General features: G+C 62.2%; 55 protein-coding genes, 1 tRNA gene and 1 pseudogene (2 of these 57 only partly in view). 27 read left to right on the top strand and 30 right to left on the bottom strand.

Annotated elements, in window-relative coordinates; genetic code table 11:
- A protein-coding gene (gene thpR / locus OS035_RS14325) for an RNA 2',3'-cyclic phosphodiesterase (protein ID WP_064841016.1) crosses the window boundary here: on the bottom strand, positions 1-483 show its 5' portion. It extends 111 nt beyond the left edge of the window; the window shows 483 of its 594 coding nt (coding positions 1-483); it begins with the start codon at positions 481-483; its stop codon lies beyond the left edge, outside the window.
- A gap of 67 nt (positions 484-550) precedes the next feature.
- Positions 551-1195 (bottom strand): arylesterase, encoded by a 645-nt coding sequence (locus OS035_RS14320; protein WP_097624946.1) that lies wholly within the window; start codon positions 1193-1195, stop codon positions 551-553.
- Between the two features lie 72 nt (positions 1196-1267).
- On the opposite strand from OS035_RS14320, the gene OS035_RS14315 reads away from it, so the two are divergent.
- The 4 genes from OS035_RS14315 (at position 1268) to OS035_RS14300 (ending at position 6191) form a co-directional block, all read left to right on the top strand.
- Positions 1268-1975 carry an ABC transporter ATP-binding protein gene (locus OS035_RS14315; RefSeq protein WP_183855544.1) on the top strand — a complete coding sequence of 236 codons (708 nt, stop codon included), beginning with the start codon at positions 1268-1270 and terminating at the stop codon, positions 1973-1975.
- The gene (locus OS035_RS14310; protein WP_183778418.1) at positions 1972-4515 is read left to right on the top strand and encodes an ABC transporter permease; all 2544 of its coding nucleotides are present in this window, start codon (positions 1972-1974) and stop codon (positions 4513-4515) included. The genes OS035_RS14315 and OS035_RS14310 overlap by 4 nt, the downstream gene beginning before the upstream one ends.
- A 179-nt stretch (positions 4516-4694) precedes the next feature.
- Positions 4695-5423 carry a Bax inhibitor-1/YccA family protein gene (locus OS035_RS14305; protein WP_097624949.1) on the top strand — a complete coding sequence of 243 codons (729 nt, stop codon included), beginning with the start codon at positions 4695-4697 and terminating at the stop codon, positions 5421-5423.
- A 210-nt stretch (positions 5424-5633) separates the two neighbouring features.
- Positions 5634-6191, top strand: coding sequence for a GNAT family N-acetyltransferase (locus tag OS035_RS14300; RefSeq protein ID WP_097625142.1), 558 nt, complete (start codon positions 5634-5636; stop codon positions 6189-6191).
- A gap of 58 nt (positions 6192-6249) precedes the next feature.
- Here the strand turns inward: OS035_RS14300 and OS035_RS14295 are convergent, their stop codons facing one another.
- From OS035_RS14295 to acnA, 3 genes are all read right to left on the bottom strand, one after another.
- Positions 6250-6651, bottom strand: a complete 402-nt coding sequence (locus tag OS035_RS14295; protein WP_310808314.1) for a DUF2794 domain-containing protein — start codon at positions 6649-6651, stop codon at positions 6250-6252.
- Positions 6652-6999: 348 nt separating this feature from the next.
- Positions 7000-7740 (bottom strand): DUF1223 domain-containing protein, encoded by a 741-nt coding sequence (locus tag OS035_RS14290; RefSeq protein WP_183778422.1) that lies wholly within the window; start codon positions 7738-7740, stop codon positions 7000-7002.
- A gap of 233 nt (positions 7741-7973) precedes the next feature.
- Positions 7974-10664, bottom strand: coding sequence for an aconitate hydratase AcnA (gene acnA, locus OS035_RS14285; RefSeq protein ID WP_183778424.1), 2691 nt, complete (start codon positions 10662-10664; stop codon positions 7974-7976).
- A gap of 262 nt (positions 10665-10926) precedes the next feature.
- Between acnA and ccmA the strand changes: the two genes are divergently transcribed.
- From ccmA to OS035_RS14260, 5 genes are all read left to right on the top strand, one after another.
- Positions 10927-11562, top strand: a complete 636-nt coding sequence (gene ccmA / locus OS035_RS14280) for a heme ABC exporter ATP-binding protein CcmA (protein WP_183778426.1) — start codon at positions 10927-10929, stop codon at positions 11560-11562.
- 208 nt (positions 11563-11770) lie between these two features.
- Positions 11771-12430, top strand: a complete 660-nt coding sequence (gene ccmB / locus OS035_RS14275) for a heme exporter protein CcmB (protein ID WP_183855538.1) — start codon at positions 11771-11773, stop codon at positions 12428-12430.
- Between the two features lie 48 nt (positions 12431-12478).
- Positions 12479-13240: a heme ABC transporter permease gene (locus tag OS035_RS14270; RefSeq protein WP_183855536.1), complete on the top strand. Its 762-nt coding sequence runs from the start codon at positions 12479-12481 to the stop codon at positions 13238-13240.
- 3 nt (positions 13241-13243) lie between these two features.
- Entirely contained in the window at positions 13244-13411 is a 168-nt protein-coding gene (gene ccmD / locus OS035_RS14265) for a heme exporter protein CcmD (RefSeq protein ID WP_183855534.1), read from the top strand.
- The gene (locus OS035_RS14260; protein ID WP_097624957.1) at positions 13408-14016 is read left to right on the top strand and encodes a DsbE family thiol:disulfide interchange protein; all 609 of its coding nucleotides are present in this window, start codon (positions 13408-13410) and stop codon (positions 14014-14016) included. The genes ccmD and OS035_RS14260 overlap by 4 nt, the downstream gene beginning before the upstream one ends.
- Before the next feature lie 174 nt (positions 14017-14190).
- Here OS035_RS14260 and OS035_RS14255 read toward each other — a convergent pair whose 3' ends face one another.
- The 6 genes from OS035_RS14255 to OS035_RS14230 all read right to left on the bottom strand — a co-directional run bounded on the left by OS035_RS14255 (position 14191) and on the right by OS035_RS14230 (position 19598).
- Positions 14191-14778: a DUF2585 domain-containing protein gene (locus tag OS035_RS14255; protein WP_331813817.1), complete on the bottom strand. Its 588-nt coding sequence runs from the start codon at positions 14776-14778 to the stop codon at positions 14191-14193.
- Positions 14775-15419 (bottom strand): septation protein A, encoded by a 645-nt coding sequence (locus OS035_RS14250; RefSeq protein ID WP_026188550.1) that lies wholly within the window; start codon positions 15417-15419, stop codon positions 14775-14777. Before OS035_RS14250 ends, OS035_RS14255 begins: the two co-directional genes overlap by 4 nt.
- 76 nt (positions 15420-15495) lie before the next feature.
- Positions 15496-17091 carry a signal recognition particle-docking protein FtsY gene (ftsY, locus tag OS035_RS14245; protein ID WP_331813816.1) on the bottom strand — a complete coding sequence of 532 codons (1596 nt, stop codon included), beginning with the start codon at positions 17089-17091 and terminating at the stop codon, positions 15496-15498.
- Positions 17092-17107: 16 nt separating this feature from the next.
- Positions 17108-18382, bottom strand: coding sequence for a tRNA (N(6)-L-threonylcarbamoyladenosine(37)-C(2))-methylthiotransferase MtaB (mtaB, locus tag OS035_RS14240; protein ID WP_331813815.1), 1275 nt, complete (start codon positions 18380-18382; stop codon positions 17108-17110).
- Entirely contained in the window at positions 18379-19284 is a 906-nt protein-coding gene (dapF, locus tag OS035_RS14235; protein ID WP_018243977.1) for a diaminopimelate epimerase, read from the bottom strand. The genes mtaB and dapF overlap by 4 nt, the downstream gene beginning before the upstream one ends.
- Before the next feature lie 110 nt (positions 19285-19394).
- Entirely contained in the window at positions 19395-19598 is a 204-nt protein-coding gene (locus OS035_RS14230; RefSeq protein ID WP_097624963.1) for a hypothetical protein, read from the bottom strand.
- A 421-nt stretch (positions 19599-20019) separates the two neighbouring features.
- On the opposite strand from OS035_RS14230, the gene ffh reads away from it, so the two are divergent.
- The 11 genes from ffh to OS035_RS14175 all read left to right on the top strand — a co-directional run bounded on the left by ffh (position 20020) and on the right by OS035_RS14175 (position 28577).
- Positions 20020-21606 carry a signal recognition particle protein gene (ffh, locus tag OS035_RS14225; protein WP_097624964.1) on the top strand — a complete coding sequence of 529 codons (1587 nt, stop codon included), beginning with the start codon at positions 20020-20022 and terminating at the stop codon, positions 21604-21606.
- A gap of 16 nt (positions 21607-21622) precedes the next feature.
- Positions 21623-21943, top strand: a complete 321-nt coding sequence (locus tag OS035_RS14220) for a chorismate mutase (RefSeq protein WP_011427149.1) — start codon at positions 21623-21625, stop codon at positions 21941-21943.
- A 44-nt stretch (positions 21944-21987) separates the two neighbouring features.
- A complete protein-coding gene (gene rpsP, locus OS035_RS14215; protein ID WP_097624965.1) occupies positions 21988-22359 on the top strand; it encodes a 30S ribosomal protein S16 in 372 nt (123 codons plus the stop codon).
- Between the two features lie 115 nt (positions 22360-22474).
- Positions 22475-23044: a ribosome maturation factor RimM gene (rimM, locus tag OS035_RS14210; protein WP_097625143.1), complete on the top strand. Its 570-nt coding sequence runs from the start codon at positions 22475-22477 to the stop codon at positions 23042-23044.
- Entirely contained in the window at positions 23044-23745 is a 702-nt protein-coding gene (gene trmD, locus OS035_RS14205) for a tRNA (guanosine(37)-N1)-methyltransferase TrmD (protein WP_097624966.1), read from the top strand. The genes rimM and trmD overlap by 1 nt, the downstream gene beginning before the upstream one ends.
- 212 nt (positions 23746-23957) lie before the next feature.
- On the top strand, positions 23958-24512 hold the full coding sequence (gene rplS / locus OS035_RS14200) for a 50S ribosomal protein L19 (RefSeq protein WP_028758031.1): 555 nt from the start codon (positions 23958-23960) through the stop codon (positions 24510-24512).
- A 145-nt stretch (positions 24513-24657) separates the two neighbouring features.
- The gene (locus OS035_RS14195) at positions 24658-25455 is read left to right on the top strand and encodes a transporter substrate-binding domain-containing protein (protein WP_097624967.1); all 798 of its coding nucleotides are present in this window, start codon (positions 24658-24660) and stop codon (positions 25453-25455) included.
- Positions 25456-25471: 16 nt separating this feature from the next.
- Positions 25472-26284, top strand: a complete 813-nt coding sequence (locus OS035_RS14190; protein WP_097624968.1) for an amino acid ABC transporter permease — start codon at positions 25472-25474, stop codon at positions 26282-26284.
- A 36-nt stretch (positions 26285-26320) separates the two neighbouring features.
- Entirely contained in the window at positions 26321-26482 is a 162-nt protein-coding gene (locus OS035_RS14185) for a hypothetical protein (protein ID WP_003589725.1), read from the top strand.
- Between the two features lie 75 nt (positions 26483-26557).
- The gene (gene leuC / locus OS035_RS14180) at positions 26558-27967 is read left to right on the top strand and encodes a 3-isopropylmalate dehydratase large subunit (protein WP_097624969.1); all 1410 of its coding nucleotides are present in this window, start codon (positions 26558-26560) and stop codon (positions 27965-27967) included.
- 256 nt (positions 27968-28223) lie between these two features.
- Positions 28224-28577 carry a cell surface protein gene (locus OS035_RS14175; RefSeq protein WP_331813814.1) on the top strand — a complete coding sequence of 118 codons (354 nt, stop codon included), beginning with the start codon at positions 28224-28226 and terminating at the stop codon, positions 28575-28577.
- Between the two features lie 197 nt (positions 28578-28774).
- Here the strand turns inward: OS035_RS14175 and OS035_RS14170 are convergent, their stop codons facing one another.
- On the bottom strand, positions 28775-29605 hold the full coding sequence (locus OS035_RS14170; RefSeq protein ID WP_331813813.1) for an aldo/keto reductase: 831 nt from the start codon (positions 29603-29605) through the stop codon (positions 28775-28777).
- A 132-nt stretch (positions 29606-29737) separates the two neighbouring features.
- On the bottom strand, positions 29738-30259 hold the full coding sequence (locus OS035_RS14165; protein WP_331813838.1) for a L,D-transpeptidase family protein: 522 nt from the start codon (positions 30257-30259) through the stop codon (positions 29738-29740).
- 167 nt (positions 30260-30426) lie between these two features.
- Between OS035_RS14165 and OS035_RS14160 the strand changes: the two genes are divergently transcribed.
- Both OS035_RS14160 and OS035_RS14155 read left to right on the top strand, forming a co-directional pair.
- Positions 30427-31110 (top strand): response regulator transcription factor, encoded by a 684-nt coding sequence (locus OS035_RS14160; protein ID WP_003582964.1) that lies wholly within the window; start codon positions 30427-30429, stop codon positions 31108-31110.
- A gap of 114 nt (positions 31111-31224) precedes the next feature.
- The gene (locus OS035_RS14155) at positions 31225-31680 is read left to right on the top strand and encodes a cyclic nucleotide-binding domain-containing protein (protein ID WP_183778437.1); all 456 of its coding nucleotides are present in this window, start codon (positions 31225-31227) and stop codon (positions 31678-31680) included.
- Positions 31681-31715: 35 nt separating this feature from the next.
- Here the strand turns inward: OS035_RS14155 and OS035_RS14150 are convergent, their stop codons facing one another.
- The 6 genes from OS035_RS14150 to tesB form a co-directional block, all read right to left on the bottom strand.
- On the bottom strand, positions 31716-32519 hold the full coding sequence (locus OS035_RS14150) for an exodeoxyribonuclease III (RefSeq protein WP_131710940.1): 804 nt from the start codon (positions 32517-32519) through the stop codon (positions 31716-31718).
- Between the two features lie 124 nt (positions 32520-32643).
- A complete protein-coding gene (locus OS035_RS14145) occupies positions 32644-33312 on the bottom strand; it encodes an outer membrane lipoprotein carrier protein LolA (RefSeq protein WP_003589714.1) in 669 nt (222 codons plus the stop codon).
- Between the two features lie 141 nt (positions 33313-33453).
- Complete coding sequence (locus OS035_RS14140; protein ID WP_331813812.1) at positions 33454-36141, bottom strand: FtsK/SpoIIIE family DNA translocase; 2688 nt, start codon at positions 36139-36141, stop codon at positions 33454-33456.
- Positions 36142-36422: 281 nt separating this feature from the next.
- The gene (locus OS035_RS14135; RefSeq protein WP_097624975.1) at positions 36423-37856 is read right to left on the bottom strand and encodes an ammonium transporter; all 1434 of its coding nucleotides are present in this window, start codon (positions 37854-37856) and stop codon (positions 36423-36425) included.
- A 25-nt stretch (positions 37857-37881) separates the two neighbouring features.
- Complete coding sequence (locus tag OS035_RS14130; RefSeq protein ID WP_003543684.1) at positions 37882-38232, bottom strand: P-II family nitrogen regulator; 351 nt, start codon at positions 38230-38232, stop codon at positions 37882-37884.
- Between the two features lie 221 nt (positions 38233-38453).
- Positions 38454-39338 carry an acyl-CoA thioesterase II gene (tesB, locus tag OS035_RS14125; protein ID WP_183778441.1) on the bottom strand — a complete coding sequence of 295 codons (885 nt, stop codon included), beginning with the start codon at positions 39336-39338 and terminating at the stop codon, positions 38454-38456.
- Positions 39339-39422: 84 nt separating this feature from the next.
- On the opposite strand from tesB, the gene OS035_RS14120 reads away from it, so the two are divergent.
- The gene (locus OS035_RS14120) at positions 39423-40637 is read left to right on the top strand and encodes a ubiquinone biosynthesis hydroxylase (protein ID WP_331813811.1); all 1215 of its coding nucleotides are present in this window, start codon (positions 39423-39425) and stop codon (positions 40635-40637) included.
- Positions 40638-40655: 18 nt separating this feature from the next.
- Here OS035_RS14120 and OS035_RS14115 read toward each other — a convergent pair whose 3' ends face one another.
- The 4 genes from OS035_RS14115 to OS035_RS14100 form a co-directional block, all read right to left on the bottom strand.
- Positions 40656-40844 (bottom strand): Trm112 family protein, encoded by a 189-nt coding sequence (locus OS035_RS14115; RefSeq protein WP_003589705.1) that lies wholly within the window; start codon positions 40842-40844, stop codon positions 40656-40658.
- Between the two features lie 9 nt (positions 40845-40853).
- Positions 40854-41540 carry an LON peptidase substrate-binding domain-containing protein gene (locus tag OS035_RS14110; protein WP_172643304.1) on the bottom strand — a complete coding sequence of 229 codons (687 nt, stop codon included), beginning with the start codon at positions 41538-41540 and terminating at the stop codon, positions 40854-40856.
- 177 nt (positions 41541-41717) lie between these two features.
- Complete coding sequence (gene trxA / locus OS035_RS14105; protein WP_097624978.1) at positions 41718-42692, bottom strand: thioredoxin; 975 nt, start codon at positions 42690-42692, stop codon at positions 41718-41720.
- A 56-nt stretch (positions 42693-42748) separates the two neighbouring features.
- Positions 42749-43258 carry a prolyl-tRNA synthetase associated domain-containing protein gene (locus OS035_RS14100; protein ID WP_097624979.1) on the bottom strand — a complete coding sequence of 170 codons (510 nt, stop codon included), beginning with the start codon at positions 43256-43258 and terminating at the stop codon, positions 42749-42751.
- A 255-nt stretch (positions 43259-43513) separates the two neighbouring features.
- Between OS035_RS14100 and OS035_RS14095 the strand changes: the two genes are divergently transcribed.
- Positions 43514-43588, top strand: a tRNA-Gly gene (locus tag OS035_RS14095).
- 130 nt (positions 43589-43718) lie between these two features.
- On the opposite strand, the pseudogene OS035_RS14090 reads toward OS035_RS14095, so the two are convergent.
- Positions 43719-43994: pseudogene (locus tag OS035_RS14090) on the bottom strand (HNH endonuclease); the annotation flags it as partial.
- A 185-nt stretch (positions 43995-44179) separates the two neighbouring features.
- Between OS035_RS14090 and OS035_RS14085 the strand changes: the two are divergent.
- The 3 genes from OS035_RS14085 to OS035_RS14075 all read left to right on the top strand — a co-directional run bounded on the left by OS035_RS14085 (position 44180) and on the right by OS035_RS14075 (position 49076).
- The gene (locus tag OS035_RS14085; protein ID WP_183778447.1) at positions 44180-45622 is read left to right on the top strand and encodes a M81 family metallopeptidase; all 1443 of its coding nucleotides are present in this window, start codon (positions 44180-44182) and stop codon (positions 45620-45622) included.
- 71 nt (positions 45623-45693) lie between these two features.
- A complete protein-coding gene (locus tag OS035_RS14080) occupies positions 45694-47475 on the top strand; it encodes a gamma-glutamyltransferase family protein (protein ID WP_183778449.1) in 1782 nt (593 codons plus the stop codon).
- 266 nt (positions 47476-47741) lie between these two features.
- The gene (locus OS035_RS14075) at positions 47742-49076 is read left to right on the top strand and encodes a glucoamylase family protein (RefSeq protein ID WP_097624982.1); all 1335 of its coding nucleotides are present in this window, start codon (positions 47742-47744) and stop codon (positions 49074-49076) included.
- 2 nt (positions 49077-49078) lie between these two features.
- Here the strand turns inward: OS035_RS14075 and OS035_RS14070 are convergent, their stop codons facing one another.
- The 6 genes from OS035_RS14070 to hglS all read right to left on the bottom strand — a co-directional run.
- Positions 49079-50116, bottom strand: a complete 1038-nt coding sequence (locus tag OS035_RS14070; protein ID WP_097624983.1) for an ABC transporter ATP-binding protein — start codon at positions 50114-50116, stop codon at positions 49079-49081.
- A complete protein-coding gene (locus OS035_RS14065; RefSeq protein WP_097624984.1) occupies positions 50113-51780 on the bottom strand; it encodes an ABC transporter permease in 1668 nt (555 codons plus the stop codon). The genes OS035_RS14070 and OS035_RS14065 overlap by 4 nt, the downstream gene beginning before the upstream one ends.
- Before the next feature lie 63 nt (positions 51781-51843).
- The gene (locus OS035_RS14060) at positions 51844-52866 is read right to left on the bottom strand and encodes an iron ABC transporter substrate-binding protein (protein ID WP_183778451.1); all 1023 of its coding nucleotides are present in this window, start codon (positions 52864-52866) and stop codon (positions 51844-51846) included.
- Positions 52867-53183: 317 nt separating this feature from the next.
- A complete protein-coding gene (gene amaB, locus OS035_RS14055; protein WP_097624986.1) occupies positions 53184-54722 on the bottom strand; it encodes an L-piperidine-6-carboxylate dehydrogenase in 1539 nt (512 codons plus the stop codon).
- A 45-nt stretch (positions 54723-54767) separates the two neighbouring features.
- On the bottom strand, positions 54768-56051 hold the full coding sequence (locus OS035_RS14050) for an NAD(P)/FAD-dependent oxidoreductase (RefSeq protein ID WP_097624987.1): 1284 nt from the start codon (positions 56049-56051) through the stop codon (positions 54768-54770).
- A gap of 65 nt (positions 56052-56116) precedes the next feature.
- Positions 56117-56517 carry the 3' portion of a 2-oxoadipate dioxygenase/decarboxylase HglS gene (gene hglS / locus OS035_RS14045; RefSeq protein WP_097624988.1) on the bottom strand. It continues 1012 nt past the right edge of the window, so the window shows 401 of its 1413 coding nt (coding positions 1013-1413); its start codon lies off the right edge, out of view; the stop codon is at positions 56117-56119.

Genomic DNA, 56517 nt, shown 5'->3' with positions numbered 1-56517 from the left:
TTCGCGCGACGACAGCAGCACGAAACGCGGCGCCGTGAAGGTTGACGTGTGGAAATTGCCGCGTCCGGCCAGATATTGCACGACATCGTCGAGCCGCGAGGATTTGAGCCGTGCCAGCGTCACATGCGGCGTGAATTTGCGGGGATCCGGCGGCAGCCCGATGCGCTGGCAGATCCGCTCGATCTCGCCCTGCAGGGCATACATCTCCGGCGATTGAGAAACGCCGGCCCAGACCGAATGCGGTTTCTTCGAGCCGAAGGAACCGATGCCTTCGAGCCGGAACTGGAATTCCGGCCGATCGATCCGGTCGAGGCGTTCTACGATTTCATCGGCCGTGCGGCCGTCGACATCACCGATAAAGCGCAGGGTGATGTGGTAATTTTCCACATCGATCCATCGTGCTCCGGGGAGGCCACCGCGCAGCAATGAAAGGCTCATCGCCGCATTGCGCGGAATTTCGAGGGCGGTAAACAGTCTCGGCATAACGAGCACTCCCCGAATCTTTTGCAGTGCTTACACGGAATCATGCAATCAATGACCGCGCAAGCCCCTATTTCTTCACAGAAGAAATCGTCCCGACGAAATTTGTGACATCGGCTTCCATCTTCTGAACCATGACATCGACGCCCTTCGCATTCGGATGCATGCCGTCGTCGAGTTTAAGCCCCGCATCGAGCGCCACGCCGTCGAGAAAGAAGGCATAGAGCTTAACTCCGTGTTTCTCCGAAAGTTTCCGATAAATCGGATTGAAGCGTGCAGCATAATCCGCCCCCATATTGGGCGGCGCCATCATGCCGACCAGCAGCACGGCAATGCCGCGCTCCTTCAGCCGCGTTATCATCTGGTCGAGATTTTTCTCGCTTTCTTCTGGCGGGATGCCGCGCAGCGCATCGTTGGCGCCGAGTTCGAGGATGACGCCGTCGGTGCCGTCGGGTATCGACCAGTCGATCCGCGCAAGCCCCCCTGTCGTCGTGTCGCCGGAGACCCCGGCATTGGCAATAGTGACGTCTAGCCCCTTCGCCTTCAGGGCCGCCTGCAGCTTTTCCGGAAAGCCGTCGCCGGGCGGCAATTGGTAGCCCGCCATCAAACTGTCCCCAAAACCGACGAGATTGATCGTCCGAGCATTGGCTGCGGCGGCAAAGATCAGTGAGACGGCAATGACGGTGAATTGAAGCGCGGCAACTTTAAATCTCATTCTGGCTTCCCTAGATTGGCGAAGTGCCGTCATGCGGCTGTTTCGTTATAGATTTATATAGGGCGATTTCTGTTGGCAAAAACCATCATCGAGTTGAAGGGCGCCGATCTGACGCTTGGCAGTGCGGCCGCTTCGGTGCATGTGCTGAAGGGCATCGACCTCGATATCGCATCAGGCGAATCCGTCGGCATCGTCGGCCCGTCCGGATCCGGCAAGTCGACCCTGCTGATGGTGCTTGCCGGGCTGGAGAAGCTCGACAGCGGCGAAATCAATATCAACAACACGCCGATCCACGCGCTGAGCGAGGATCAGGTCGCCGATTTCCGCGGCCGCAACATCGGCATCGTCTTCCAGTCCTTCCACTTGATCGCCAACATGACGGCGCTGGAAAACGTCGCCGTGCCGCTCGAACTTGCCAATGTCGGCAACGCCTTCGAGATCGCCCATCGCGAGCTGAAGTCGGTCGGCCTCGGTGAACGGCTGAACCACTATCCCGGCCAGCTTTCCGGCGGCGAACAGCAGCGCGTGGCGATCGCCAGGGCGCTCGCCCCCTCGCCCGCCCTGCTGATCGCCGATGAGCCCACAGGCAATCTCGACACCGAGACCGGCCGTCAGATCGCCGACTTGCTGTTTTCCAAACAGGCCGAACGCGGCATGACTTTGCTTCTCGTCACCCACGACGTCTCGCTTGCGAACCGCTGCTCGCGCCAGATCCGCGTCCGATCCGGCCGGATCGAAGGCGACAGCGCCACCCGCCGTAGCGAGGCGGCAATCGCATGAGCATCATCACGCCGCGCGTTTCGCTCGCTTTTCGCCTGGCGCTCCGCGAGCTGCGCGGCGGCATTCGCGGCTTTTACATCTTCCTCGCCTGCATCGCGCTCGGCACCGGGGCGATTGCCGCCGTCAATTCGGTCTCACAGTCGATCACCGATACGATCGCCTCGCAGGGACAGGAGCTCTTGGCCGGCGACGTCCGTTTCGAACTCAACAACCGCGAAGCCACGCCTGAGGAAATGGCTTTCCTCGACGGCCTCGGTACCGTTTCGGTGTCGACCGGCCTGCGCTCGATGGCCCGCAAACCTGACGGTTCCGATCAGGCGCTGGTGGAGGTCAAGGCGGTCGACGACGCCTACCCGCTCTACGGCAGCTTCAAAGCCGAGCCGGACTATCCGCTCGCAGCTCTGCTTTCGGGCCAGGGCGGCACCTATGGCGCCGTGGCAGCGCCCCTCCTTCTCGATCGGCTGGGGCTTGCGGTCGGGGATGAATTGCTGCTTGGCAACGTCAAGCTCAGCATCACCGGCACCGTCAAAACCGAGCCGGATGCGCTGTCGGAAGGTTTCGGTTTTGCGCCGCGTCTGCTCGTCAGCCGCCGGGCGCTCGAAGCCTCCGGGCTGATCCAGACGGGAAGCCTGGTCGAACATGCCTATAAGATCCGGCTGGAAGACAAGGGCGCAATGTCGGGCATCCAGGCGCGCGCCGCCAAGGAATTCCCTTCTGCCGGCTGGGCCGTTCGGACCAGCGACCGCGCCGCGCCCTCGCTCACCGAAAACATCAACCGCTTCTCGCAGTTCCTGACGCTGGTCGGCCTCACCGCGCTGATCGTCGGGGGCGTCGGCGTCGCCAATGCCGTCCGCGCCTTCCTCGATTCCAAGCGCACCACCATCGCAACCTTCAAATGCCTCGGTGCGCCGGCGCAGGTCGTCGTTCTGATCTATCTTTTCCAGATCGCCATCATCGCCCTTGGCGGCATCACGATCGGCCTTCTCATCGGCGCCCTGTCGCCGATCTTCGCCGCCCAGTTTCTGGCGCAGTTCCTGCCGGTCTCGACGGCGCCGACGCTTTATCCCGGCGCCTTGCTGCTGGCGACGCTCTTCGGCATCCTGACGACGCTCGCCTTCGCCATCCTGCCGCTCGGCCATGCCCGCGAAGTGCCGGCGACCGCGCTCTTCCGCGAGCAGGGCTTCGAGGCCCGCCGCCTTCCCTCCTGGCCCTACATCCTGCTGGCCGCGCTGTTCATGGTCGCCCTTGCCGGCCTTGCCATCCTCACCGCCTATGACCGCTTCATTGCCGTCGTCTTCGTCGGCGCGATCGTCTTCGCCTTCGTCGTGCTGCGCCTGGTCGCAGCAGCGATCGCCTGGCTTGCGCGTCGCAGCCCGCGGGTCAACTCGCCGGCATTGCGGCTTGCGATCGGCAACATCCACCGCCCCGGCGCATTGACGCCCTCGGTCGTGCTCTCGCTCGGCCTCGGCCTGGCATTGCTGGTGACGCTGACCCTTATCGACGGAAACCTGCGCCAGCAGCTGACCGGCCGCATGAATGAGGGCGCGCCGAACTTCTTCTTCGTCGATATCCAGAGCGCCGAGGTCGATGCTTTCCGTGCTCTCGTCCAGGCACAGGCGCCGAAGGGCAAGCTGATGGAAGTGCCGATGCTGCGCGGCCGGATCATCGCCTTCAACGGCGAGGACGTCAGCAAGATGAACGTCCCGGCCGCCGGCCGCTGGGTGCTGAACGGCGATCGCGGCATCACCTACGCCGACACCCTGCCGGAAAATGCCGCGCTGACCGAAGGCAGCTGGTGGGACAAGGATTACAGCGGCGAGCCGCTCGTCTCCTTCTCCTCGGAAGAAGCCCATGAACTCGGCCTGAAGATCGGCGACAAGGTCACTGTCAACGTGCTCGGCCGCAACATCACCGCGAAGATCGCCAATCTGCGCCGCGTCCAATGGGAATCGCTATCGATCAATTTCGTCATGGTCTTCTCGCCGAATACCTTTCGCGGCGCCCCGCATGCGTGGCTGGCGACGCTGACCGATCCCGCCTCGACGCCGGCAGAAGATGCGGCGATCCTGAAATCCGTCACCAACACCTATCCGACGATCACCAGTGTGCGCGTCAAGGACGCGATCGATATCGTCAACCAGCTGGTGGCGCAGCTTGCAACCGCAATCCGCGCCGCAGCCTCGGTCGCCCTCATCGCCTCGATCCTCGTCCTTGCCGGGGCCCTTGCCGCCGGAAACCGGGCGCGCACGCACGACGCGGTGGTGCTGAAGACGCTCGGCGCCACCCGCGCCATGCTCATTCGCGCCTTCAGCTACGAATATCTGATCCTGGGGCTGGCAACCGCGATCTTCGCGCTGATGGCCGGCAGCGTTGCCGCCTGGTTCATCGTCGCCCGCATCATGCACCTGCCCTCGACCTTCCTGCCCGATGTGGCGGGGCTGACACTCGTCACCGCCCTCGTCCTGACGGTCGGCATCGGCCTGATCGGCACCTGGCGCATCCTCGGCCAAAAGGCCGCACCCGTCCTGCGCGAGCTTTGACCGGGCAGCGGCAGCCAAACCCTTCACCTTACGGCGATTTAACCGGCCGGGCTGTTGCAACCCTCTTGTTTGCGATGAACGAAAGCCTCATATTGTCGGCAGGCATGCTGGAGCTCCGCAGCGGCGCCCGGGTCGAAAACCCGACACCGTATCTCCATCGGAGCTTTTAAGAGGAAACTATGGCTGACCTTCGTAACTATCAAAGCCGCGCTCAGACCGGCGAGATGATTGATCAAGGCCTGCGCGCTTATATGCTCAAGGTTTACAACCTGATGGCGCTGGGTCTGGCGATCACCGGCGTGGCGGCATATCTCGGATTCAACTTCGCTGTTCAGGACGGGCAACTCACCCAGTTCGGCGTGCTGCTGTTCCAGTCGCCCTTGCGCTGGGTCGTGATCCTCGCGCCTCTCGCGGCTGTCTTCTTCCTGAGCTTCCGCATCAATAGCATGAGCGTGGCCGCCGCACAGACGACCTTCTGGGTCTATGCCGGCCTGGTCGGCCTGTCGCTCTCGTCGATCTTCCTGGTCTACACGGGCCAGAGCGTCGTTCAGACCTTCTTCGTCACCGCCGCCTCCTTCGGCGCGCTGTCGCTTTACGGCTACACGACGAAGCGTGATCTGTCAGCGATGGGTTCGTTCCTGGTCATGGGTCTTTTCGGCCTGATCATCGCTTCGATCGTCAACGTCTTCTTGGCCTCGTCGGCCATGCAGTTTGCGATCTCGGTGATCGGCGTTCTGATCTTCGCCGGCCTCACCGCCTACGACACGCAGCGGATCAAGGAACTGTACCTAGAAGCCGATGACGTCGCCGTGGCCGGCCGCAAGGCGATCATGGGCGCGCTGACGCTCTATCTCGACTTCATCAACCTCTTCATGTTCCTGCTGCAGTTCATGGGCAACCGCAAATAAGCAAGCGGACAGAGATCGAAAAGGCGGCTTCGGCCGCCTTTTTTGTTGCGCTCATTTTGCCGGGATGGTTTTAAAGCGTGTCGCGCAAAAGTGTGCTGCGGTTTTGCGGCAACGACACGCGCAAAAACAAAGACCTAAAGCGCTAAGAGCGAATCTGAAAGATCGCGACGCGCTTTAGGAAGCCCTGCCTTCCTGATGGACCAGCCGCCAATGTCATTCCTCCTGCGCGACGCGTCGCAAGCCGATATTCCCGCCATCACCGGTATCTACCGGGAATCCGTTCTGAACGGCACGTCGAGCTACGAGATCACCCCGCCATCCGAGGCGGAGATGGCGCAGCGTTTTGCGGCGATCGTCGGCCAGCAATATCCCTATATCGCCGCAGCCGGTGCGGATGGCGGCATGCTCGGTTATGCCTATGCCTCGGCCTTTCGCGTCCGCCCGGCCTATCGCTGGATGGTCGAGGATTCGATCTATCTGGCGCCCGAAGCCCGCGGCCTCGGCATCGGCAAAGCATTGATGGCCGAACTGATCGACCGCTGCACCAATCTCGGTTTTCGTCAGATGATCGCCGTCATCGGCGGCGCCAGCCCCGCCTCGATCGCGCTTCATCTCAAGACGGGCTTCGTGGAGGTCGGCCTGATGCGGGGCGCCGGCTACAAACACGGCCGCTGGCTGGATACGATGCTCATGCAGCGCGTCCTCGGCGAGGGCATGACGACCGATCCGGATCCCTCCGCCTATCCCGGCACGCTGTTTGCCGGCTGATGCATGTGCCCGGAAGCGTGAAGCGGTTCCGGGATAACGACATGCAGAAAAAAGCGTCCTACTTGTCGACGAGCTTCAGCGCCTTGTCGAACACCTTCAGCACCTGGTTCAACTCGTGACCGCGCTTCAGGATGGTGCCGTGGACGTTGATCACGGAATAGGCGCCCTGTTTGGCGGCGAGCTTGGGATTTTTCTCGATGCGGAAGAGCGGCATTTCGCCGGAGCGCTTGAAGACGGAGAACACCGCTTTGTCCTTCAGGTGATCGATGGCGTAATCGCGCCATTCGCCGTCGCCGACCATACGACCGTAGATCCAGAGGATCGCGTCCAGTTCGCGCCGATGAAAGGTCACCGGAAGCGGGTCCTTGCTCTGCTTGTATTCCCTGAAATCGACGACGACTGAGGAACTATTGTCGACGGAACGGCTTTCGCCGTGTCGCAAATCCGGCTGATCTGTCATTCAGTCTCCAAGGCCTCTGCATGTGACAGGAGGGTGACAGTGTGCCCGAGCCGCCGCAAATTGCAAGAGCGCCGGCCGTCACATTCGGCCGCACTACAGCGCCGCGCGCAGCCCGCATGAACGCTGTAGCACTTTGAATCAGCGCATCGTCCGATGCGCGTGACAGCGCTGTCGCTTTCTCGGCAGCGCCGCATTTCAGTCAAAACAGCGCCTCATTTGCAGGAGATTTATGAATCCCGGTTTGGCGCCAGCGCGCCAAAGGGCCCGGCGGAGCGTATCGACCTTAACCCCAGCCCCGAATACGCTCAGCCGGGCCGCCCGGTACTTCACCCGCAAGCGGATGAAATCTCAGATATTTTTGCCAGCCATTACCACGGTCGCGCCAAGGATCGCCGCCGGATCGCCGTTGTCGTCCGCCGATTGCAGCAGGATCGCGCAGCCCTCGAGCTGCGGCCGCTGCAGGACGCTGGCCGGCAGCGTCAGACTGGTCGCCTTGCCGTCCCACATGCCGACCGTTTCGACATTGGTGACGCTGTGCAGATAGGACAGCTTCTTTCCGCTGTTCTCGCCTTTTTCGACCTCGATCGTCTTTTCCTTGTCGAAATAGACCATCACCACATTGGCTTTGCCCTGCCCCGCGCCGATCTTGATTTCCAGCTCGTCGCCGCGCATTGCCGCGCTGATGGGAACGGTCAGCCCGTTGCCTTCGCCGCTATAGGTGTCGATCTTGCTGTTGATGCCGTTGAGATCGGCGCCGGCCAGGTGGCCGCGCCCGTTGACGATCGCCTGCGGCGTATAGACGTTGCTGCGGCCCATTGTCCTCGCATAGCCATACTGCCGCTCGGTGTTTTCCTTGGAGCTCAGCGTATCGGCCCAGCCGAGATAATTCCAGTAATCGACATGATAGGCGAGCGCGATGACATCGCCCTGGCTCACCAGCTTGCGGAAAGCGGCGTCAGCAGGAGGACAGGAAGAGCAGCCCTGCGCCGTGAAAAGTTCGACGACACCTTTCGGCGTGCCGTCTTCGGCCTGCAGCGGGCCTGAGAGAACAACACCGGCGATCAGCGGAATCAAAAAACGGGGGGACATTCACCTGCACCTCTTTTTCAGCGCCGACGGCATGATTGAACCGGAAGCACTGACATATGAACGTACGAATAATCCTTCCGGGTCCAAACGAAAAGTCACGAACGGGTGAGACGCAGCGCGACCGGAACCCGCATAAAACAAATCATCGTGAGCCCCCGCAAATCCCGTGGCCGCAAAGAAAGGCCGCCGGAAACTGCTCTCCGGCGGCCATTATCATGCGAGGCTATTAACAATCAGGCAGCGAGGTCGCGCAGAACCGTCTGCAGGATGCCGCCATTGTTGAGGTAGACCACCTCATCGAGCGTATCGACGCGCGACAGCAGCGGAACTTCCTTCACGGTGCCGTCGCCATAGGTGATCTTGGCGATCTTCTTCTCACGCGGCTTGATCTTGTCGAGGCCTTCGATGGTGACCAGCTCGTCGCCCTTCAGGCCGAGGCTCTGCCAGGTCGTGCCCTCTTCGAAGACGAAGGGGATGACGCCCATGCCGACCAGGTTCGAGCGATGGATACGCTCGAAGGACTGAGCGACGACAGCCTTGACGCCGAGGAGGTTGGTGCCCTTGGCAGCCCAGTCGCGCGAAGAGCCGTTGCCGTATTCGACACCGGCGAAGATGACGAGCGGCACGCCTTCGGCCTTGTACTGCATGGCGGCGTCGTAGATCGATGTCTCCTCCTTCGACGGATAGTGGATGGTGTAACCACCTTCCTTGCCGTTCGGGCCGAGCATGTGGTTGCGGATGCGGATATTGGCAAACGTGCCGCGCATCATCACTTCATGGTTGCCGCGGCGCGTGCCGTATTGGTTGAAGTCGGCAACGGCGACCTCGTGGTCGATGAGGTAAGCGCCGGCCGGCGACGCCGCCTTGATCGAACCGGCCGGCGAAATGTGGTCGGTGGTGATCTTGTCGCCGAACAGGCCGAGGACGCGTGCGCCCTTGATGTCGGAGACGCCGGTGCCCTTCTTGCCCATGCCGACGAAGTAAGGCGGGTTCTGGACATAGGTGGAATTGTCATCCCAAGCATAGGTCTGGCCCGGCGGAACCTGAACGGCCTGCCAGTTGACGTCGCCCTTGAAGACGTCGGCATACTTGCTTTCGTAGAGCTCGCGGGTCACGTATTTCAGGATGAATTCCTGGACTTCCTTCGAGGTCGGCCAGATCTCCTTGAGATAGACCGGGTTGCCGTTCTGGTCTTCGCCGATCGGCTCCTTGGTCAGGTCCTTCTGCACCGTGCCGGCGAGCGCATAGGCGACGACGAGCGGCGGCGAAGCCAGATAATTCGCCTGCACATCGGGCGAAATGCGTCCTTCGAAGTTACGGTTGCCGGAGAGAACGCCCGATACGATCAGGCCCTTGTCGTTGATCGTCTTCGAGATCGGCGCCGGCAGCGGGCCGGAATTGCCGATGCAGGTGGTGCAGCCGAAGCCGACGAGGTTGAAGCCGAGCTTATCGAGATCGGCCTGCAGGCCCGACTTGGCGAGATATTCACCGACGACCTGCGATCCCGGCGCCAGCGAGGTCTTGACCCACGGCTTGGTCTTCAATCCCTTGGCAACGGCGTTGCGGGCGAGAAGGCCGGCGGCGATCAGCACCGACGGGTTGGAGGTGTTGGTGCAGGAGGTGATGGCGGCAATCGCCACGTCGCCATGACCGAGATCGAAATCCGTGCCTTCGACCGCGTAGCGGTTGTCGAGCTGGCCGGGCTTCTTGTAGTCGGCATCCATCGAGCCGGCAAAACCGGAGGCAATGTTTTCGAGCGCGATGCGGCCTTCCGGACGCTTCGGGCCGGCCATCGACGGCACGACGTCGCCGAGGTCGAGTTCCAGCGTGTCGGTGAAGACGAGATCCGAACCGTCGCCGTCACGCCACATGCCCTGGGCCTTCGAATAGGCTTCGACAAGCGCGATCCGGTCATGCGTGCGGCCGGACATGGTGAGGTAGTTGATCGTTTCGCCGTCGACCGGGAAGAAGCCGCAGGTGGCGCCGTATTCCGGCCCCATGTTGCCGATCGTTGCGCGGTCGGCGAGCGGCATATTGTCCATGCCGGGACCGAAAAATTCGACGAACTTCGAAACGACGCCCTTCTTGCGCAGCATCTGCACGACGGTCAGAACGAGGTCGGTCGCGGTCACGCCTTCCTTGAGCTTGCCGGTCAGCTTGAAGCCGATGACTTCGGGAAGCAGCATCGAGACCGGCTGGCCGAGCATCGCCGCTTCAGCTTCGATACCGCCGACGCCCCAGCCGAGCACGCCGAGACCATTGATCATCGTCGTATGGCTGTCGGTGCCGACGCAGGTATCGGGATAGGCGACCGTCTCGCCGTCTTCTTCCTTGGTCCAGACGGTCTGGCCGAGATATTCGAGATTGACCTGGTGACAGATGCCGGTACCGGGGGGAACAACGCGGAAATTCTTGAAGGCCTGCTGCCCCCACTTCAGGAAGCGGTAGCGCTCGCCATTGCGCTGGTATTCCAGCTCGACGTTACGGGCGAAGGCCTGCGGCGTACCGAACTCGTCGACGATGACCGAGTGGTCAATGACGAGATCGACGGGAACCAGCGGGTTGATCTTCTCGGGATCGCCGCCGAGGGACACCATCGCGTCGCGCATCGCGGCAAGATCGACAACGGCCGGAACGCCGGTAAAGTCCTGCATCAGCACGCGCGCCGGGCGATAGGCGATCTCGTTTTCGACTGCACCCTTATTGTTCAGCCATTCGGCAACGGCCAGGATGTGCTCCTTGGTGACCGACTGGCCGTCTTCGAAACGCAGCAGGTTTTCCAGCAACACCTTCATCGAATAGGGAAGCTTCGAGACGCCGGGCAGACCGTTTGCCTCAGCCTTGGGCAGGCTGTAATAGACATAGTCCTTTCCACCAACGGAAAGCGTGGAACGACAATTGAAACTGTCAAGAGATTTAGACACGAGAGACCCCGTTTCTGATAGCCAACACAGTCGTGCGAACGCCTATGCACTTAATGCACATCAGGATGCGGGTACGGCCATTTCCGCTGTCCGCACGTGGAACGGATGCTCCAAGTTCGGCGCAAGGATGAAATTCACGCCGACCGCTGGCGTGGTTGCCGGTCTTATAGATAATTTCCTAAAAACTTGCCATACCCGAGCAAGGTCAAAATCGGAGATTTTTTGACCACTCCGGAAGCCGAAACCAAGAAAGAGCCGACGCATGCATCTCACTGCCGAAAATCTGGCTGCAAAGCGCGGTGAGGACCTGATTTTCGTTAACATTTCCTTTCACTTGGCCGCCGGCGGGGCGCTCGTCCTGTCGGGCAGAAATGGATCGGGAAAGTCCACTTTACTGCGCGTCGTCGCCGGCCTCCTGAGGCCGGACAAGGGCACTGTCATCTTCCGCGACGGAGAGGTCCGGGAAGACAGGCATCCGGGCGAGGCCAGCCACTACCTCGGCCATCGGAATGCAATGAAGAATGAACTTACGGTTGCAGAAAATCTCGACTTCTGGCGCAGCTTTCTCGGAAGTACCGGCTCCTCCGTCGAGGATGCGGCTAGCGCCGTCGGCCTGTCGGGGATAACCCATCTTCCCTTCGGTTACCTCTCCGCCGGCCAGCAGCGCCGGATAGCTTTCGCCAAACTGCTCGTCGCCCACCGCCCCGTCTGGATCCTCGACGAACCCACGGCGGCCCTCGATGCCAGCGCCGACCGGCTGTTGGCCGGGTTGATCGAAGCGCATCTGGCAGAAGGCGGCATCGTGCTGGCAGCGACACATCAGCCGCTGGGATTGAAGAATACGCAGGAATTAAAGATGACGGGTTTTTCAGGTGTGGATGCGGGGGTATGGGGATGATGGTTTGCCGTGTCGCTACCCCCCTCTGCCCTGCCGGGCATCTCCCCCACAAGGGGGGAGATCGGCCAGGGGCACCCTCTTGCCCCAATGAAACGCCGCAGATAGCCGCGGCCGCTCGGCGCACGATTAAGGTTTCGCGAAGCCGGTGCATCATGCCCGGCAGGGCAGAGGGGGGTGCCGCCCCATCAACCGCACAGAGCCGCCCCGCATGACCGCCCTCTTCCTCCGCGATCTCAAACTCTCGATCCGCGCCGGCGGCGGCGCGCTGGTCGGGGTGCTGTTCTTTCTGACGGTCGTCGCCGTCATCCCCTTCGGCGTCGGTCCCGATCTCAAGCTGCTGTCGCGCATCGGCCCCGCCATCGTCTGGATCGGCGCGCTGCTGGCCGCACTTCTCGGCCTCGACCGGCTGTTCCAGGCCGAGCGCGACGACGGCTCGCTCGACCTGATGCTGATGCAGGATACGCCGCTCGTTCTCACCGTACTCGTCAAATGCTTCGCCCACTGGACGGCGACCAGCCTGCCGCTGGTCATCGCCTCGCCGCTGCTCGGCCTGTTCATGAACATGGACGAGGCGGCGATCGGCGCGACCGCGCTGACGCTTCTTGTCGGCTCGCCCGCCATCACCTTCATCGGCGCCGTCGGCGCCGCCGTCGCCGTGGCGCTGCCGCGCGGCGGCCTGCTGGTCTCGATCCTTGTGTTGCCGCTGACCATCCCGGTGCTGATCTTCGGCGTCAGCGCCGCCTATGCCGCGGTCGAGGATCCCGCCCCGTTCCTGCCGCCTTTCCTCATCCTCATCGCGCTGACGCTGTTCTTTGCCGTCATCGGCCCGGCTGCCGCCGCGCTGGCGCTGCGAAACACGGCGGATTGACCAGCCATTCGATTGCGGGAAAAGCCGGATCAAGGTAAGGAAGCGGACATGAGCCAAACGAGCCTTGCCATCAGCAAATTCAGCGATCTCGCCAACCCGACGCGGTTTCTGGCGCTGGCAGCACGCGTCATTCCGTGGCTGGCCGGAATCACCGCCCTCTGTTTTCTGATCGGCCTCTATCTCAGCTTCTCCACAGAGGGCGATTACCAGCAGGGCGAGACCGTGCGCATCATGTATGTCCACGTACCCGCGGCCTGGCTGTCGATGATGTGCTACACGATCATGAGCGTCTCGGCGATCGGCACGCTGGTCTGGCGCCATCCGCTCGCCGACGTATCCGCCAGGGCCGCAGCCCCGCTCGGCGCCGCCTTCACCCTGCTCGCCCTCGTCACCGGCTCGCTCTGGGGCAAGCCGATGTGGGGTACCTGGTGGGTCTGGGATGCGCGGCTGACCTCCGTTTTCGTTCTCTTCCTGATGTATCTCGGCCTGATTGCGCTCGGCCGCGCCATCGACGATCCGTCGAGGGCCGCGCGCGTTTCCGCCGTCCTCATCCTCGTCGGTTTCATCAACATCCCGATCATCAAATTCTCGGTCGAGTGGTGGAACACGCTGCATCAGTCGGCAAGCGTGATGCGCCTCGACGGCCCGGCGATCGATCCGGAATTCCTGCGGCCGCTCTTCGTCATGGCGATTGCCTTCACCCTGCTCTTCTTCACGCTGCATATCATGGCGATGCGCAACGAGATCTGGCGCCGCCGCATCGCCGCCCAGCGCCGTCTTGCCGCCCGCATGGCGAGCCGGGAGGAGTAGCTGGTGACGCATGCCTTCTACGTCTACGCCTCCTACGGCTTTGCAGCATTCATGACGGCCGCCGTCACGCTCTGGACCTGGGCCGACGGTCGGGCGCGCCGCCGGGAACTCGCAGCGCTTGAAGCCGCCGGCATCCGCCGCCGCTCGGCCCACAAAAGGGACAGCGAATGAGCGAGACGCCCGAAACCGGAATCACCAAGCCGCACGGCCTTGGCCGTTATGCGCTGGCGCTTCTGCCGCTGATCGTTTTCGGCGGCATTGCGGCAACGGCCGCAAAGATGCTCTACGACCAGGATTTCCACGGCAAGAACATCGCCGAAATCCCCTCCGCCCTGATCGGCACCAAGGCACCGGCACTGGACCTGCCGCCGCTCGAGGGCGCCAATCTGCCGGCGCTGACCGATACGGCCATCAAGGGCAAGCTGACCCTCGTCAACGTCTTCGCCTCCTGGTGCGTCCCCTGCCGCGACGAACATCCCGTGTTGAAAGAACTGGCGAAAGACGGCCGGCTGAACATCGTCGCCATCAACTACAAGGACCAGAACGACAACGCCCTGCGTTTCCTCGGCGAACTCGGCAATCCCTATCAGGCGATCGGCATCGACCCGAACGGCAAGGCGGCGATCGACTGGGGCGTCTACGGCATCCCGGAAAGCTATCTGGTCGCCCCGGACGGCACGATCCTCTACAAACGCGTCGGCCCCTTCGACGATATCAGCCTGAAGGAAGGGCTGTTTCCGGCGATGGAAAAAGCGTTGGGGAAGCCGGGTTCGTAAGAGCTTCTCCCAAGAAAACCCCTCCCCAACCCCTCCCCACAAGGGGGGGACTAACTTAGCGCACTGTATGGTGCCAAGCAGTAACCTCTGCGGATGAAACGGTGAAGTGGAAAACGTCGGGCGCGGCACTCAAGCCCCTCCCCCTTGTGGGGAGCGGTCATAATCAAACGCGGTTTATAACCCGCCCTGCCAGACCTTGATCGCCTCCACCGGCCAGATCAGCATCACCACGTTCAACGTCAGATTATCGCGGATTACATAGCCGGTGAAAACTTCGAAGAAGATCGCGATCGCCACCGTCAGCGCCACCGGCGCCCGCGATGCGAAGAAGAAGCCGATGCACATGAAGACGGTGTCCATTGCCGAATTCAGGATGCTGTCGCCGTAATAGTCGAGTGCGATCGTCGCCGTGCGATAGCGGTCGATGATCAGCGGCGAATTTTCGAGCAGTTCCCAGCCGGATTCGATGACGAGCGCCAGCAACAGCTTTGCCGCCAGCGGCTTGCGGCGCAGGACGAGATGGCCGAGCCCGTAGAACAGGAAGCCGTGGATGATATGCGACGGCGTGTACCAATCCGACAGATGCTGCGAATTGCCGCTGGTATTGACCCCGCCCTCCCACAGCTTGACATAACCGCAGGAGCAGATCGGCACGCGGCCCATCAGATATTCGGCGGCAATCTGAATGATCAGAACCGCAAGGCAGGCGGCGAACCAAAAGGTTTGGTGTCTTACCCGGTATTCGGCCTCTGCAGCGCTCACTTCTCGCCGTCCGTTTCCAGATTGATGCTGTGCTTCAATACCAGCGGCATCTGCGCCAGCGTGAAGATGATGGTGATGGGCATCGTGCCCCAGACCTTGAAGGCGACCCAGGTACCGTCGGAAAAATTGCGCCAGACGACTTCGTTCAGCACAGCGAGGAAGAGAAAGAAGATGCCCCAGCGGATGGTGAGCTTGCGCCAGCCCTCGGCATCGAGCTGAAAGGCCGCATTGAAGACATAGCCGAGCAGCGACCTGCCGAAGGCCAGTCCGCCGAGAAGCGTCACCCCGAAGAGTGCATTGACGATGGTCGGCTTCATCTTGATGAAGGTTTCGTTCTGCAGCCAGATCGACAGCGAGCCGAAGATGAGCACGACGATGCCGGATACAAAGGGCATGATCGGCAGATGGCCGAGCACGATCTTCGACACGATCAGCGAGATGATCGTCGCCGCCATGAAGAGGCCGGTCGCGACGAACAGCGGTCCGCCCAATTCGGAAAGAGCAGGAAACGTCTCCACCAGCCACTGGCCACGCAGATTGGCGAAGAAGAAGATCATCAGCGGCCCAAGTTCCAGCGCCAGTTTCAGCAGCGGGTGATGCCGGTCGGCTGCGGTCGGTGTGATATCGCTTTCGGTGCTCATGCGTTCTTCAAACCTGTTTTCCTGGAAACCTGTTTCCGGCCGTGCCTTGCAGGCTTTCGGCGGCATATCTGTGGCATCATTGCCCAAGTCCGGCAATGGCATGGGCAAAGTCCTCCGCCTCGAACGGTTCCAGATCCTCGACGCCCTCGCCGACGCCGATGAAATAGACCGGCAGCTTGTGCTTGGCGGAGATGGCAACAAGAATACCGCCGCGCGCCGTGCCGTCGAGCTTGGTCATGATCAACCCGTTGACACCGGCGACGTTGCGGAAGATCTCGACCTGGCTGAGCGCGTTCTGCCCGGTCGTGGCATCGAGCGTCTGCAGCACGGTGTGCGGCGCATCGGGATCGAGTTTGCCGAGCACGCGCACGATCTTCTCGAGTTCGGCCATCAGCTCGGCCTTGTTCTGCAGGCGGCCGGCGGTATCGACGATCAGCACATCGCATTTTTTCGCCTTCGCCTGTTCGAAGGCATCATAGGCAAGGCCGGCGGCATCGGCGCCGAGCTTGGTGCCGATGAATTCGGATTTCGTCCGGTCGGCCCAGATTTTCAGCTGCTCGATCGCAGCCGCACGGAAAGTATCGCCGGCGGCCAGCATCACCTTCAGCCCGGCGCCGGAAAGCTTCGCCGCAAGCTTGCCGATCGTCGTCGTCTTGCCCGTGCCGTTGACGCCGACGACGAGGATGACATGCGGCTTGTGCGAGAGGTCGAGCTGCAGCGGCTTGGCGACCGGCTTCAGGACCTTGGCGATTTCGGACGCCATGATCCGGCTGACATCCTCGCCGGTGACATCCTTGCCATAGCGCTCGGACGCCAGCGTATCGGTGACGCGCAGCGCGGTCTCGACGCCGAGATCGGCCTGGATCAGCAGATCTTCGAGATCCTGCAGCGTCTCGTCATCGAGCTTGCGCTTGGTGAAGAGCGCGGTGATCTGGCTGGTCAGCTGCGAAGAGGTGCGCGCAAGACCGTTGCGCAGACGCTGGAACCAGCTGAGCTTCGGCTGCAAGATAACCGGCTCCGGCTCGACGACCTTCGGGCCGGTGGCGAAGCCTTTGGGGAGGATGGGAGAGCCAATCTCCGGTTCTGCCGGGGGGCTACCCCCCTCTGCCCTGCCGGGCATCTCCCCCAGAGGTGGGGAGATTGGCTGGGAGGGCGAATCCAGTCCTGCATCATCCTCAGTCGGAATCTCTTCCGGTTCAGTTGGAATCTCTTCCGGAAGCCTTTCGACGATCTCTTCGAGGTCAGCCGGCTGTTCTAGCGCTCCGGTCTCCACATGATCTCCCGCCTGGTGGGGGAGATGTCCCAGAGGGACAGAAGGGGGTATTTCCGCAACGGTTTCGGTAACCGCCTGGATTTCAGTCTCCGCCTCCGCTGCTGCCTCGGCTTCCAGCAATGAAAGCGGCACGACACCCATGTCGCGCAATTGGTCGGCGGCGGGCAGGATTGCGGATTCGACATCATCTTCAGCAACCGGCGCCTCGACCCCGCCCTCGTCAATATCTGAAGCGGGCCCGCCGGCAGTATCCATTTCCTCGGCCAGCACTGGATCGTCAGCAACCGGCAGATCTTCGTCGCGCGAACGCGGCTCCAACTCCTTTTCCACGGCCGCAGGCACAGGTTCTTCAGCCGGCTTGCCGAAGGTGAAGACCTTTTTGATGAAACTGAGCGCCATGGGGATTCCGTGAAAGTCAGGCCGCGGCTGCGGCCGTCAATTGCATGTCGAGATGCTTGCCATTGTGGCCGGTGATCGTGACCGGCACAAGTTCGCCGGGACGAAGGCCGGGCGCGGAGACCAGCGTGAAATTCTCCGTATGCGCCAGGCCGTTGTTTTCAACAAGCAGCCATTGCCGGGTTCCGATCATCCCATCGAGATGGGATTGATGCAGCCTATGTCCAGTGGCGCGCAGCCTTGCGGCGCGATCCTTGACCAGCGACCGGTCGAGCTGCGGCATGCGCGCTGCCGGCGTGCCGGGACGCGGACTGTAGGGGAAGACATGCAGATGGGCGATAGCAGCCTCTTCGGCCAGCCGCACGGCATTCTCGAACATCTCTTCGGTTTCCGTGGGAAAGCCGGCGATCATATCGGCGCCGAAGCTCATCTCCGGGCGAAGGCGACGCGCATCCTCGATGAAACGCAGCGCATCGGCGCGCAAATGCCGGCGCTTCATACGCTTCAGGATCATGTCGTCGCCATGCTGCAGCGAGAGATGCAGATGCGGCATGAAGCGTGGCTCGTCGGCGATGAGATCCATCAGGTGGGCATCGGCCTCGATGCTGTCGATCGAGGAAAGCCGCAGGCGGCGGATATCGGGGATCTGCTTCAGAAGGGTCTTCGCCAAAAGCCCGAGCGTCGGGGCGCCCGGCAGATCGCCGCCATAGCTGGTGGCATCGACGCCGGTCAGCACGATCTCGCGGTAACCGCCATCGACGAGATTGCGGGCCTGGTCGACGACAGCTCCCATCGGCACGGAGCGGGAATTGCCGCGGCCATAGGGAATGATGCAGAAGGTGCAGCGATGGTCGCAGCCGTTCTGCACCTGGATGAAGGCGCGCACATGGCCATCAATGTGCCTGACCATCTGCGGCGCCGTCGCCTTGACACTCATGATGTCGTTGACGCGAAGTTTCTCTTCGGCCGAAACGCCGAAGTCCGGCAGGCCGCGATAGGAGGCGCTCGTCAGCTTCTCCTCGTTGCCGAGCACGGCATCGACCTCCGCCATCGCGGCGAAGGTCTGCTTTTCCGTCTGCGCGGCACAGCCGGTGACGATGATGCGGGCATGCGGATTGTCACGCCGTGCCCGGCGGATCGCCTGGCGGGCCTGGCGCACCGCTTCGCCGGTTACGGCACAGGTATTGACCAGGACGGCATTGTTGAGCCCGGCCTTTTCAGCCTGCGCCTTCATCACTTCGGATTCATATGTGTTGAGGCGGCAGCCGAAGGTAATGACCTCGATGCCGCTCACTGCGCCTCCGCCTCTCGGTCAGCCTCGCGCGACCAGAGACCGGTCGCAGGATCGAGCCTGCCCGACCATTCCCATTCGGCCGGGCCGGTCATGATCACATGATCGTCGCGCTCGCGCCATTCGATGGAAAGCGTGGCCGGCGGCTTGGCGCTGGCCACATTGATCGTCACCTTGCGGCCGGTACGGCCGGTGCGCGCAGCACTGACAGCAGCAGAACAGGCAGCCGAGCCGCAGGCGAGCGTCAGTCCAGCGCCGCGCTCCCAGGTGCGCGTCGTCACTGATGTCGGCGACGTCACTTGCGCCAGCGTGATATTGGCGCGCTCGGGAAACATCGGATGGTTTTCCAGCAGCGGTCCGAAGCGGGCGAGATCATAGGACATCACGTCCCTGTCCACCCAGAAGATCGCATGCGGATTGCCCATCGACATCGCCGACGGCGAATGCAGCACCGGCTTGTCGATCGGGCCGATCTGCAGTTCGATGCGGCTGGTGTCGTGGAATTCTTCCGCCAGCGGGATCCTGTCCCAATCGAACACCGGCCGGCCCATATCGACCGAAATCGTCCCGTCCTCGTGCTCGACGGCGTTGAGGATGCCGGCGACCGTCTGGAAGGTAAAGACCTTCCTGCCGGTCTCGGCGGCAAGCGCCTGCACGACGCAGCGCGTGCCGTTGCCGCAGGCCTGCGCCTTCGAGCCATCGGAATTCAGGATATCGATGAAGGCATCGGTGCCTTCGGCCTTCGGATCATGGATCGCCATGATCTGATCGAACTCAGTCTGCGGATCGGCATTGAGCGCGACCGCCGCCGCAGGCGTCACCTTGTCCGGCCGGCCGCGCATGTCAACGACCAGGATCTTGTTGCCAAGCCCGTTCATCCTCGCGAATTCGACCGTTGCGCTCATGATATCTTCCGTCCGTGTTTCCGCTGTATATGGCGGAAATGCGAAGGAATTACCAGTGGGCGAGTGGGCGCAGCTATTGCCGCCGGTCGCCCTTTCGAGGCCGTCCGGTTTTACGGCTCAACACCGTCGGAAGCAAAAGACGCCGCATGCGCTTCGACGATGGCGGCGGTAATGACCTTTCTCAGCTCGTAGACCAGCGAGCGGGACCGTTTGCGATCCAGATCCTGTGCCGCTTTGGCAAGACTAAGGCCTTCGTTCAGAACAATATGATGGGCCCGTGCCAGTGCCCAGCTTTCAATATCAGGATTGATCATTCGTATCTCCGCCGGATCATCCGGCATCAAGGATATTCACGAATCATTTTTACAGGATGCACTTAAGTAGAAAGTAGAATCATAAGCAGAATATTTTGCAACTGGCCTCTATGGCGTTTGGACTGTCCGCGGGAAATTAAACCGGTCGTGCCCGGACCACGCAGGCTCTGGGAACGCCCGTTATGCGGTCTTCGGTCCGCATTCGCTTGACTTTCCCGCCGCTTTCCTGTTTATCGCGCCCAATCCGCGACGAGCCGCATGACTCCGAGCCGCCGACCGGGACCTGAGATCCCGGAGGTCAACACCCGACAGCGCGATGCGCCCTCGGGTGCTTTTTGGCTTTGCGTCTTGTTTTCGTCAAGGAAAAGCACGACGTTTCCGGGCAGATCGAACCCGCCCGAAACGTATCAAGGAAGAGCCGATGTTTGAAAACCTCCAGGACCGTCTTGGATCCATTCTGAATGGACTGACAGGCCGTGGCGCGCTTTCGGAAGCCGATGTTTCCGCAGCGCTGCGAGAGGTTCGCCGTGCGCTGCTCGAGGCCGACGTCGCGCTCGATGTCGTGCGTTCCTTCACCGACCGCGTGCGTGAAAAGGCCGTCGGCGCCGAGATTCTGAAGTCGATCAAACCCGGCCAGATGGTCGTCAAGATCGTGCATGACGAGCTGATCGAGATGCTGGGCGGCGAAGGGGTCGGCATCGACCTGCATGCGCCCGCCCCCGTCGTCGTCATGATGGTCGGCCTGCAGGGTTCCGGCAAGACGACGACGTCGGCGAAAATTGCCCATCGCCTGTCGACACGCGAGAAGAAGAAGGTGCTGATGGCGTCGCTCGACACGCGCCGTCCGGCAGCCCAGGAGCAGCTTCGCCAGCTTGGCGCGCAGGCCAATATCGACACGCTGCCCATCATATCAGGCCAGTCGCCGACGGATATCGCCGCCCGCGCCGTGCAGGCGGCAAGGCTCGGCGGCCACGACGTCGTCATCCTCGATACCGCCGGCCGCACCCATATCGACGAGCCCTTGATGGTCGAGATGGCCGACATCAAGAAGCGCTCGAACCCGCATGAAATCCTGCTGGTCGCCGACTCACTCACCGGTCAGGACGCCGTCAACCTCGCCCGCAGTTTCGACGAACGCGTCGGCATCACCGGTCTGGTGCTGACCCGCATGGACGGCGATGGCCGCGGCGGTGCCGCCCTTTCCATGCGCGCCGTCACCGGCAAGCCGATCAAGCTGATCGGCGTCGGCGAGAAGATGAGCGAGCTCGAGGAGTTCCATCCCCGCCGTATCGCCGACCGCATCCTCGGCATGGGCGACATCGTCTCGCTCGTGGAGCGCGCGGCGGAGAACATCGACGCCGAGAAGGCGGCCGCCATGGCCGCCAAGATGGCCAAGGGCAAGTTCGACCTCGACGATCTCGCCGACCAGCTGCGCCAGATGCAGAAGATGGGCGGCATGGGCGGCATCATGGGGATGATGCCCGGCATGGCCGGTATGAAGGACAAGATGGCCGCAGCCGGCCTCGACGACAGACTTTTCGGTCGCCAGATCGCCATCATCCAGTCGATGACCAAGGCCGAGCGCGCCAATCCCGATCTGCTCAAGCATTCGCGCAAGAAGCGCATCGCCGCCGGCTCCGGCACCGATGCCGCCGCCATCAACAAGCTTCTGAAGATGCACCGCCAGATGGCCGACATGATGAAGATGATGGGCGGCAAGGGCAAAGGCGGCATGATGAAGCAGATGATGGGCGGCCTTGCCGGCAAGATGGGGCTTGGCGGCGGCCTGGGCGGTATGGGCGGTGGCATGCCCGATCTCTCGAATATCGATCCTCGGCAGCTCGAGGCCCTGCAGAAGCAGGCCGAAGCAGCGGGACTTGGAAAGCCGGGTGGGGGTATGCCCGGTCTCGGCGGTCTGCCGGGTGGTTTGCCTGGCCTCGGCGGCGCCAAGCTGCCGGGCCTTGGCGGTGGTTTCCCGGGATTGCCCGGATTGCCGAAGAAGAAGTGAAAGGATCGCTTGCCCCATGATTGATCCAGACGTCAAAGCCCAGCTCGCGAGCTATCGTCAGTCGATCGACAATATCGATGCCGCTCTCGTGCATATGCTGGCCGAACGCTTCCGCTGCACCAAAGAGGTCGGCGTGCTGAAGGCCAAATACAATCTGCCGCCGGCCGATCCGGCGCGCGAGGAATACCAGATCGAACGCCTTCGCCAGCTGGCGAAAGCCGCCAATCTGGACCCGGATTTCGCCGAGAAGTTCCTGAACTTCGTCATCAAGGAAGTCATCCGGCATCATGAGCAGATCGCTGCGGATCACGCTGAACAAAGCGCCGCAGCCCGATAACCCGCCTGATCAGGCGATCAAGAAAAGCCTAAGGAGTAAAGAACATGGCACTGAAAATTCGTCTCGCCCGCGGTGGCTCCAAGAAGCGCCCGTATTACCACGTCGTTCTCGCCGACGCGCGCAGCCCGCGTGACGGCCGCTTCCTGGAAAACCTCGGTTCCTGGAACCCGATGCTCGCCAAGGACGACGAGAAGCGCGTTCAGCTGAACGCCGAGCGCATCAAGCACTGGATCGAAAACGGCGCCCAGCCGACCGACCGCGTTCTGCGCTTCCTCAATGAGGCCGGCGTTGCCAAGCGCGAAGCCAAGAACAACCCGGTCAAGGCAAAGCCGGGCAAGCGCGCCCAGGAACGCGCCGCCGAAAAGGCTCAGAAGGTGGCTGACGCCGCCGCTGCTGCTGCCGACGCCGCAGAATAATCGGGACAATCCCTTGTCTAACGGGCGGCATGGCGACATGCCGCCCGTTTTCGTTTCCAATTACCCGCACTTCGTTTATGAGAAACCTGTCTTTCGGCTTCACATGAAGGAACCCATGACAAAGCTTGAAAACCCCGTTCTGATGGCGACGATCGGCGGCGCGCAAGGCCTCCGGGGAGAGGTACGCGCCAAGGCCTACACGGCCGATCCGAGCGCCCTTGGCGACTACGGCCACCTGCACAGCATGGACGGCCGCAGCTTCGAAGTCCTCGAAATCCGCGAGACGAAGAATGTCGTCGTCGTCCGTTTCCGCGGCGTCAACGACCGCAATGCCGCCGAGGCGCTGAACGGCCTCGAGCTCTATATCGAGCGCGACAACCTGCCGGACGAGGAGCTTGAAGATGACGAGTTCTACTATGCTGATCTCGAAGGTCTCGAAGCACGCGACGACAAGGGTGCCAGCTATGGCACCGTCACCGGCGTCTTCGATTTCGGCGCCGGCGATTTGCTGGAGCTCAAAGGTCCGGGCAAGCGCCCGGTGCTGATCCCCTTCTCCGAAGCCTCGGTGCTGGAGATCGACCTCGAGGCCGGCACATTGCTGATCGACCCGCTGGCGGCAGGCTTGGTCGACGACCCCCAAGAGCTTTCGAAATTCACCGCGGACAAGCCGAAAAAGAAGAAGTGATGGCTTTCCGAGTGAGCGTGCTGACACTCTATCCGGAAATGTTTCCGGGGCATCTGGGCTTCTCGCTCGCCGGCAAGGCGATGGAGCGCGGGCAATGGTCGCTGGATGCGGTGCAGATCCGCGATTTCGCCACCGACAAGCACCGCACCGTCGACGACACCCCGGCCGGCGGCGGCGCCGGCATGGTGCTGAAACCCGACGTTCTCGCCCGCGCGATCGACAGCACCGCGGAAAACGACACCCGCCCGCGCCTGCTGATGAGCCCGCGCGGCCAGCCGCTGACACAGAAGCGCGTACGCGAGCTTGCGGCTGGCGACGGCGTCATCATCGTCTGCGGCCGCTTCGAGGGCGTCGATCAGCGAGTGATCGAGGCGCGCGGCCTGGAAGAGGTTTCGATCGGCGACTACGTGCTGTCGGGCGGCGAGCCGGCGGCGCTGATCGTGCTCGACGCGATCATCCGCATCCTGCCCGGTGTCATGGGCAACGATCTTTCCGGTCTGCACGAAAGCTTCGAAGGCGGCTTGCTGGAACATCCCCATTATACCAGGCCGCAGGCGTGGGAAGGCCGGGACATTCCCGCGATCCTGACGTCTGGCAATCACGGTGCCATCGAGAAATGGCGGCACCAGGAGGCGGTGCGGCTGACGCGGGAGCGGCGGCCAGATCTCTTGGAAAAGGCTGAACCTAAGAAAAACGGCTGATTCCAGCCTCCCCTTCACAAAAATGTCGTGCGAGGGATGACAAGCCCCGGCCTTTCGTGTATTGGCGCACGCGGAAATGGGGTTATCCCCGTCTGCCAGCAAACAAAGAATGGCGAACCCGCTCCCGCCCTGAAGGGCAAAGTCCTGAGGCCAGTTCCAAAGGATCAGTGTCGAGCGCTCTGGCTGTTTCAGAAGAACCAAAGGTTAAGACGATGAACATCATTCAGCAGCTTGAGGCCGAACAGGCCGCCAAGATCGAAGCCAAGCGCACGCTTCCCGAATTTTCCCCGGGCGACACTGTCCGCGTCAACGTGAAGGTCACGGAAGGCAACCGTACCCGCGTTCAGGCCTATGAAGGCGTCTGCATCGCCCGCTCCGGCGGCGGCCTGCAGGAAAACTTCACGGTCCGCAAGATCTCCTACGGCGAAGGCGTCGAGCGCGTATTCCCGGTCTACTCGCCGATGATCGAAAGCGTCGACGTCGTGCGCCGCGGTAAGGTCCGTCGCGCCAAGCTCTATTACCTCCGTGATCGTCGCGGCAAGTCTGCCCGTATCGTTGAAGACACCGGCGTCCGCGCCCGCAAGCTCAACGACGCCGAGCGCGCCGCCATTGCCGAGGAAAAGGCACGCATCGAAGCTGAAAAGGTTGCAGCCGCTCAGGCGCTCGCCGCCGAGAAGGCAGCAGCCGAAGCTGCCGAAGCCAAGGCAGCGGCCGAAAAGGCCGCCGCGGAAGCAGCAGCCGCAGCAGCGGAACCGGCTGCAGAATAAGATCTGCGTCACGCAAAATTCTTCGCTTGAAAAGGCGGCCTTCGGGTCGCCTTTTCTATTTTTTGCTTGGGCACGCAGCCGGTGGCCTTGCCTTCGGTACGTTTTCCGTGACAATTTTCGCCGTCCACTCCCGGAGAGCCGTTCAATGTTGTTCCGTCGTACTGTCCTTGCGAGCTTCGCTGCCCTTGCTCTCGCACCCCTGGCCGCATCGGCAGCCGAGCTGCCCGATCTCGGCGGCAAGAGCGTCGTCGTCGTCACCGAGAATGCCTATCCGCCGCTGCAGTTCGTCGACCCGAAATCCGGCAAGGCGATCGGCTGGGAATATGATGCGATGAACGAGATCGCCAAACGGCTGAACTTCAAGGTCGAATATCAAAACACCAGCTGGGATGCGATGATCCAGGCGGTTTCCGACGGCCAGTACAACATCGGCATGACCGGCATCACCATCAAGGAAGACCGCAAGCAGAAGGTGGATTTCTCCGACCCTTACATGCGCTCACAGCAGTTCATGCTGGTGCGCGGCGACGAGAAGCGTTTCACCGACGCCAAGTCCTTCGGCGCGTTCAAGGATGGTCTGGTCGGCGCCCAGCCCGGCACCACGCCCTTCTATACCGCTGTCTATGAAGTGCTCGACGGCAACGAGCAGAACCCGCGCATCAAGCTCTTCGAAACCTTCGGCGCCACCGTCCAGGCTTTGAAGGCAGGCGACGTCGACGTCGTCCTGACCGACGGCACCGCCGGCAAGGGTTATGTCGACGCCTCGAATGGCGCGCTGAAGCTGATCGGCGAGCCGCTCGGCACCGAGGATTTCGGCTTCATCTTCCCGAAGAGCTCCGATCTCGTCGCGCCCGTCAACGCTGCCATTTCAGCCCTCAAGGCCGACGGCACGCTGGATGCGCTGAACAAGAAGTGGTTCCTCGACTACAAGATGGGCGAATGACGCCGAGCCATTGCTGATGGCTTTACGACCCTCTCCCGACAGACACGTCAAGGACGACTATCCCTGGTGGCTGGTCGCGCTCGTCGCGATCGGCGTCATCCTTGCCGCCGTCATCGTCACCAACGATATCTACGCCCAGGTTTTCCGCACCGTCGTCAACGGTGTCGGCATCACCGTCTTCGTCACGCTGGTCGCCTTCGTGCTCGCCACCGTGCTCGGCCTCGGCATCTGCCTGCTCGGCATGGCCGACAGCCAGATCGCGCGGCAGATCGCGCGTTTCTACATCGAGATTATCCGCGGCATCCCGATCCTCGTGCTCCTGTTCTACGTCGCCTTCGTCGGCGCCCCGGCCCTGGTTGCCGGTTATAATTTTCTGATTTCGCCGCTGGTAAACGCAGGCATGGCCGAACCCATCCTGGTGCGCGATCTCTCGCTGATGTGGCGGGCGATCATCGCGCTGACGATCGGTTACTCCTCCTTCATCGCCGAAATCTTCCGGGCCGGCTTCCAGTCGGTCGATCTCGGCCAGATCGAGGCTGCCAAGGCGCTCGGCCTTTCCCGCTACCGGCGCTTCCGCTCCGTCGTCTTCCCGCAGGCGATCCGGGTGATCTTCCCGCCGCTTTCCAACGATTTCGTTTCGATGGTAAAGGATTCATCGCTCGTCTCCGTGCTCGGCGTCGCCGACATCACCCAGATGGGCAAGGTCTATGCCGCCGGCTCCTTTCGCTTCTTCGAGACCTACTCGATCGTCACCTACATCTACCTGATCCTGACGATCGGCCTGTCGCTGGCGCTGCGGCGGACGGAGAAATGGATGAAATCACGCTAAAGCCGTCACAATGAGGAGGCCCCAGACGGGCTGTTGATGATTCAAATTGAAGCCGCCGCGAAAAATCGTTATATGCAGGCGATGGAATCCAAGTTCAGATGCACAGGCGCGCATATTTTCGTGCTGCAGGACCATTATCGCCTGCCGGCGCGGTTCTTTGCATGCGTATCCGGTGCGCTCAACAGCCGACTTCGTTGATCGAATGACGGCCGGCGGAGCTTGATCCGCTTTTTACTCGATTTCCCAAAAGCATCCAAAAACGGACTTAACGCCATGAGCGCACCGCGTACCCTCTACGACAAGATCTGGGACGATCATCTGGTCGACGAACAGGCAGACGGCACCTGTCTTCTCTACATCGACCGGCACCTGGTCCATGAAGTCACCTCGCCGCAGGCGTTCGAAGGCCTGCGGATGACCGGCCGCAAAGTTCGCGCCCCGGAAAAGACGCTCGCCGTCGTCGACCATAACGTTCCGACCTCGCCTGATCGCCATCTCGGCATCAAGAACGAGGAAAGCCGCATTCAGGTGGAAGCGCTGGCGACCAACGCCGCCGAATTCGGCGTCGAATATTATTCCGCAAGCGACAAGCGCCAGGGCATCGTTCACATCGTCGGTCCTGAACAGGGCTTCACCCTTCCTGGCATGACCATCGTCTGCGGCGACAGCCACACCTCGACGCACGGCGCCTTCGGCGCGCTGGCGCACGGCATCGGCACCTCTGAGGTCGAGCATGTGCTGGCGACCCAGACGCTGATCCAGAAGAAGGCGAAGAACATGCTGGTGCGGGTCGACGGCCTGCTGCCGCCGCACGTCACCGCCAAGGACATCATCCTCGCCATCATCGGCGAAATCGGCACTGCCGGCGGCACCGGCCATGTCATCGAATTTGCCGGCGAAGCGATCCGCTCGCTATCGATGGAAGGCCGCATGACCATCTGCAACATGACCATCGAAGGCGGCGCCCGCGCCGGCCTGATCGCCCCTGACGAAAAGACCTTCGAATACATAAAGGGCAAGCCGCGCGCGCCGAAGGGCGAGGCGCTGGAGCAGGCGATCGCCTACTGGAAGACGCTGCAGACCGACGAGGGCGCGCATTACGACCGCGTCGTCGTGCTCGATGCCGCCAGCCTGCCGCCGATCGTCTCCTGGGGCTCCTCGCCCGAGGACGTCATCTCCGTCCAGGGCATCGTCCCCAACCCCGACGATATCCAGGACGAGACCAAGCGCACCTCCAAATGGCGCGCCCTCGACTATATGGGCCTGAAGCCCGGCACCAAGATGACCGACATTACGCTCGACCGCGTCTTCATCGGCTCCTGCACCAACGGCCGCATCGAGGACCTGCGCGAAGTCGCCAAGGTGGTCGAAGGCAAGACGGTTGCTTCAACCGTCGATGCGATGATCGTCCCGGGCTCCGGCCTCGTCAAGGAACAGGCGGAAGCCGAAGGCCTCGACAAGATCTTCAAGGCCGCCGGTTTCGACTGGCGCGAGCCGGGCTGCTCCATGTGCCTTGCCATGAACGACGACCGCCTGAAGCCGGGCGAGCGCTGCGCGTCCACCTCGAACCGCAACTTCGAGGGCCGTCAGGGCTTCAAGGGTCGCACGCACCTCGTCTCGCCGGCAATGGCCGCGGCCGCAGCGATCGCCGGTCATTTCGTCGACATCCGCGAGTGGAACTGATCCGTCGTCCCACGGCAGAGAATGAAAACCGCCCGATGCGCTCTCATCGCATCGGGCGGTTTTGTTTTTCATGGCGGCTGTGCTTCCCTATCACGCTGTAATTCGGGTAAGCCCGATTGCGCATCGGCCGTCTTCCCAATTTCATCCGTTCGGGCAATCGACATCCAGGAGCGCCTGTGGCCTCATCGATATGGGGCGCGATACGCGACAGATACCGTTCCGGCTTCGGCAAACACGCGCCATCGAGGGAATGGCCATGAGGCAGAAAATCGTACGGAGTTTACTGCAAGCCAGCCTGATCGTCTTTGCATCTCTGACTTCGGTCGACGCCGCCGGCGCCGGGACGATCCATCCGGGGATGCCGGCCATGACCGCGTCCGGCCTGCTGCAGCAGGTCGCGCAAAACAAGATCCCATCGCTCAACGGCTATCGCGGCGATGGCAGCGCCCGGCCCGGCTATAGCAAGAGCTCGAACGGCTATTGGTATCCCGCGCGGGCTTTCAACGCTTCGGACGAATATACCGGCTCGATCGGACGGCCGCAGCGCATGCGCAATAGCTGCGACTTCGGCTTTGCCCCGACGAACGGATCGTCGAACTGTAATTACTGATCGAGGCTGCATTCACCGTCATGCGGCGGTCGCCCCGGGTAATTTACCCGGAAGACCGCCGCTGCGATTGCTTTAAGGCATGTCGCGCAAAAGTGTGCCGCGGTTTTGCGGCAACGACATGCGTGAAAACAAAGAGCTAAAGCGCGTCGCATGAATCAAGTTTGACGCGACGCGCTTTAGCCTGATCGCAACGGCGATCAGAAAGTTGCCGTCATCGGATCCGGTCCCATGCGGGCGCCGGCGCTGTCGAGCCTGGCGATCGCCGCCATATCGTCGGCATCGAGCTTGAAGTCGAACACCTGGAAATTTTCCTCGATGCGCGACGGCGTCACCGACTTCGGGATGACGACGAGGCCGGTATCCAGGTGCCAGCGGATGATGACCTGGGCCGGCGTCTTCCGATATTTCCCAGCGATCTCACCGATAACAGGGTTCGAGACGAATTTGCCCTGGCCGAGCGGGCTCCAGGATTCGGTAACGATACCAAGTTTCCTGTGCGCCTCCTGCGCCGCTTTCTGCTGAAAATCGGGATGCAGCTCGATCTGGTTGATGACGGGAACGACACCGGTCTCGCCGATGATGCGCTCCAGATGTTCGGGGCAGAAATTCGACACGCCGATCGAGCGGGCGCGGCCCTCTTCGCGGATGCGCACGAAAGCCTTCCAGGTCTCGGTATAGAGGCCGCGATGCGGCGACGGCCAGTGAACGAGATAGAGGTCGACATAATCGGAACCGAGCTTCTTCAGGCTGCCGTCGAAGGCGCTGAGCGTATTGTCGTATCCCTGATCGGTGTTTCTGAGCTTGGTGGTGACGAAGATGTCCTTGCGGTCCAGACCGGAGGAGCGGATGCCTTCGCCGACACCCTCTTCATTGTCGTAGCCGGACGCCGTATCGGTATGGCGATAGCCGGCGGCAATCGCCGCGCGCACCGTCGGAGCGGCAATTTCCTGCGGCGTCTGCCAGACGCCGAGCCCGACCTGGGGAATGGAATGTCCGTCATGGAAAGTGATGATGGGTTGAGCGGTCACACTATATCTCCGGGAGTTTGAAAGAATGGGACGAGGCATGAATTGCGCCCACACTTTGGGGCGTCCCGGAGCGCATTTCAGCCTTAGCGCTCGGTCACCGGAAACATATAGGCGGCCGGATCCGGAAGACAATCAGAGGACCCGAACAATCGTGCCCTTCCGAAGATGCGGCAGAAGCCGGCGCATGTCGGCCAGGCTCACCGCCACGCAACCGGCCGTCGGCTCGTAGCCCGGTCGAATGAGATGGAAGAAGATCGCCGAGCCGCGATTGCGCGCCCGCGAGGAGATGTTCCAATCCATGACCAGGCAGACATCGTAGAGCCCGTCGCTACGCCGCATCTCCTCATGGCTTGCGCCGAACGGCGCCCGGACGAGGCGGTTGTAGCTGGCGTTGCCGGGCTGATCGCACCAGAGCATGTCAGCGCGGATCCGGCGGATGGGAAGCGGAGTGGCAAGCCGGCCGTTCCGCTCACCGCGCCGGAAGCCTGATATCAGCCGCATCGAGGCGATCGGTGTGGCGCCGTCGCCCTCGCGCTTGATCACGGTGCGGCCGGAGCGGCCGATCGCGGCGGGGACGGTGATCGCACCGAGCCGGACGATCGCCCGGCTCTTGCGCCCGGGCGCCGGCCGCACCACGATCGTCGACGGCTTCACCCCCGGCTCCCGCCTTGTTTTTTCCATTTTTCTCGCATGTCTTGCATTGTCTGGGGCTCCGATTGAAATCATATCAAAACCTGCGCTGCAACGGCCCGCCGCGCGATCCTTGCCAAATGAGGAATTTGGCGTAGGACTAGGGGACTTAACATGAGGAAAGCAAGGGCATGACCGCACGCACCATTCTTCTGGTGGATGACGACGATGACCTTCGTCAGACGCTGACGGAGCAATTGTCGCTGTATGAGGAATTTTCGGTTCTGCAGGAAGCCAACGCCGGCAAGGGTGTCGCAACCGCCCGCTCGACACCGGTCGATCTGTTGATCATGGATGTCGGCCTGCCCGATATGGACGGCCGTGAGGCGGTGAAGCTGCTGCGCAAGGGCGGCTTCAAGGCGCCGATCATTATGCTGACCGGCCACGATACCGATTCGGATACGATCCTCGGCCTCGAAGCCGGCGCCAACGACTATGTCACCAAGCCTTTCCGCTTCGCCGTGCTGCTCGCGCGCATTCGCGTGCAGCTGCGCCAGCACGAGCAGAGCGAGGACGCCACCTTCACCGTCGGCCCTTACCTCTTCAAGCCGAGCCAGAAGCTGCTGACCACCGACAACGGCCAGAAGATCCGCCTGACGGAAAAGGAAGCGGCGATCATCCGCTACCTTTACCGCGCCGAACAGAAGGTCGTCACTCGCGACGTGCTCCTCGAAGAGGTCTGGGGCTATAACTCAGGCGTGACGACGCATACGCTGGAAACCCATGTCTACCGTCTGCGCCAGAAGATCGAACGCGATCCCTCCAATGCCGAAATCCTGGTTACGGAAAACGGCGGCTATAAGATCATACCCTAGAGCATTTCCGTTTTCTCAGAATTCGAAAATGCTCTATCTCTCTGTTTTCACGCAATTCCGGATGCAAGACCGCGACGCAGTTTTGCCGGGATTGCTCTAAGGCGAAAAGCCCGCATGGCGCTGACCGACGACATCCGCATGCTCGCGCAGCTTCCTCTGTTCAAGGACATGAACGAGGATCACCTGCGGCTGATTGCCTTCGGCGCCGACCGGCGCATGATCGCCGCCGGCCAGATGCTGTTTCGCCAGGGCTCGCCCGCCGAGAGCGCCTATGTCGTCCTCAGCGGCAGCCTGGAGCTGAGCGCGACGAGCAGTGACGGCATACAGAGGACGGAGGGGGTCGTCGGCCCGGGAACGCTGGTTTCCGAGCTGGCGCTGGTCACGCTGGTGGAGCGCAAATTCACCGCGGTCGCGCGCGAGGACACCAGCATCATTCGCATCACCCGCGCCCTTTTCCACCGGCTGATCGAAGAATATCCGGACGCAGCCCGGCTGATCGAGAACCGCATCCGCGACAATCTCGCCGAACTTGCGGCAAAGGCCGCAAGCCAGTTCTACCGCTTCAGCTGACCGCCGTTGGAGCGGTTCTGCGCATCCGCAAAATACTAGAAATCGAAATGCGCCGTGACCGGCACATGGTCCGAGGGCCGGTCCCAGCCGCGCGCCTCTTTCAGGATCTCGATGCGCTTGAGATGCGGTCCGAGATCCGATGACGACCAGATATGGTCGAGACGGCGGCCGCGGTCGGCCGCCTCCCAGTCCTTGGCGCGGTAGCTCCACCAGGTATAGAGCTTCTCGCTTTCCGGCACATGATGGCGCATGAGGTCGAGCCAGTTGCCGCGCTTCATCACCTCGAGCAGCCCGTCGGTTTCGACGGGCGTATGGCTGACGATCTTCAGCAGCTGCTTGTGCGACCAGACATCGTGCTCCAGCGGCGCGATGTTGAGGTCGCCGACCAGAATGGCCGAGGTGTTGGCTTCGCCGTTGGCTTTCAGGAGCTTCATCTCTTCGATGAAATCGAGCTTGTGACCGAATTTCGGATTGATCGTGCGATCCGGCTCGTCGCCGCCAGCCGGGACGTAGAAATTGTGCAGCCGGATACGGCGGTTGCCGTGCTCGAAGATCGCCGAGATGTGGCGGGCATCGCCGACTCCGCAATAATCCTGCCGGTGATCCTCCGTCAGCGGAATGCGGGAAGCGATCGCCACGCCGTGATAGCCTTTCTGGCCGTGGATGATGATGTGGTCGTAGCCCATCGCCCGCAGCGGTGCCGCCGGAAAGAGCTCGTTCGTCACCTTGGTTTCCTGCAGGCAGAGAATATCCGGCCGATGTTTGAGAACCAGTTGCTCGACGATCGGCATGCGCAGCCGCACCGAGTTGATGTTCCAGGTGGTGATCGAAAAGCCCATGCCCACGCCCTTTCTCGCACGCCGGGCGTTGAGACGGCGTGCTTTCATGAAAGGGCTTTAGAACAAAGGCGCACAGGAGGGAACCGGCCGCGTGCAAAAGGCTCGGGCGATCAACCGAAAACCCTCAGTCTCGTGAGGCTGCCGTGCCCGGAATGCTCTCGTAAGGCACGCGGAACACGCGATCGTCGAACTGCATGCCTGTTTTGACATTGAAGATCATCACCGACGTGTCCTTGCCCTGGTTGTCCGTGATCGTCCACTGGCGCAGGTCGTAGGTCTTCGGGTCGAACATCATGGTGATCGTCGAATTGCCGAACACGGTATTGTTGCCGAGCGCGATCGTCGTCAGATCAGACTCTTCCTTCACGCGCTTCACCATGCCGGCCGACAGGTCGATATGCTGCGCCAGCAGCAGGCTGAGCGGCGTCTTGGAGAGCGGATAGAGATCCCAGGTTTTCAGCTTGGTATTGCCGATGGCGACGTTCTTGCCGTCGGCGATCACCCGCATCGGCGACGGGTCGTCATAATTGAAGCGCAGTTTGCCGGGGCGCTGAATGAAGAACTTGCCGCCGGTCTGCTCGCCGCGCGGGCCGAACTGCACGAATTCGCCCTGCATCGTGGTGACGCCGGAGAAATGGTCGGCGATCGCCTGCGCCGTGCCGGAGGCGGGAGCCGCCGCCTGCGCATGCGCGCCGAAGGGAATGGCGCTTGCCATCGCAGCGACGGCAAAGGCGCCGAGAAGATCGCGGCGCGTTACCGTCAGGCCGGAGAGGAAGGTGTCGGAGTTACTCATCTAAATCTCCTTTATGCGATCTGCATGCTGCCGAAAGGCGGCGTCTTCAAGGCGTTGCGATCGGGCCCGCGTGAGGTAACGGCTTGGCTGCCGTCGGGTTTCCGCAAAAGCGGCCCCCATCGGAAATATATGCCGATTATTTCAGCGGTCGAGGATGTCGCCTTCTGTGGGAACGAGAATTTCGCGTTTGCCCGCATGGTTGGCTGGACCGATGATGCCTTCCTTCTCCATCCGCTCGATGAGAGAGGCGGCCCGGTTGTAGCCGATGCCCAGCCGGCGCTGGACGTAGGAGGTCGAGGCCTTGCCATCCCGCAGCACGATGGCGACGGCCTGATCGTAAGGATCTTCCGAATCCGAAAGGTTCGACGTACCGGCAGGGCCGCCGCCACCGCCGCCGTAATCGCCATCCTCGTCGTCATCGGCGGTGATCGCGTCTAGATATTGCGGCGAGCCCTGGGTCTTCAGGTAGGAGACGATCTCTTCCACCTCGACATCGGAGACGAACGGGCCGTGCACACGCTGAATGCGTCCGCCGCCCGCCATGTAGAGCATGTCGCCCATGCCGAGCAGCTGCTCGGCGCCCTGTTCGCCGAGAATGGTGCGGCTGTCGATCTTCGAGGTGACCTGGAAGGAGATGCGGGTCGGGAAGTTCGCCTTGATCGTGCCGGTGATGACGTCGACCGACGGGCGCTGCGTCGCCATGATCACGTGGATGCCGGCGGCACGCGCCATCTGCGCCAGGCGCTGGACAGCGCCTTCGATATCCTTGCCGGCGACCATCATCAGGTCGGCCATCTCGTCGATGATGACGACGATGTAGGGCATCGGCCTGAGGTCGAATTCTTCGGTCTCGTACATTGCCTCGCCGGTGTGGCGGTCGAAGCCGGTCTGCACCGTGCGCGAGATCGCCTCGCCCTTCGACAAGGCCTGCTCCACGCGGGTGTTGAAGCCATCGATGTTGCGGACACCGATCTTCGACATCTTCTTGTAGCGCTCTTCCATCTCGCGCACGGTCCATTTGAGCGCGACGACGGCCTTCTTCGGATCGGTGACGACGGGCGAAAGCAGATGCGGGATGCCGTCATAGACGGAAAGTTCGAGCATTTTCGGGTCGATCATGATCAGTCGGCACTGTTCCGGCGTCATCCGGTAGAGCAGCGACAGGATCATCGTGTTGATGGCGACCGACTTGCCCGAGCCGGTGGTGCCGGCGACGAGCAGATGCGGCATCTTGGCGAGGTCGGCTATGACGGCCTCGCCGCCGATCGTCTTGCCGAGCGCCATGGCGAGCTTGGCCTTGCTGCCGTCGAAATCGCGGGAAGCGATAAGTTCGCGCAGATAAACGGTCTCGCGCGTCTGGTTCGGCAATTCGATGCCGATCGCGTTGCGGCCGGGCACGACGGCGACGCGGGCGGCGATGGCGCTCATCGAGCGGGCGATATCGTCGGCAAGACCGATGACCCGCGACGACTTGATGCCGGGCGCCGGCTCCAGTTCATAGAGCGTGACGACCGGACCGGGGCGGACATGAATGATCTCGCCCTTGACGCCGAAATCTTCGAGCACGCCTTCGAGCATGCGGGCATTCTGCTCCAGCGCATCGGCAGAAAGCGTCGAATCGCGCACGACATTCTTCGGTTCGGCAAGCAGATGCATCGAAGGAAGCTGGAAACCTTCAGGACGAATGAACGAGCCCTGCGCCTCCCGCTCGACGCGGGCGCCGGGCTTAGGACGCGTAACGGCGGGAACGACGCGCGGCTCCGGCTTGCCGACGGCTTTCGCCGGCGCGCGGATCATCCAGTCGTCATCATCGTCGTCAGGCAGGATATCGGCCGGGCGCGGCGGCATGTCGGGGTCGAAAGGCAGGTCGTCGTCGTCATCCTCGTCATCGATGGAAAGCGACGGTGCCGCGACAATGCGGCGCGGCGAAGCCGCCCTTGCTCCCATCGATGGCTCCATCGACGGTTCCAGCCGCTCGCCGCGCGCAGCCGGCGCCTTGGCGCGAACCGGTTCGTTCAGCGTGCCAAACTCATCATCGTTGAAATCATAGGGCGATTCGAAATCGCCCTGGCGGCGCTTGCGCGGTCCCATGCCGAGGAGGCGGCGCAGCCGTCCCTGGCTCATGTACCAGGCATGGGTCATCGCGCCGCTGAAAGCGACCCAGCGCGACTCGTCCTCCTCGTCCTCGTCGCCGACGACCCGCGCCTTGCTAGTCGTCTCGACGTAATCGTCCTCTATTTCGTCGTCCGCGTCGCTGCGGCCGACGAGGCCCGAGGCAAACAGCATCATCCAGGCGGTCGGCACCGCAAAGATGCAGCCGACAACCATGGCGAAGGTGCCGGTCGGATAGGCGCCGACGAAGAGCGCGGGAAAACGCAGGATCATATCACCGACGACGCCACCGATGCCGTTCGGGATCGGCCAGGTGAGCGGCGGCGGAAAGCAGCCGATTACGGCGCAGGACAGCACCGTACCGGCAAGCCAGGCGCCGGCACGGGCAGGAATGCGGCTGAAGCGGCGGCCCGAGATCAGCGTCAGCGCCCAGGCGACGATCGGCAGCATCGAAACGACGCTGGCAAGGCCGAGGAACTGCATGACGATATCAGCGAAGGCGGCGCCGCTGTAACCGAGGATATTCGTCGGCAGATTGGCCGTGGCATAGGAATAGCTCGGATCCGCGACGTTCCATGTCGCCAGCGCCGCGACGCAGAGCGCCAGCAGTAGAAAGATCGCAAAGCCGATGAGCGCCTGGATCTGCCGCAGCATGAATGCCGAGAAGGAGAACCGATCCGGACGGCCATCCATCGCCGGCGACGTGCTTCTTGCCATGTGTCTAACCCGTCCAATGCCTGAGGGCATGCGAATCACCGAAGCTTCGCCATGCCAAAATGCGTCCGCTCCACCTAATCAGAGCCGGGTTAAAGCGATGTTAACCATGCATGCCTGGACGGGCATTCCAGGCATGGAAATCAAAAAAAGCCCGAACCTGGAAAGGTTCGGGCCAAATGCGGTCTATGACAGCTTTTCCGGGTCTAAACCGGAAAAGCTCTAGATAGGCCGCGACGGGCCGTGAAGCGGCGCCCTTGTGCCGGGCGCCGCAAACGCTGCGATCAAGAGGCGTGGTAGGCGGCTTCGCCGTGGGTCGAAAGGTCGAGGCCTTCGCGCTCGGCTTCGACGCTCACGCGCAGGCCGATGACGACGTCGACGATCTTGTAGAGGATCGCCGAACCGATGCCCGACCACAGAAGCGTCGTCAGAACGCCCTTGGCCTGGGCCAAGACCTGGGTTGCCGTGCCGGCGTAGGAGGCAGCAAAATCGGCGGTGGAATAATCGACGATGCCTGCACCGCCGAGCGCCGGATTGACGAGGATACCGGTGCCGAGTGCGCCGATGATGCCGCCGACGCAATGCACGCCGAAGACGTCAAGGCTGTCATCGTAATTGAACTTGTTCTTCACGACGTCGACGAAGAAGTAGCAGACCGGTGAGACGATCAGGCCGAGAACGATCGAGCCCATCGGGCCGGCAAAACCGGCAGCCGGGGTGATGGCGACGAGACCGGCAACCGCACCGGAGGCGCCGCCGAGCATTGAAGCCTTGCCGCGGGTCAGGCTTTCGATGATGCACCAGGAGACGGCGGCAGCAGCCGTCGCGACGAAGGTGTTGATAAAGGCAAGCGAGGCGTAGCCATTGGCTTCGAGATTGGAGCCGGCATTGAAGCCGAACCAGCCAACCCAGAGCAGCGATGCGCCGACCATGGTCAGGGTCATCGAATGCGGAGCCATGATTTCCTTCTTATAGCCGGTGCGCTTGCCGAGCATGATGGCGCCGACAAGGCCGGCGATACCGGCATTGATGTGGACGACCGTGCCGCCGGCAAAGTCGATTGCGCCGTAGGAGAAGATCAGGCCGGCCGGCGAGGTGTAGGAGCTCGGACCGCCCCAGAACCAGACCATGTGCGCCATCGGGAAGTAGATGAAGGTGACCCAGAGCACGACGAAGAGCATCACGGCCGAGAACTTGATGCGCTCGGCGAATGCGCCGACGATCAGGCCGGGCGTGATGCAGGCGAAGGTCATCTGGAAGACGATGAAGGTGTATTCCGGAATGGCGACGCCCTTCGAGAAGGTTTCGGCGAGTGACGAGGTGTTGACGCCGGCGAGGAACGCCTTGGAGAAGCCGCCGACGAAGCTGTTCAGCGAGCCGCCGTCGGTGAAGGCGAGCGAATAGCCATAGGTGACCCAGAGCAGCGCCACGACGGCGGTGATCATGAACACCTGCATCAGTACGGAGAGCATGTTCTTGGCGCGCACGAGACCGCCGTAGAACAGCGCAAGGCCGGGGATGGTCATCAGCAGGACGAGTGCCGAGGAGATGAGCATCCAGGCATTGTCACCCTTGTCCATGGTGAAGGCAGGAGCGGCAGCAGCGGTGGTGGCAGCGGCGGGCGCAGCTTCCTGCGCGAAAGCGACAACCGGCGCCAGAAGCGCGGCCGACGTTGCGCAGATCAGCGCAAAGGGGGAAGAAAACTTCGAAATCGACATTGAAAAAAGCTCCTTGATCTGCCGCTTACAGCGCTTCTGAATCGGTTTCGCCCGTACGGATGCGCACGGCATGGTCGATCGAATAGACGAAAATCTTGCCGTCGCCGATCTGACCGGTCTTGGCCGACGCCGCGATGGCTTCGACCGCCCTGTCGACGAGTTCGGATGCAACGGCGATTTCGATCTTGAGCTTCGGCAGGAAGCTGACTGCATATTCGGTGCCGCGATAGATTTCGGTGTGCCCCTTCTGGCGCCCGTAGCCCTTCACCTCGGTCACGGTCAGCCCCTGAATGCCGATCGCCGTAAGAGCTTCGCGGACCTCATCGAGCTTGAACGGCTTGATAATAGCCATCACAATTTTCATCTGGTTTCCCATCCTTCGTTATCCTCGGCACGGAGCCGACTCTCCTTGCCGCTGACGTTCCTGAACAGCGACCGGCGATATACATTCAAAGGACGTGCCAGATTCGAAGCGAGATATAACTTATTGAAAAACAACAACTATAATATATGGCGCCAATAAACAGGCAAATGACCGGCAAATGACCGCCCAACAAGCGCACAAATAATGCGCAATTTTTCAAAGATGCATATTATTTATTCATTTGCCTTTTTCCGAATCAGACCTTCCTGTGCAACGGAAGCGATCAGCTCACCCGATCGGGTAAAGAGGCTGCCCCGGGTCAGCCCTCTGGCGCCCGAAGCCGACGGGCTGTCCTGCGTATAGAGCAGCCAGTCGTCGAGCTTGCACGGTCTGTGGAACCACATGGAATGATCGAGGCTCGCCACTTGCAGGCTCTGGTCGAAGATGGACGTGCCGTGGGCATAGAGCGAGGTATCTAGCAGCGTCATGTCCGAAAGATAGGCAAGAACCGCCGCCTGATAGAGCCGGTCGTCGGGAACCGGGCCGGTGGCGCGCACCCAGACATCCTGTTTGGGGGCGAGCTTCTTGTCGGAAAAATAATGTGTCAGCGAGACGGGGCGGATCTCGATCGGCCGCTCGCGCTGCCAGTATTTTCGGATCGCCTCCGGCGCATGCGTCAGGTACTGGTCCTTGATCTGCTGTTCGCCGAGCAGCGCTTCCGGCATTTCGACCTCGGGCATGGCGATCTGGTGGTCGAAGCCCGGCTCCTCCACCTGGAAGGAAGCTGACAGCGTGAAGATCGCCTTGCCGTGCTGGATGGCGACGACGCGCCGGGTATTGAAACTTGATCCGTCGCGGATCCGCTCCGCCTGGTAGATGATCGGCACCGAGGGATCGCCGGGACGCATGAAATAAGCATGCAGCGAATGGACGAAACGCTCGCCCTCGATGGTGCGTTGCGCCGCCATCAACGCCTGGCCGATGACCTGGCCGCCGAAGACCCGCTGCCAGCCGGCCTGCGGGCTGCGCCCGCGGAAGATATCGACCTCGATCGGCTCCAGGTCGAGCGTCGAAAGCAGCGTCTCCATCGCCGAAGGCCCTGATGTTTCGCGCATCATTTTGTATGCCTCCCGGCGGTAGGAAGTGAAGTTGCGATGATCTATATAGGTCACATCTGGGGCACAAGGTACGGGAGCGGCGCGATGCTTGATATGCTGGTTGTGGGCGGGGGTTATGTCGGCCTTTCCGCCGCCGTCGCGGTCAAGCAGGCGGCACCTCATCTGAACGTCGCGGTCGTCGAGGCGGCCCCCGAGCATGTCTGGAAAAACGACACGCGCGCTTCGGCCGTCATTGCGGCGGCAGCGAAGATGCTCGAAATCTTCGGTGTCTGGAACGAGATCGAGCCGGCAGCGCAGCCGATCACCAAGATGATCGTCACCGATTCCAAAACCTCAGATCCGGTCCGCCCGGTTTTTCTCACCTTCGACGGCGAAGTGGCCGAGGGCCGGCCTTTCGCCCACATGATCCCGAATGTGACGATGGTCGCAGCCCTGCGCGGTGTCTGCGAGCGCCTCGGTATCGACATCCGCCATGGGCTCGGCGCCACCGAGCTGAAGACCGAAGACAGTCATGTCACTATCACGCTTGCGGACGGCAGCACGTTGGAGAGCCGGCTGCTGGTGGCCTGCGACGGCGTGCGCTCGAAACTGCGCGACCTCGCCGGCATCAAGACCGTCACCTGGGACTACGGCCAGTCCGGCATCGTTGCGACGGTCGAACATGAGCGGCCGCATGAAGGCTGCGCCGAGGAGCATTTCCTGCCGGCCGGCCCCTTCGCCATCCTGCCGCTCCGCAACAACCGCTCCTCGCTGGTCTGGACGGAGCGGACGCATGACGCCGACCGATTGATTGCCGCCGACGATCTCGTCTTCGAGGAGGAGCTCGAACGCCGCTTCGGCCACAAGCTCGGAGCGCTGAAGGTCATCGGCGACAAACGCGCCTTTCCGCTTGGCCTGACGCTCGCCCGCGCCTTCGTCGCACCGCGTTTTGCGCTGGCCGGCGACGCCGCCCATGGCATTCACCCGATTTCGGGACAGGGTCTGAATCTTGGCTTCAAGGATGTGGCGGCCCTTGCCGAAACGATCGTCGAGGCCGATCGCCTCGGCCTCGATATCGGCTCGATCAACATTCTCGAACGCTACCAGACCTGGCGGCGCTTCGACACCTTCCGTATGGGCATGACGACAGACGTGCTGAATCGGCTGTTCTCCAACGATGCAACACCGATCCGCATCGCCCGCGACATCGGTCTCGGCCTCGTCGACCGGCTGCCGCGCCTCAAATCCTTCTTCATCGGTCAGGCGGCTGGAACGACGGCAAAGGACAATCCGCGGCTGCTGGCCGGCCAAGCAATTTAAAGCCGATTTCCCGGGACGTTATTCGTCAAGGCGGCGGGCTTCGGAGACCAGCATGATCGGGATGCCGTCGCGGATCGGATAGGCAAGTCGTGCCTTTTCCGAGACAAGCTCATTGTGCTCGCGATCATAGGAAAGCCGGCCCTTGGAGAGCGGGCAGACCAGGAGATCGAGCAGCTTTGGATCGACGCGGCTGAGTTTTTCGTCCATGGCTGAAGTCTACTGCAGAACCGTGTCGGAGTCACCGAAGACGCGCGCCAGCACGATTTCGGTAATGGCGATCAGCGTTTCGGCCCGCGTCTTGAGATCGGGTGCCTCCAGCAGCGCCTGCTTTTCCGCCGGCCCGAACGGCGACATCATCGCCAGCGAATTGACGAGCGTCAGATTGCTCGCCCGCTCGACGCTCTCCCAGTCGGCTTCCAGCTTGTTGGCATCGAGATAGGCCTTGAAGGCGGTCAGAAGCGCCGCGCGGTCGACCGCCTCCTCCTCGTTCGCGGCCGAGAGATCGGCGATGAACGGAGCGATACGGAAGGTGCGGAAGGGATCGCTGGTGGTTTTCTCCTCCAGCAGCCGGAAACGGCAGACGCCGGTCAGCGAGACGATATAGCGCCCATCGCCGGTCTCGGCGAAGGAGGTGATGCGGCCGAGGCAACCCACAGCGGCAAGGTTGGGATCGCCGCCCTTGTCCTCGTGTTCGCCGAGCGCCGGCTGGACCATGCCGATCAGCCGGTTTCCCGTCAGTGCGGCATCCAGCATCGCCAGATAACGCGGCTCGAAAATGTTGAGCGGAAGCTGCCCGGCCGGCAGAAGAAGGGCACCGGTCAGGGGGAAGACGGCGATCGTATCAGGCAGATCGCCCGGCTTCAGGTATCTGGCATTCCCGACTTGCATGAAACCGTCCCGCATTCTTTTAACGGGCATGCCCGTCCTGACGAGAATGTGGTGCCCGCGCCCAAAAACGCAAGGGCAGATGCGCGAAACTTAGCGCATAACCCCGAAAATCGGAATCGACTTTCAACAGGATCGGACGCGGCTTCAAAGCGGTACAGCGCCTTGCCGCGCCCTATGGACGCCGCAGTTGCCCTAGGAGAACAGCATCGCCGAAAGCTTGCGCCGAGCCGAAACCGTCGCCGGATCCTTGAAACCCCAGACCTCGAAGAACTGAAGCAGCTGGCGGCGGGCGCCGTCATCGTCAAAGGCGCGATCCTTGCGCATGATCAGCAGCAGGTGCTCGGCCGCTTCGTCGCGCCGGCCTTCGACATTGAGGATCTTGGCAAGCTTCAGCCGCGCCTCGTGGTCGTCGGGATTGACGGCAAGATCACGTTCGAGCGCAACGGGATCGCCGAGCTTGCGGGCTTCCTCGATCTGTTCGAGCTTTTTCAGCACCGCCTGGATGCCGGGGTCTTTCGCCAGCTCTTCCGGCAGATCCGTCAGAGTTTGGCGCGCCCGCTCATGCTGGTTTGCGGCGATCATGCATTCGGCCATTCCGGCAACCGCCTTGGCATTTTCCGGATCGGCCTGCATCACCGCGGCGTAGAGCTGGGCTGCCTCATTGATATTGCCGGCGGCCAGCAATTCTGCGGCTTCGGTGAGCACGGCCTCGATCTCGGCCGCCTCGTCGGCGCCGGCCGGACCGGCGATACGGTCGATGAACTGCTGAATCTGGCTTTCCGGCACCGCGCCCATGAAGCCGTCGGCGGGGCGGCCGTTGACGAAGGCGATGACGGCGGGGATAGACTGGATGCCGAGCTGTCCGGCGATCGAGGGATGGTCGTCGATGTTCATCTTGACCAGCCGGACGCGGCCCTTGGCTTCGTTGACCACCTTCTCCAAAACAGGCGTCAGCTGTTTGCACGGCCCGCACCAGGGCGCCCAGAAATCGACCAGCACCGGCTGATTGCGCGATTCCTCGATGACGTCCTTACCGAAATTCGCGGTCGTCGTGTCGGTGATGTAGCCGCCTGCCGCAGCCGCGGTTGCCGGCTGAGCGCCGAAGCTTGTCGTCGCCGTCATCTGATTTCCGAAGGAACCGTTATAGGGGTTGTCACTGCCGCTCATAGGTATCTCCCGCCGCGCCGATCCAGCCGGCATCATTGTAGCGCTAAAATCGTATGTCAGGACGTCACTTTCAAGACAAGCGGCTTATGCCCGGTCGCTTCCATGAATCGGATAAGATCGCCGCTCGCAATTGATGTCGTCGCATCGTTGGAGAGCGGATGGCAGTTGACGATTTCCTCGCGCATCAGATCCGCATCGAGCACGAAAGTGACATTGCCCGCGGTATCGTTGATCGCCCCGAATGCCGTGACCGCGCCGGGGATGACGCCGAGATAGTCCATCAGCTTCTCCGCCCTGCCGAAGGAAACCCGGCCGGACCCGCCGATAAGAGTGTGAACCTGCTTCAGGTCGACCTCGGCATTTTCCTCCACGGTCAGCAGAAAATATCTGTCCTTCTTGTCTTTGATGAAAAGATTCTTGGTGTGGCCGCCGGGGATCTCGTCGCGCAGCGCAACCGATTCGGCCACGGTGAAAACCGGCGCGTGATCGACCGTCTTATGAGCAATGCCGAGCCCGTCGAGGAAAGCGAACAATTCTTCTCTGGTCTTGGGGGTATTTTCGGGCATCGGGCAATCCATTGCTCAGGGGGGACAAAGTCGAGGCATCTTATTAAGTCCGTCCCCATCATTTGGCAATCTTCGCCACCGACGCTCACCCCCCGCATTTGCGGCCTTTCCGCCGGCCTGATGCGACCTTGCGAATTTTTCTTCGCCCCTTCGTCATTTCCCTGTTGCATTTGAAAAGCCGTTAGGCCATATAGCGCCCGTCGCCACGAGGCGGCGCCCACGGTCCAACAACTACCCCGGACCGATGCGGATTGAGCGGGTGTAGCTCAGGGGTAGAGCACAACCTTGCCAAGGTTGGGGTCGAGGGTTCGAATCCCTTCGCCCGCTCCAGTTTTCTCTCTTGTTCATACCGATGCCATGGGTACGGGAAGCAGCCGAGACAGGGTGACGGCGTCGTGTGCGCTGCCGCGGGCTTAGCTATCGTTTTGCAATCCCCGAGCAAATAAAATAGCCGACGGATTTACCGCTTGAAGCAATGTTCGCGATGCCATTGCAGAAAATGCACATGCGGTCGTTCGAATGCGCGCCGGGGCATTATCGCGCGGCCGGTGTTATTGATCAGGCCCCGTAGCGCGTCGGGATCATTAACGTCTCGTGAGATGAGAATCTCCATATCATCAGCCAGACCGATCAATCCTCGATCGAACATCCAATGGGCCGTGCCGGATAGGGCAATTCCGTTGCTGACGATATCGGGACCGCTCGCCTCGACCGGTCGGATATGCGCTGCATCGATTGTAATTTATTTTGGTTGATTGCTTCGTCTGTAAACTTATTGTCGAGGCAAAGTGAACACGTCTTCGGATCGAGACTCTCATGTTCAGTTCAGCCCCTTCCGCCGCCGCCGCCCCCACCCTGACGCATCGGCGCCGACATCACCCATAAAATCCTGATCGCTCCTAACATTATCTGAGGTTCTTCATGCGAATCGCCGTCGGTGGCATTCATATCGAGTGCAGCACATACAATCCCGTCCTGAACGAAGAGAAGGATTTTCGCGTTTTGCGCGGGGCAGGACTGCTGGAATCCTCTTACTTCGGCTTCCTTAAGGATTACGACGCTGAATTCCTGCCGACGATCCATGCCCGCGCCATTGCCGGCGGTCCGGTATCGCGCGCCGCCTACGAGGCCTTCAAGAGCGAATTCCTCGAGCGACTCAAACCGCTGCTGCCGCTCGACGGTCTCTATCTCGCCATGCATGGCGCCATGTATGTCGAGGGCATGGAGGATGCCGAAGGCGACTGGATCGGTGCTGCCCGCGCGCTGGTCGGCGAAGATTGCACGGTTTCGGCAAGCTACGACCTGCACGGCAACGTCACCCAGCGCATCATCGATGCGCTCGACATCTATTCCACCTACCGCACCGCGCCGCATGTCGATGTCGAGGAGACGATGCGCCGTTCGGTCGCCATGCTGGTGAAGAGCCTGAAAACAGGCGTGAGGCCGGTCGTTCTCTGGGCGCCGATCCCGGTCGTGCTGCCCGGCGAGCGCACCAGCACAGTCGATGAGCCGGCTAAAAGCCTCTACGACATGCTGCCCGGGATCGACGCGATCGACGGCGTCTGGGACGCATCCTTAATGGTCGGCTATGTCTGGGCCGACGAACCGCGCGCCACGGCCGCCGCCATCATGACCGGCACCGATCGGGCCGTGCTGGAGCGTGAAGCCAGACGCCTCGCGAAGGCTTATTGGGAGGCACGAGGAGATTTCGTCTTCGGCTGCGAGACCGGCTCGGTCGAGGAATGTGTTGCGAAAGCCATCGCAAGCCCGACCGCTCCTGTCGTGCTCGCCGAATCCGGCGACAACCCCACAGGCGGTGGCGTCGGTGACCGGGCCGACGTGCTGGCCGAGCTGATCGCCAAGGGTGCGACGGGCGTTGTTTTCGCCGGCATTGCCGACAGGGCGGCGACCGAGGACTGTTATGCCGGCGGCATCGGCGCGGCGCTCGATCTCAGCGTCGGCGCCTCGCTCGACACCAAGGGCAGCCAACCGGTCACGGCCCGCTTCACCGTGAAATTCCTGCACGAAACGTCGGACCCGGCCGACCGCCAGGCAGTGGTTTCGATCGATGGCATCGATCTTGTGCTCTCCGCAAAACGCCGGCCCTATCACAATATCGTCGATTTCACCCGGCTCGGACTTGATCCGCACGGCGCCAGGATCATCGTCGTCAAATCGGGATATCTCTCGCCCGAGCTGGCGCCGATCGCCAATCCGAACCTGATGGCGCTGTCGACAGGTGTCGTCGACCAGTTCGTCGAGCGCCTGCCACGGCTGCGCAAACAGCATCCGACCTACCCCTTCGATAAGGATTTTGTCTTCGAGCCGCAGGTCTTTCTCTCCGCGCGCTCGGCGCGCGCCTGAGCTTCGAACCATCCGACTTCCCAGGAAAGACATTCGGCCAGAAAAGACATCCGGCCAGAAGGGCGTCCCGAATGACCGAATTCACGACCCGTCCCGAAATCCTCGGCACCTTCGGTGTCGTTACCTCGACCCACTGGATCGGCTCGGCGGTCGGCATGAGCATTCTCGAAAAGGGCGGCAATGCCTTCGATGCCGCGGTGGCGACCGGATTCGTGCTGCAGATCGTCGAGCCGCATCTCTGCGGCCCGGGCGGCGACCTGCCCGCGGTGATTTATTCCAAGAAGAAGGACAAGGTCGAGGTCATCTCGGCCCAGGGGCCGGCACCCGCCGGCGCGACGATCGAGCATTATACCAGCGAAGGCCTGACGCTGATACCCGGCGACGGCCTGCTTGCGACAGTCATCCCCGGCGCCTTCGACGGCTGGATGCTGATGCTGCGTGACTACGGCACGATGAGCGTGCGCGACGTTCTGGAACCGGCGATCTATTACGCCGAGGACGGCCATCCCCTGCTGTCGCGCGTCTCCGCGACCATCAAGGGGCTTGCGGCCTTCTTCGAAAAGGAATGGCCGACCTCCTACGCGACCTGGCTGCCCGGCGGCAGCGTCCCCGCAGCACAGGCGAATTTCAGGAATCCGGTGCTTGCCGAAACCTGGAAGCGCGTCATTGCCGAAGCCGAGGCAAAGAGCGGCCGGGAGGCACAGGTGGAGGCGGCACGCGACGCCTTCTACCGCGGCTTCATCGCCGAAAAGATCGATACCTATCTGAAGACCGCCGAAGTGATGGATGCGAGCGGCAGCCGCCATAAAGGCGTGCTGACCGCCAACGACATGGCGACCTGGTCGGCAACGATCGAGGAGCCGCTGACCTATGACTATCACGGCTGGACGATCGCCAAGACCGGTCCCTGGGGCCAGGGTCCGGTCTTCCTGCAGACCCTGTCGATCCTCAAAGGTTTCGATCTCGCCGCGATGAACCCTGATGGCGCCGATTTCGTCCATACCGTTACCGAAGCGATGAAACTCGCCTTCGCCGATCGCGAGGTCTATTATGGCGATCCCGATTTTTCCGAGGTTCCCGTCACCCATCTGCTGTCGGATGCCTATGCGAGCGAGCGCCGCAAGCTGATCGGCGCGGACGCCTCCCTTGATCTTCGCCCCGGCATCGTTCCAGGTTTCGAAACGCAGCATGATCTGACGATGACGATGCTCGGCGCTGCGTCCAAGACGGGCGCCGTCTACGAACCGACCATGGCGCATTTGGAAAAACGCGGCGACACCGTGCATATCGACGTGATCGACCGCGACGGCAACATGGTCTCCGTCACGCCATCCGGCGGTTGGCTGCAGTCTTCACCAACCGTTCCCGGCCTCGGCTTCTGCCTCAATTCCCGGGCCCAGATGTTCTGGCTGAAGCCGGAACTGCCGACCTCGCTGGCGCCGGGAAAGCGTCCGCGCACGACACTGACGCCCTCGCTGGGCCTTTACGAGGGCCGCCCGACACTGGCCTTCGGCACGCCGGGCGGCGACCAGCAGGAACAATGGCAGCTCTCCTTCTTCCTGCGCCATGTCAATCACAAGCTGAACCTGCAGGCGGCGATCGACCGGCCGCTGTTTCACACAGCCCATTTTCCGAGTTCCTTCTATCCGCGCACCCGCGAGCCGGGCAGCCTGATGGCGGAGGCGAATTTCGGCCCCGATGTGCTTGATGCGCTCGCCCGCAAGGGCCACAGGCTGACGGTTACCGATCCCTGGACCATCGGCCGGCTGACCGCAGCGCGGCGCGATGCCGACGGGCTGCTGCGCGCTGCGGCCACCCCGCGTCTCATGCAGGCCTATGCGGTCGGACGATAGCGCCGGAGCGCGCGTCGTCGGCCGCTTCCCCGGAGGGTGGAGGCAACAAGTATTACGGGAAAATAACCCGGGCCGGTGGCGCACGGCCCACCCTTTTTGCTGCACTGCTTATATGACTTCTGCTAGATATTATTTCACCAATAATTATTAACGACCACTTCCGCCCATTTGTGTTCTCTTATCCCTGCGAATCAAAAAGGTTTGATTTGCCCGGGGACGGTCGCCATGTTCAAGCATGGGGCGATGCAACAGTTGGGTAGGAGCCTATGCTGCAACGGATTGAAGACATTGATGCAGCGCTCGTCGACAGGCTGCAGCATTCGGCGTTCAAGTACTTCCTGAAATATACCAATCCCGAAAACGGCCTGGTGGCCGATACTTCGATCGGCGGCGTGCCGGCGAGCATCGCAGCCGTCGGCTTTGCCCTTTCCTCCTATCCTGTCGGTGTCGAACGTTGCTGGATCACCCGCAGGGAAGCAGCCGAACGGACGGTCAATACGCTGCGTTTCTTTGCCGAGGCGCGTCAGGGCGAGGAACGTCACGCAACGGGCCACCGCGGCTTCTTCTACCATTTCCTGCACATGGATACCGGCAATCGCGCCTGGAACAGTGAACTCTCGACCATCGACACGGCACTGCTTATCGCCGGCATCCTAACGGCAGCGCAGTATTTCGATCGCGAAGACGACGAGACGGAAACGGAAATCCGCGCGCTCGCGACCTTCATCTACGAGCGCGTCGACTGGCGCTGGGCCCTGAACAAGGGCGATACGATTGCCATGGGCTGGAAGCCCTCTTCCGGCTTCCTGCGCTGGCGCTATCACGGCTTCGACGAGGCGATCATCCTCTATGCGCTGGCGCTCGCATCGCCCACGCACCCCATCCCGCAGTCATGCTACGACGCTTTTACGTCGAGCTATTCCTGGATGATGCATGGCGAGCAGCCCTATCTCTATGCCGGTCCACTGTTCATCCACCTCTTCTCCCATGCCTGGATCGATTTCCGCGGCATTCAGGACAGACCGATGGCAGAGCGGAACTGGGACTATTTCCGCAACACCCAGGTGATGATCAACGTCCAGCGGGATTATGCCGAGCGCAATCCCGGCCAGTTCGTCGGCTATAACCGGAATATCTGGGGTTTCTCCGCCTGCGACGGTCCGCCGCCGACACGGCGCATGCGCGGCGGCCGCCAGCCGAAGGTTCTGGGTTACGCCGCCCGTGGCGCGCCACTCGGCCCGGACGACGGCACGATCGCGCCCTGGGCCGCGCTTGCCTGCCTGCCCTACGACCGGCAAGCGGCTCTCGACGGCACCAAGGCGCTGCTGACCAGCTATCCGAACCTGCTTCTGGAAGGCGGCTTTCCTGGTGGCTTCAACCCGACCGTCAAGACCAAGCGGCCGGAAGGCTGGGTCGATGACCGCACCGTCGGCATCGACCAGGGTCTCGTCGTCATGACCATCGAGAACGAGCGCTCCGACTTCATCTGGAAACTGATGCGGCAATCGCCGGCCATCCGCCTCGGGCTCGAGCGCGCCGGCTTTACCGGCGGCTGGCTCGAAGGCATCGAACCGGAAGAAGTGGTGCGCAAGTTCGGCTGAATTTAGTTTTCGAAGATATGCGCCTTGCCCGCGATATCCAAGCGAACGAGATCGCCTCGTGAGGGAAGCGCGACGCTTGAGGTCTTGATCAGGATCGGCGGCAGGGCGACACCGTCGAGCGAAACCGCAACGGTGCAGACCGCGCCGCCGAACTCCACCTCAACGACACGCCCGCCATAGCGGCGATCGCCTTCATCGGCAACGACGCGGATCTGCTCGGGCCGCAGCATGATCTCCGCCTTGCCCTGACGATTGCCTTCGACGGCGACGCGGCCGAGCGCACAGTCGGCGAGGCCATTGCGGATGATGGCCGGAAGCAGCACGGCATCGCCGAGAAACAGCGCCGTCTCGCGATCCCGCGGATGCAGATACAATGATTGCGGCGACCCGGCCTGGATCAGCCGCCCCTCTCTCAGAACCGCAACCTGATCGGCAAAAGTCAGCGCCTCTTCCTGATCATGCGTGACGAGCACGGCGGTGATGCCGGCCGCCTGCAGCACGCGCGCCACTGCCTTGCGCATGTTCTCACGCAGGCCGGTATCGAGTGCCGAGAACGGTTCGTCGAGCAGCATCAGCCGCGGCTTGCGGCCGAGGGCACGCGCAAGCGCCACGCGCTGCTGCTGTCCGCCGGAAAGCTGGTGCGGACGCCGCACCAGCATGCCACGGTCGAGCTCGACCATATCGAGCAGCTCGACGATGCGCTTCTCGCGATCCGCTGCCCCCCGCTCGAAGCCGAAGCCGATATTTTCGGCGACGCTCAAGTGCGGAAACAGCGCGCCGTCTTGCGAAACGATGCCGATGCCACGCTTATGGGCCGGCACCGTCGCAGGCCCATCGGCAAGGACTTCGCCGTCGAGCGTTACCCTGCCGACATCGGGTTGCTCGAAGCCGGCAATAATGCGCAGCAGCGTCGTCTTGCCCGAACCGGACGGGCCGACGACGGCCGTGCGGCTGCCCGCCTGGACATCGAGCGAAATATCCTTCAGCGCCTGCACAGGCCCGTAGCGCTTGCTGATGTTTTCGATCGTAAGCAGCGTCATTGGCCGGCGGTCCGTTTCGATTGCGTATAGAGCATGAGGGTGAGCGGCAGCGACAGCACGACCATCATGAAGGCATAGGGTGCGGCCGAGACATAGTCGATCTCGCTGGTCAGCGACCAGAATTTGGTCGCCAGCGTATCGACGCCGTTGGGCGACAGCATCAGTGTCGCCGTCAGTTCGTTGGTGATGCCGAGCGCGGCTAGCGCCACGCTGGCGGCCGCGCCTGGTGCGGCAAGCCGCATGGTGATCTGCCGCACCGCTTGGCCCGGCGTGCGGCCCAGCCCCATCGCGGCGCGCTCCAGCTCCACCGGCGCCTGGGCGATGCTGGCGCGCAGCCCGACCATGGCGCGCGGCAGGAAAAGCATCACATAAGCGACGAGCAGCGTTGCGAAGGTCTGATAGAGTGGCAGCACGAGACGCACGGTGATCGTCACCAGCGCCAGCGCCACCACGACACCCGGCAGCGAGCCGACGTAATAGTGGCAGGCTTCGAGCAGGCGCTGGAAGCGGCCGGGCGCACGCACGGAAAGCCAGGCCATCGGGGCTGCGGCAATCGTCGCCAGCACGCCGCCGACAATGGCAAGCACGATCGTCTGCAGAAAGGCACTGCCGACCTCGATGCGCCAGATCTCGGTACCGCCGAGATAGAGCCAGCGGCCAAGCGTCACCAGCGGCACGCCGAGCGTCAGCACCGCCAGGGCGATGGGCAGCAAGATGGCTGGCAGCATGAACCAGCCGAGCCGCCGGCGGTCCGTGGGACGCGGCGAGCCGGTGCCGACGCGGGCATAACGTTCGTTACCGCGCACCAGCACCTCGAAGCCGAGCAGAAAAAGACAGCAGGCGACGAGCACGCCGCCAAGCATGTTGGAGGCAGGGCTGTTGTAGGAAGACTGGAACTGGTCGACGATCGCCGTCGCGAACGTGTCGAAGCGGATCATCACGAACAGGCCGTATTCCGACAGCAGATGCAGCCCGATCAGCAGCGAGCCGCCGCAAATGGCGAGCCGGAGCTGCGGCAGAACCGCCCGGAAGAAGACCCGCCAGGGATTAAGGCCAAGCGAGGCCGCGGCATCCTCGATCGCCGGATCGAGGCGGCGCAGCGCTGCGGCGACCGGCAGGTAGAGGAAGGGATAATAGGCGATCACCGAGATGAAGACGCCGCTCTGCAGGCCGCGCATGCCGGGGAGGAGGCTGACCCAGGCATAGCTGTGCACAAAGGCGGGCACGGCGAGCGGGGCGATGGCAAGCCAGGCCCAGAGCCTGGCGAAAGGAATGTCGGTCCGCTCGGTCAGCCAGGCAAGCGTCACGGCAAGCGCGATCGACAGCGGAATGGTGATCGATTCCAGCAGGACCGTGTTGACGAGCAGTTCGCCGACGCGCGGCCGGAAAACCAGGGCCTTCACCGTTTCCCAGCCGACGTCGTAGGTGACCCAGCCGATGAAGCCGAGCGGCACCAGACTGAAGATCGCGACGATGGTGGCAAGCAGGAGCACGGAGGCGTGCGGCGCGCGCGCGCGCGGCAAACCCATACGCGTGGCCTTCGACGCGACCGGCGCCTTGTTGCCGGATGCGAGCAATCTGTTGTCCTGCAGCAAGGCCGATGCCTTCATACGCCGAAAAAGGAAGGCAACCGCTTTTGAGGAGCGGTTGCCGGATATCGTCATGCCCTAAGGTTTTCTTGAGCCAAAAGCAATAGTTTTGGCCATGGCAAGCCTGCGGCAGAAGCGTCAGATCAGCCCGGCAACCGTCATCAGCTCCACGACCTTCTTGCTGTCCAGCGTCGAAGCTTCGACTTTCGGCGCATTGAGATCGGCGAGCGGCGTCAGCTTGTCGTTGGAAGCGGCATCCTTGCCGATGGCATATTCGTAGGACGTGCCGTCCTTCAGAACCGCCTGGCCGGCCTTGCTGGTGATGAACTTCAAGAAAGCCTGGGCGTCCTTCATATGCTGGGTCGACTTCAGGATGCCGCCGCCCGAAACACTGACGAAAGCGCCCGGATCCTGGTTCTTGAAGTAATGCAGGCCGACATTCTTGCTGTTTTCACCGGTTTTGGCCTGATCGCCGAACCAGTAATAGTGATAGATGATCGCGCCTTCGACTTCGCCTGCATTGACGGCCTTCATGGCGACGCTGTTGCCCTTGTAGGGTGTCGCGTTGTCCTTGAGGCCTTTCAGCCATGCCTTGGTGGCGTCTTCACCCTTGAGCTGCAGCAGCGAGGCGACGATGGCCTGGAAGTCTGCACCGGCAGGCGCTGCACCCCAGCGGCCCTTCCAGGCCGGATCGGCGAGGTCGAGCATCGACTTCGGCAGCTTGTCTTCGGTGAGCTTGGTCTTGTCATAGGCAAAAACGGTGGTGCGGGCGGCAATACCGGTCCACATGCCGTCGGCCGGGCGGTACTGATCCGGCACCTGGTCCAACGTGTCCTTTTCGATGGGGGCGAAGAGGCCTGCGCCGTCGACCAGCGTCATCGCCGGCGAATTCTCGGTGAGGAATACGTCAGCCGGTGAGGCATCGCCTTCCTGGATGATCTGGTTGGCGAATTGCATGTCGCTGCCCTGGCGCATGGTGACCTTGATGCCGGTCTCCTTGGTGAAGGCGTCGATCCATTCGCGCCCCAGGCTTTCGTGCTGGGCATTGTAGACGACGAGACCTTCGTCCTGCGCATTGGCCCTGCCGGCGAGCGCAGTGGCGGAGAGAAACGAAGCGGCAAGCGCAAGCGCTTGGGAAAAACTGTTGAGAGCAAAGTTCATGATGGCCTCCGTGGCAATGCCGCCCGAGCTCCACAAGGGCGATGAGAGGCGTATATTTTTCCTGACTGCCTATTTCAAGTTTGGCCTGCAAGGAAAAGCCATCACAATATCTTGACTAAATATTTCATATTAAAAGGGAATAAATCTCGATCGGTCGAAAAAGCGGCATTCCGCGCATGTCGCCCGGAAGTGTGCAGCGGTTCCGGGACAACGACATGCGTCAAAAGAAGAGCTAAAGCGCGTCGCAGGAATCGAATTGCGTGCGACGCGGTTTAGGGGGTGCAGCCCTCCTTTTTCGAGCCTTTCTGCAAGCCGGCTTATTCGACGTCGAACTTGACGCCTTGGGCGAGCGGCAGCGTTCTGCCGTAATTAATCGTGTTCGTAGAGCGGCGCATATAGGCCTTCCAGGCATCCGAGCCGGATTCGCGGCCGCCGCCGGTTTCCTTCTCGCCACCGAAGGCGCCACCGATTTCGGCGCCCGACGGGCCGAGATTGACGTTGGCGATGCCGCAATCCGAGCCGCGGGCGGAGACGAAGGTTTCGGCCTCGCGCATGTCGTTGGTGAAGATCGACGACGACAGCCCCTGCGGCACCGCATTGTGCAGGGCCAGTACCGTATCGAAATCGCTGTATTTCATCACGTAGAGGATCGGCGCGAAGGTCTCGTGCTCGACCGGGCCGGTTTGCGCCGGCATTTCGACGAGCGCCGGGCGAACGTAGAAGGCATCGGTCAAACCGTTGCCGACGCGATCACCGCCGGTCACCTTGCCGCCGGCCGATGTCGCCTGGCTGAGTGCTGCCTGCATCTTCTCGAAAGCCTGGCCGTCGATCAGCGGTCCGACCAGCGTGCCTGTTTCGAGCGGATTGCCGATGGTGACGGAACCATAGGCCTTCTGGAGCCGCGGCACCAGCTGGTCGTAGACGCTCTCATGCACGAAGAGACGGCGCAGCGTCGTGCAGCGCTGGCCGGCCGTGCCCATGGCGGAGAAGGCGACGCCGCGCAGCGTCAGGTCGAGATCGGCGCTCGGGCAGACGATCGCCGCATTGTTGCCGCCGAGTTCGAGAATGCCGCGGGCAAAACGCTGCGACAGGCGCGGACCGACGGCGCGGCCCATAGCCGTTGAACCGGTGGCGGAGACGAGCGGGATTTTCGGATGGTCGACGAGGACCTCGCCGACCTCACGGCCGCCGATGATCAATGTCGATAGATTGGCCGGCGCCGTGCCGCCCTCGGCGATGAAACGCTTCAGCGCCTTTTCGAACAGCGCCTGCACGGCAAGTGCGGTCAATGGCGTCTTTTCCGAGGGCTTCCAGACGGTGGAATTGCCGCAGACCATTGCAAGTGCCGCATTCCATGACCAGACGGCGACGGGGAAGTTGAAGGCGGAGATGATGCCGACCACGCCGAGCGGATGCCAGCTTTCCATCATCCGGTGCTCGGAGCGTTCGGTGGCGATCGTCAGGCCGTAGAGCTGGCGGGACAAGCCGACGGCGAAATCGCAGATATCGATCATCTCCTGCACTTCGCCGAGACCTTCCGAGGTGATCTTGCCGACCTCGATCGAGACGAGACGGCCGAGCGCCGTCTTTGCCGCACGCAGCTCCTCACCGAGCAGGCGGACCAGCTCGCCGCGCTTCGGCGCCGGGACGGAGCGCCATTCGAGGAAGGCCTTGTGCGCCTCTTCGATTGCTGCTTTGGTCTCGGAGACGGTATGCTCCCTCAATTTACCGATTTCCTTGCCCGTCACCGGCGAGGCGACGGAAAGCGTGCCGCCGTGATAGCGGCCGGCGTCAACGCCGAGTTCGGCAAGCAGCTTGGCGGTTTCGGTGGCGAGATCGAGGACGGCGATAGTCATTGTCGTGGTTCCAATCTTATTATTCTCAGAAGCGTTCATCGCTTCTCAGAAGCGAGCATCGGCGAAATGGGCGACCTGAGCGCCGGCTTCGTACCATAGTTCCTTGAGCGCACGGAAGCTCGGCTCGGTGGGTGATGTCAAAGGCAGCGGCAGAGCGTCTTCGGTCAGCCGGCCGAGAATATGCTCGGCCAGTGTCCGGCCGAACACCGTGCCGGGGGCAATGCCGCGGCCATTGTAACCCGAAAAGCCGACGACACCGGGCGCGAATTTATGAAAGCGCGGCAGCGCATTGTCGGTCATGCCGATCTGGCCGTACCATTCGCATTCGAATTCGACATCGCCGATAATCGGGAACAGCCGCTTCAAGGCGCGCTTAGCCCAGCCCTTGTGCACGGCTAGCCCGGTATTGCGCAGCGCCCCGACACTGCCGAAAACGAGACGCCCGGCCTGGTCCATGCGGAAGGAGGAGAGGATGTCCTTGGTGTCCCATGCGCCTTCCCGCCCCGGCAGGATCGACTGGCGCAGATTATGGCCGAGCGGCACGGTGGCGAAGTTGAAATAGGGCAGATAGACCTGCTCGTTGCGCACCTGCTCGAAGGGGCCGGTGCTGTAGGCATCGGTCGCGACGATGATCCAGTCGGCGCTGACCGCGCCGTTTGCCGTCTTCACGGTCCAGCGGCTGCCGTTGCGCTCCGTTGCGATGACGGGACTCGACGTGTGGATGGCAACGCCCGCCTTGACGGCGGCATGGGCAAGGCCGCGCGCATAGGCCAGCGGCTGCAGCGTGCCGGCGCGCATGTCGAGCAGCGAACCGGTATAGGCGTCGCTACCGATGCGTCTGGCTGTCTCCGCCGCATCGAGCAGCGTCACGGGCGCGCCGCGCGCGGACCATTGCGCCGCGCGCGCCTCGATCTCCTTCAGCCCGTCGGCGCCGACGGCGCAGTGCAGCGTGCCGTTGCGTTCGAGTTCGCAGGCGATCCGGTGCCTGTCGATCAGCTCCATGACGAGCTTCGGCGCATTGCCGAGCAGCTCGAGCAGGCGCTCGCCATGCACCGGGCCGAGCACACCGGGCAGATCGTCGGGCATCACCCACATGCCGGCATTGATCAGGCCGACATTGCGCCCCGCGCCGCCGAAACCGATTTCCTTCGCCTCCAAGAGCACCACCCTCGACCCGGCTTCGGCAAGATGCAGGGCGGAGGACAGACCGGTGTAGCCACCACCGACCACGACGACATCGGCAGACACCGCGCCTTCGAGAGGCAAGGTCGCCGGCGGCTCGGCTGCGGTCTTTTCCCAGAGGCCGTGGGAGCGCGGATCATTCAGCATGGTCTAGTCCGATCGGAACGAAATCGCGGTACTCTAACGCATATGATGAAGTGTTGAAGGCCATTTTACGCGACGGTCTTCAACTGCAGCGGCGCGAGCCCCAGCGCTTCCATTGCCGCATCCAGCGAGGCGGCCTGGCGCTCGGCATAAAGCGCCAACTCGTCCTGAACGGTGGCGCCGAGCGCCGCCTCGAAGGCGTCGCGGTTCGAACGTGTCGCATAATTCTGCTGCTGATCGGTGCCGAGATTCGACTGGAAGATGCCGGCCGCGCTGACGGGCAGGAAATCTTCGTAGACGATCGGCGAGAAGGCAAGGTAACCCTTGGCGATCAGCGCTTCCGGATCGCCGGGGAGCGGGGCGCCTACGGCCGCAGCAATGCCCGCAGGCGTCGCGCAGTAACGGAAGAAGGCGAGACCTTGCCTGCGCAGCTCTTCCCAGCTGTCCGGCAGCGCCTTGAAACGCTCGG

Source organism: Rhizobium sp. 268, assembly GCF_036571585.1.
GTDB classification, from domain to species: Bacteria; Pseudomonadota; Alphaproteobacteria; order Rhizobiales; family Rhizobiaceae; genus Rhizobium; species Rhizobium redzepovicii.
This window is presented reverse-complemented; position numbering and strand designations above follow the sequence as displayed.

Coding starts and splice junctions, on each gene's coding strand:
- OS035_RS14320 (WP_097624946.1), bottom strand. CDS start 1,195: ATGAGATTTAAAGTTGCCGCGCTTCAATTCACCGTCATTGCCGTCTCA.
- OS035_RS14310 (WP_183778418.1), top strand. CDS start 1,972: ATGAGCATCATCACGCCGCGCGTTTCGCTCGCTTTTCGCCTGGCGCTC.
- OS035_RS14305 (WP_097624949.1), top strand. CDS start 4,695: ATGGCTGACCTTCGTAACTATCAAAGCCGCGCTCAGACCGGCGAGATG.
- OS035_RS14300 (WP_097625142.1), top strand. CDS start 5,634: ATGTCATTCCTCCTGCGCGACGCGTCGCAAGCCGATATTCCCGCCATC.
- OS035_RS14295 (WP_310808314.1), bottom strand. CDS start 6,651: ATGACAGATCAGCCGGATTTGCGACACGGCGAAAGCCGTTCCGTCGAC.
- OS035_RS14290 (WP_183778422.1), bottom strand. CDS start 7,740: ATGTCCCCCCGTTTTTTGATTCCGCTGATCGCCGGTGTTGTTCTCTCA.
- ccmA (WP_183778426.1), top strand. CDS start 10,927: ATGCATCTCACTGCCGAAAATCTGGCTGCAAAGCGCGGTGAGGACCTG.
- ccmB (WP_183855538.1), top strand. CDS start 11,771: ATGACCGCCCTCTTCCTCCGCGATCTCAAACTCTCGATCCGCGCCGGC.
- OS035_RS14270 (WP_183855536.1), top strand. CDS start 12,479: ATGAGCCAAACGAGCCTTGCCATCAGCAAATTCAGCGATCTCGCCAAC.
- OS035_RS14260 (WP_097624957.1), top strand. CDS start 13,408: ATGAGCGAGACGCCCGAAACCGGAATCACCAAGCCGCACGGCCTTGGC.
- OS035_RS14250 (WP_026188550.1), bottom strand. CDS start 15,419: ATGAGCACCGAAAGCGATATCACACCGACCGCAGCCGACCGGCATCAC.
- ftsY (WP_331813816.1), bottom strand. CDS start 17,091: ATGGCGCTCAGTTTCATCAAAAAGGTCTTCACCTTCGGCAAGCCGGCT.
- dapF (WP_018243977.1), bottom strand. CDS start 19,284: ATGAGCGCAACGGTCGAATTCGCGAGGATGAACGGGCTTGGCAACAAG.
- OS035_RS14230 (WP_097624963.1), bottom strand. CDS start 19,598: ATGATCAATCCTGATATTGAAAGCTGGGCACTGGCACGGGCCCATCAT.
- ffh (WP_097624964.1), top strand. CDS start 20,020: ATGTTTGAAAACCTCCAGGACCGTCTTGGATCCATTCTGAATGGACTG.
- OS035_RS14220 (WP_011427149.1), top strand. CDS start 21,623: ATGATTGATCCAGACGTCAAAGCCCAGCTCGCGAGCTATCGTCAGTCG.
- rpsP (WP_097624965.1), top strand. CDS start 21,988: ATGGCACTGAAAATTCGTCTCGCCCGCGGTGGCTCCAAGAAGCGCCCG.
- rimM (WP_097625143.1), top strand. CDS start 22,475: ATGACAAAGCTTGAAAACCCCGTTCTGATGGCGACGATCGGCGGCGCG.
- trmD (WP_097624966.1), top strand. CDS start 23,044: ATGGCTTTCCGAGTGAGCGTGCTGACACTCTATCCGGAAATGTTTCCG.
- rplS (WP_028758031.1), top strand. CDS start 23,958: ATGAACATCATTCAGCAGCTTGAGGCCGAACAGGCCGCCAAGATCGAA.
- OS035_RS14195 (WP_097624967.1), top strand. CDS start 24,658: ATGTTGTTCCGTCGTACTGTCCTTGCGAGCTTCGCTGCCCTTGCTCTC.
- OS035_RS14190 (WP_097624968.1), top strand. CDS start 25,472: ATGGCTTTACGACCCTCTCCCGACAGACACGTCAAGGACGACTATCCC.
- OS035_RS14185 (WP_003589725.1), top strand. CDS start 26,321: ATGATTCAAATTGAAGCCGCCGCGAAAAATCGTTATATGCAGGCGATG.
- leuC (WP_097624969.1), top strand. CDS start 26,558: ATGAGCGCACCGCGTACCCTCTACGACAAGATCTGGGACGATCATCTG.
- OS035_RS14175 (WP_331813814.1), top strand. CDS start 28,224: ATGAGGCAGAAAATCGTACGGAGTTTACTGCAAGCCAGCCTGATCGTC.
- OS035_RS14160 (WP_003582964.1), top strand. CDS start 30,427: ATGACCGCACGCACCATTCTTCTGGTGGATGACGACGATGACCTTCGT.
- OS035_RS14155 (WP_183778437.1), top strand. CDS start 31,225: ATGGCGCTGACCGACGACATCCGCATGCTCGCGCAGCTTCCTCTGTTC.
- OS035_RS14150 (WP_131710940.1), bottom strand. CDS start 32,519: ATGGGCTTTTCGATCACCACCTGGAACATCAACTCGGTGCGGCTGCGC.
- OS035_RS14145 (WP_003589714.1), bottom strand. CDS start 33,312: ATGAGTAACTCCGACACCTTCCTCTCCGGCCTGACGGTAACGCGCCGC.
- OS035_RS14140 (WP_331813812.1), bottom strand. CDS start 36,141: ATGGCAAGAAGCACGTCGCCGGCGATGGATGGCCGTCCGGATCGGTTC.
- OS035_RS14135 (WP_097624975.1), bottom strand. CDS start 37,856: ATGTCGATTTCGAAGTTTTCTTCCCCCTTTGCGCTGATCTGCGCAACG.
- OS035_RS14130 (WP_003543684.1), bottom strand. CDS start 38,232: ATGGGAAACCAGATGAAAATTGTGATGGCTATTATCAAGCCGTTCAAG.
- tesB (WP_183778441.1), bottom strand. CDS start 39,338: ATGATGCGCGAAACATCAGGGCCTTCGGCGATGGAGACGCTGCTTTCG.
- OS035_RS14120 (WP_331813811.1), top strand. CDS start 39,423: ATGCTTGATATGCTGGTTGTGGGCGGGGGTTATGTCGGCCTTTCCGCC.
- OS035_RS14115 (WP_003589705.1), bottom strand. CDS start 40,844: ATGGACGAAAAACTCAGCCGCGTCGATCCAAAGCTGCTCGATCTCCTG.
- OS035_RS14110 (WP_172643304.1), bottom strand. CDS start 41,540: ATGCGGGACGGTTTCATGCAAGTCGGGAATGCCAGATACCTGAAGCCG.
- trxA (WP_097624978.1), bottom strand. CDS start 42,692: ATGAGCGGCAGTGACAACCCCTATAACGGTTCCTTCGGAAATCAGATG.
- OS035_RS14100 (WP_097624979.1), bottom strand. CDS start 43,258: ATGCCCGAAAATACCCCCAAGACCAGAGAAGAATTGTTCGCTTTCCTC.
- OS035_RS14085 (WP_183778447.1), top strand. CDS start 44,180: ATGCGAATCGCCGTCGGTGGCATTCATATCGAGTGCAGCACATACAAT.
- OS035_RS14080 (WP_183778449.1), top strand. CDS start 45,694: ATGACCGAATTCACGACCCGTCCCGAAATCCTCGGCACCTTCGGTGTC.
- OS035_RS14075 (WP_097624982.1), top strand. CDS start 47,742: ATGCTGCAACGGATTGAAGACATTGATGCAGCGCTCGTCGACAGGCTG.
- OS035_RS14070 (WP_097624983.1), bottom strand. CDS start 50,116: ATGACGCTGCTTACGATCGAAAACATCAGCAAGCGCTACGGGCCTGTG.
- OS035_RS14065 (WP_097624984.1), bottom strand. CDS start 51,780: ATGACGATATCCGGCAACCGCTCCTCAAAAGCGGTTGCCTTCCTTTTT.
- OS035_RS14060 (WP_183778451.1), bottom strand. CDS start 52,866: ATGAACTTTGCTCTCAACAGTTTTTCCCAAGCGCTTGCGCTTGCCGCT.
- amaB (WP_097624986.1), bottom strand. CDS start 54,722: ATGACTATCGCCGTCCTCGATCTCGCCACCGAAACCGCCAAGCTGCTT.
- OS035_RS14050 (WP_097624987.1), bottom strand. CDS start 56,051: ATGCTGAATGATCCGCGCTCCCACGGCCTCTGGGAAAAGACCGCAGCC.